General features: G+C 58.6%; 47 protein-coding genes and 11 pseudogenes (1 of these 58 only partly in view). 21 read left to right on the forward strand and 37 right to left on the reverse strand.

Translation table 11 applies throughout. The features are described 5' to 3' along the window. Positions 1-126 precede the first annotated feature (126 nt). The 3 genes from FVF58_RS16130 to FVF58_RS16135 all read right to left on the reverse strand — a co-directional run bounded on the left by FVF58_RS16130 (position 127) and on the right by FVF58_RS16135 (position 1305). The gene (locus tag FVF58_RS16130) at positions 127-432 is read right to left on the reverse strand and encodes a hypothetical protein (RefSeq protein WP_149670875.1); all 306 of its coding nucleotides are present in this window, start codon (positions 430-432) and stop codon (positions 127-129) included. A gap of 181 nt (positions 433-613) precedes the next feature. Beyond that, a complete protein-coding gene (locus FVF58_RS51450; protein WP_188130837.1) occupies positions 614-769 on the reverse strand; it encodes a hypothetical protein in 156 nt (51 codons plus the stop codon). A 221-nt stretch (positions 770-990) separates the two neighbouring features. Beyond that, positions 991-1305: a DUF4148 domain-containing protein gene (locus FVF58_RS16135; RefSeq protein ID WP_149670876.1), complete on the reverse strand. Its 315-nt coding sequence runs from the start codon at positions 1303-1305 to the stop codon at positions 991-993. A gap of 492 nt (positions 1306-1797) precedes the next feature. Between FVF58_RS16135 and FVF58_RS54190 the strand changes: the two genes are divergently transcribed. Further along, on the forward strand, positions 1798-1923 hold the full coding sequence (locus FVF58_RS54190; RefSeq protein WP_281291214.1) for a hypothetical protein: 126 nt from the start codon (positions 1798-1800) through the stop codon (positions 1921-1923). 401 nt (positions 1924-2324) lie between these two features. After that, positions 2325-3104, forward strand: coding sequence for an alpha/beta hydrolase family protein (locus FVF58_RS16140; RefSeq protein WP_149670877.1), 780 nt, complete (start codon positions 2325-2327; stop codon positions 3102-3104). Between the two features lie 250 nt (positions 3105-3354). On the opposite strand, the gene FVF58_RS54420 is transcribed toward FVF58_RS16140, so the two are convergent. The 3 genes and pseudogenes from FVF58_RS54420 to FVF58_RS16155 all read right to left on the reverse strand — a co-directional run. Next, the gene (locus tag FVF58_RS54420; protein ID WP_149670878.1) at positions 3355-3684 is read right to left on the reverse strand and encodes a cupin domain-containing protein; all 330 of its coding nucleotides are present in this window, start codon (positions 3682-3684) and stop codon (positions 3355-3357) included. Between the two features lie 16 nt (positions 3685-3700). Next, the gene (gene ampC, locus FVF58_RS16150; protein ID WP_149670879.1) at positions 3701-4870 is read right to left on the reverse strand and encodes a class C beta-lactamase; all 1170 of its coding nucleotides are present in this window, start codon (positions 4868-4870) and stop codon (positions 3701-3703) included. Between the two features lie 437 nt (positions 4871-5307). Beyond that, positions 5308-5433 (reverse strand): annotated as a pseudogene (locus tag FVF58_RS16155) (amino acid ABC transporter permease); the annotation flags it as partial. Between the two features lie 42 nt (positions 5434-5475). Here FVF58_RS16155 and maiA point away from each other — a divergent pair. The 3 genes and pseudogenes from maiA (at position 5476) to FVF58_RS16170 (ending at position 9044) form a co-directional block, all read left to right on the forward strand. Then, positions 5476-6097: pseudogene (gene maiA, locus FVF58_RS16160) on the forward strand (maleylacetoacetate isomerase). Between the two features lie 104 nt (positions 6098-6201). After that, a pseudogene (locus FVF58_RS16165) lies at positions 6202-6998 on the forward strand (3-hydroxybutyrate dehydrogenase). Between the two features lie 54 nt (positions 6999-7052). Further along, positions 7053-9044: an acyl CoA:acetate/3-ketoacid CoA transferase gene (locus tag FVF58_RS16170; RefSeq protein ID WP_149670880.1), complete on the forward strand. Its 1992-nt coding sequence runs from the start codon at positions 7053-7055 to the stop codon at positions 9042-9044. 210 nt (positions 9045-9254) lie between these two features. Here FVF58_RS16170 and phaP read toward each other — a convergent pair whose 3' ends face one another. Next, complete coding sequence (gene phaP / locus FVF58_RS16175) at positions 9255-9761, reverse strand: TIGR01841 family phasin (RefSeq protein ID WP_149670881.1); 507 nt, start codon at positions 9759-9761, stop codon at positions 9255-9257. Positions 9762-10041: 280 nt separating this feature from the next. On the opposite strand from phaP, the gene FVF58_RS16180 reads away from it, so the two are divergent. Together FVF58_RS16180 and FVF58_RS51455 are read left to right on the forward strand one after the other, a co-directional pair. Further along, the gene (locus FVF58_RS16180) at positions 10042-10479 is read left to right on the forward strand and encodes an esterase/lipase family protein (protein ID WP_246217079.1); all 438 of its coding nucleotides are present in this window, start codon (positions 10042-10044) and stop codon (positions 10477-10479) included. A gap of 760 nt (positions 10480-11239) precedes the next feature. Beyond that, the gene (locus FVF58_RS51455; RefSeq protein WP_188130842.1) at positions 11240-11377 is read left to right on the forward strand and encodes a hypothetical protein; all 138 of its coding nucleotides are present in this window, start codon (positions 11240-11242) and stop codon (positions 11375-11377) included. A 36-nt stretch (positions 11378-11413) separates the two neighbouring features. Here the strand turns inward: FVF58_RS51455 and FVF58_RS16185 are convergent, their stop codons facing one another. After that, the gene (locus FVF58_RS16185) at positions 11414-12736 is read right to left on the reverse strand and encodes an IS5 family transposase (protein WP_149670882.1); all 1323 of its coding nucleotides are present in this window, start codon (positions 12734-12736) and stop codon (positions 11414-11416) included. 596 nt (positions 12737-13332) lie between these two features. Here FVF58_RS16185 and hfq point away from each other — a divergent pair. Next, complete coding sequence (hfq, locus tag FVF58_RS16195) at positions 13333-13629, forward strand: RNA chaperone Hfq (RefSeq protein WP_149670883.1); 297 nt, start codon at positions 13333-13335, stop codon at positions 13627-13629. A 642-nt stretch (positions 13630-14271) separates the two neighbouring features. Here hfq and FVF58_RS16205 read toward each other — a convergent pair. Continuing rightward, a complete protein-coding gene (locus FVF58_RS16205) occupies positions 14272-14475 on the reverse strand; it encodes a cold-shock protein (RefSeq protein WP_149670884.1) in 204 nt (67 codons plus the stop codon). A 351-nt stretch (positions 14476-14826) separates the two neighbouring features. Here FVF58_RS16205 and FVF58_RS16210 point away from each other — a divergent pair, with 351 nt between their 5' ends. Next, on the forward strand, positions 14827-15108 hold the full coding sequence (locus tag FVF58_RS16210; RefSeq protein WP_149670885.1) for a hypothetical protein: 282 nt from the start codon (positions 14827-14829) through the stop codon (positions 15106-15108). Positions 15109-15360: 252 nt separating this feature from the next. Here FVF58_RS16210 and FVF58_RS16215 read toward each other — a convergent pair whose 3' ends face one another. Continuing rightward, positions 15361-15735: a cupin domain-containing protein gene (locus FVF58_RS16215; protein ID WP_149670886.1), complete on the reverse strand. Its 375-nt coding sequence runs from the start codon at positions 15733-15735 to the stop codon at positions 15361-15363. A gap of 429 nt (positions 15736-16164) precedes the next feature. Here FVF58_RS16215 and FVF58_RS52735 point away from each other — a divergent pair, with 429 nt between their 5' ends. Further along, positions 16165-16446 (forward strand): hypothetical protein, encoded by a 282-nt coding sequence (locus FVF58_RS52735; protein WP_149670887.1) that lies wholly within the window; start codon positions 16165-16167, stop codon positions 16444-16446. A gap of 370 nt (positions 16447-16816) precedes the next feature. Here the strand turns inward: FVF58_RS52735 and FVF58_RS16225 are convergent. Beyond that, positions 16817-17947: pseudogene (locus FVF58_RS16225) on the reverse strand (MFS transporter); the annotation flags it as partial. A 732-nt stretch (positions 17948-18679) separates the two neighbouring features. On the opposite strand from FVF58_RS16225, the gene FVF58_RS16230 reads away from it, so the two are divergent. The 3 genes from FVF58_RS16230 to FVF58_RS16240 all read left to right on the forward strand — a co-directional run bounded on the left by FVF58_RS16230 (position 18680) and on the right by FVF58_RS16240 (position 21097). Continuing rightward, positions 18680-19405, forward strand: coding sequence for a type IV pili methyl-accepting chemotaxis transducer N-terminal domain-containing protein (locus FVF58_RS16230; RefSeq protein WP_149670888.1), 726 nt, complete (start codon positions 18680-18682; stop codon positions 19403-19405). 333 nt (positions 19406-19738) lie between these two features. After that, positions 19739-19945, forward strand: coding sequence for a hypothetical protein (locus FVF58_RS16235; RefSeq protein ID WP_149670889.1), 207 nt, complete (start codon positions 19739-19741; stop codon positions 19943-19945). Between the two features lie 177 nt (positions 19946-20122). Further along, complete coding sequence (locus FVF58_RS16240; protein ID WP_149670890.1) at positions 20123-21097, forward strand: D-alanyl-D-alanine carboxypeptidase family protein; 975 nt, start codon at positions 20123-20125, stop codon at positions 21095-21097. 531 nt (positions 21098-21628) lie between these two features. Here the strand turns inward: FVF58_RS16240 and FVF58_RS54730 are convergent. The 5 genes and pseudogenes from FVF58_RS54730 to FVF58_RS16265 all read right to left on the reverse strand — a co-directional run. Further along, positions 21629-21787, reverse strand: a pseudogene (locus tag FVF58_RS54730) (IS6 family transposase); the annotation flags it as partial. 353 nt (positions 21788-22140) lie between these two features. Then, positions 22141-22320, reverse strand: a pseudogene (locus tag FVF58_RS16250) (transposase); the annotation flags it as partial. A 103-nt stretch (positions 22321-22423) separates the two neighbouring features. Beyond that, positions 22424-23281, reverse strand: coding sequence for a fumarylacetoacetate hydrolase family protein (locus tag FVF58_RS16255; protein ID WP_149670891.1), 858 nt, complete (start codon positions 23279-23281; stop codon positions 22424-22426). Positions 23282-23478: 197 nt separating this feature from the next. After that, the gene (locus tag FVF58_RS16260; RefSeq protein WP_149670892.1) at positions 23479-26412 is read right to left on the reverse strand and encodes an FAD-binding and (Fe-S)-binding domain-containing protein; all 2934 of its coding nucleotides are present in this window, start codon (positions 26410-26412) and stop codon (positions 23479-23481) included. A 252-nt stretch (positions 26413-26664) separates the two neighbouring features. Next, positions 26665-27543, reverse strand: coding sequence for a bile acid:sodium symporter family protein (locus FVF58_RS16265; protein ID WP_149670893.1), 879 nt, complete (start codon positions 27541-27543; stop codon positions 26665-26667). A 263-nt stretch (positions 27544-27806) separates the two neighbouring features. Here FVF58_RS16265 and FVF58_RS16270 point away from each other — a divergent pair. Next, positions 27807-28360, forward strand: a pseudogene (locus tag FVF58_RS16270) (transposase); the annotation flags it as partial. Between the two features lie 156 nt (positions 28361-28516). On the opposite strand, the pseudogene FVF58_RS54735 reads toward FVF58_RS16270, so the two are convergent. Continuing rightward, positions 28517-28759 (reverse strand): annotated as a pseudogene (locus tag FVF58_RS54735) (helix-turn-helix domain-containing protein); the annotation flags it as partial. Positions 28760-28847: 88 nt separating this feature from the next. Between FVF58_RS54735 and FVF58_RS16280 the strand changes: the two are divergent. Then, positions 28848-29879: an NAD(P)H-quinone oxidoreductase gene (locus tag FVF58_RS16280; protein ID WP_246217084.1), complete on the forward strand. Its 1032-nt coding sequence runs from the start codon at positions 28848-28850 to the stop codon at positions 29877-29879. Between the two features lie 303 nt (positions 29880-30182). Next, positions 30183-30893, forward strand: coding sequence for a Crp/Fnr family transcriptional regulator (locus FVF58_RS16285; RefSeq protein ID WP_149670894.1), 711 nt, complete (start codon positions 30183-30185; stop codon positions 30891-30893). Positions 30894-31331: 438 nt separating this feature from the next. On the opposite strand, the pseudogene FVF58_RS16290 reads toward FVF58_RS16285, so the two are convergent. Beyond that, a pseudogene (locus FVF58_RS16290) lies at positions 31332-31520 on the reverse strand (IS6 family transposase); the annotation flags it as partial. Between the two features lie 72 nt (positions 31521-31592). Here FVF58_RS16290 and FVF58_RS16295 point away from each other — a divergent pair. Further along, positions 31593-31790: a hypothetical protein gene (locus FVF58_RS16295; RefSeq protein WP_149670895.1), complete on the forward strand. Its 198-nt coding sequence runs from the start codon at positions 31593-31595 to the stop codon at positions 31788-31790. A gap of 135 nt (positions 31791-31925) precedes the next feature. Continuing rightward, the gene (locus FVF58_RS16300) at positions 31926-33371 is read left to right on the forward strand and encodes a DEAD/DEAH box helicase (RefSeq protein ID WP_149670896.1); all 1446 of its coding nucleotides are present in this window, start codon (positions 31926-31928) and stop codon (positions 33369-33371) included. A gap of 174 nt (positions 33372-33545) precedes the next feature. Here the strand turns inward: FVF58_RS16300 and FVF58_RS16305 are convergent, their stop codons facing one another. Further along, on the reverse strand, positions 33546-34721 hold the full coding sequence (locus FVF58_RS16305) for a porin (RefSeq protein ID WP_149670897.1): 1176 nt from the start codon (positions 34719-34721) through the stop codon (positions 33546-33548). Positions 34722-35198: 477 nt separating this feature from the next. Here FVF58_RS16305 and FVF58_RS16310 point away from each other — a divergent pair. Together FVF58_RS16310 and FVF58_RS16320 are read left to right on the forward strand one after the other, a co-directional pair. Next, positions 35199-35453: pseudogene (locus tag FVF58_RS16310) on the forward strand (CDF family Co(II)/Ni(II) efflux transporter DmeF); the annotation flags it as partial. 669 nt (positions 35454-36122) lie between these two features. Further along, complete coding sequence (locus FVF58_RS16320) at positions 36123-36824, forward strand: TetR/AcrR family transcriptional regulator (RefSeq protein WP_149670899.1); 702 nt, start codon at positions 36123-36125, stop codon at positions 36822-36824. A gap of 310 nt (positions 36825-37134) precedes the next feature. On the opposite strand, the gene FVF58_RS16325 is transcribed toward FVF58_RS16320, so the two are convergent. The 4 genes and pseudogenes from FVF58_RS16325 to FVF58_RS16345 all read right to left on the reverse strand — a co-directional run. Further along, positions 37135-37605, reverse strand: coding sequence for a PRC-barrel domain-containing protein (locus FVF58_RS16325; protein WP_149670900.1), 471 nt, complete (start codon positions 37603-37605; stop codon positions 37135-37137). A 433-nt stretch (positions 37606-38038) separates the two neighbouring features. Next, a complete protein-coding gene (locus FVF58_RS16335) occupies positions 38039-39187 on the reverse strand; it encodes a branched-chain amino acid ABC transporter substrate-binding protein (RefSeq protein WP_149670901.1) in 1149 nt (382 codons plus the stop codon). 21 nt (positions 39188-39208) lie between these two features. Next, the gene (locus tag FVF58_RS16340) at positions 39209-39628 is read right to left on the reverse strand and encodes a cupin domain-containing protein (RefSeq protein ID WP_149670902.1); all 420 of its coding nucleotides are present in this window, start codon (positions 39626-39628) and stop codon (positions 39209-39211) included. A 104-nt stretch (positions 39629-39732) separates the two neighbouring features. After that, positions 39733-39879, reverse strand: a pseudogene (locus tag FVF58_RS16345) (AraC family transcriptional regulator); the annotation flags it as partial. 1743 nt (positions 39880-41622) lie between these two features. Here FVF58_RS16345 and FVF58_RS16360 point away from each other — a divergent pair. Beyond that, a complete protein-coding gene (locus tag FVF58_RS16360; RefSeq protein WP_149670904.1) occupies positions 41623-41958 on the forward strand; it encodes a hypothetical protein in 336 nt (111 codons plus the stop codon). A 105-nt stretch (positions 41959-42063) separates the two neighbouring features. On the opposite strand, the gene FVF58_RS16365 is transcribed toward FVF58_RS16360, so the two are convergent. From FVF58_RS16365 to FVF58_RS16430, 14 genes are all read right to left on the reverse strand, one after another. After that, entirely contained in the window at positions 42064-43293 is a 1230-nt protein-coding gene (locus FVF58_RS16365; protein WP_149670905.1) for a M24 family metallopeptidase, read from the reverse strand. A 153-nt stretch (positions 43294-43446) separates the two neighbouring features. Then, the gene (locus FVF58_RS16370; protein WP_149670906.1) at positions 43447-44577 is read right to left on the reverse strand and encodes an FAD-binding oxidoreductase; all 1131 of its coding nucleotides are present in this window, start codon (positions 44575-44577) and stop codon (positions 43447-43449) included. A 14-nt stretch (positions 44578-44591) separates the two neighbouring features. Continuing rightward, positions 44592-45848: an aromatic ring-hydroxylating oxygenase subunit alpha gene (locus FVF58_RS16375; protein WP_149670907.1), complete on the reverse strand. Its 1257-nt coding sequence runs from the start codon at positions 45846-45848 to the stop codon at positions 44592-44594. 171 nt (positions 45849-46019) lie between these two features. Beyond that, the gene (locus FVF58_RS16380; protein WP_149670908.1) at positions 46020-46949 is read right to left on the reverse strand and encodes a LysR substrate-binding domain-containing protein; all 930 of its coding nucleotides are present in this window, start codon (positions 46947-46949) and stop codon (positions 46020-46022) included. 13 nt (positions 46950-46962) lie between these two features. After that, complete coding sequence (locus FVF58_RS16385; RefSeq protein ID WP_246217080.1) at positions 46963-47244, reverse strand: cupin domain-containing protein; 282 nt, start codon at positions 47242-47244, stop codon at positions 46963-46965. Positions 47245-47355: 111 nt separating this feature from the next. Continuing rightward, positions 47356-48387, reverse strand: a complete 1032-nt coding sequence (locus FVF58_RS16390) for a GlxA family transcriptional regulator (protein ID WP_149670909.1) — start codon at positions 48385-48387, stop codon at positions 47356-47358. Positions 48388-48478: 91 nt separating this feature from the next. Continuing rightward, complete coding sequence (locus tag FVF58_RS16395) at positions 48479-49480, reverse strand: LysR substrate-binding domain-containing protein (RefSeq protein ID WP_149670910.1); 1002 nt, start codon at positions 49478-49480, stop codon at positions 48479-48481. Between the two features lie 265 nt (positions 49481-49745). Further along, complete coding sequence (locus FVF58_RS16400; RefSeq protein ID WP_149670911.1) at positions 49746-50516, reverse strand: pyrroline-5-carboxylate reductase; 771 nt, start codon at positions 50514-50516, stop codon at positions 49746-49748. A 112-nt stretch (positions 50517-50628) separates the two neighbouring features. Then, positions 50629-52122 (reverse strand): aldehyde dehydrogenase, encoded by a 1494-nt coding sequence (locus tag FVF58_RS16405; RefSeq protein ID WP_149670912.1) that lies wholly within the window; start codon positions 52120-52122, stop codon positions 50629-50631. Between the two features lie 17 nt (positions 52123-52139). Then, positions 52140-53471 carry an NAD(P)/FAD-dependent oxidoreductase gene (locus tag FVF58_RS16410; protein ID WP_149670913.1) on the reverse strand — a complete coding sequence of 444 codons (1332 nt, stop codon included), beginning with the start codon at positions 53469-53471 and terminating at the stop codon, positions 52140-52142. 5 nt (positions 53472-53476) lie between these two features. Continuing rightward, entirely contained in the window at positions 53477-54364 is an 888-nt protein-coding gene (locus FVF58_RS16415; RefSeq protein WP_149670914.1) for a dihydrodipicolinate synthase family protein, read from the reverse strand. 187 nt (positions 54365-54551) lie between these two features. Next, positions 54552-55847 carry a serine hydroxymethyltransferase gene (gene glyA, locus FVF58_RS16420; RefSeq protein ID WP_149670915.1) on the reverse strand — a complete coding sequence of 432 codons (1296 nt, stop codon included), beginning with the start codon at positions 55845-55847 and terminating at the stop codon, positions 54552-54554. 160 nt (positions 55848-56007) lie between these two features. After that, positions 56008-56889, reverse strand: coding sequence for a glycine betaine ABC transporter substrate-binding protein (locus FVF58_RS16425; RefSeq protein WP_149670916.1), 882 nt, complete (start codon positions 56887-56889; stop codon positions 56008-56010). A 195-nt stretch (positions 56890-57084) separates the two neighbouring features. Next, positions 57085-57671 carry the 3' portion of an ABC transporter permease gene (locus FVF58_RS16430; RefSeq protein ID WP_149670917.1) on the reverse strand. It continues 295 nt past the right edge of the window, so the window shows 587 of its 882 coding nt (coding positions 296-882); its start codon lies off the right edge, out of view; the stop codon is at positions 57085-57087.

Consider the following 57671-nt stretch of genomic DNA (forward strand, 5'->3'; position numbering starts at 1 on the left):
CCCAATGCGGAGGCTGACCGGTGTCCGCAGAGAATTTGCTGATCTTGGGAGCCGCGAGTTTGATCAGTCGATCATGAAATCGCTTTTGCGCGGGCAAATGATCATGCTGGCCACTCGCGGAGAGGTCTACGAGCCGGCTTCGAGCCACTCGAACAGTGCGACTCTGAGGGTGCCCCGCTTTGCCAGATAGTAGGCTATCGCCGCTCCCAGCCAGCCAGAGCGAATGACAACCACATCCGCGGATTCGATCATCGCCACGTCTCCTGCCACTCGAACTGACAGGCGATGGGCGCTTGATCCATGATATACCCGGAACAGAGAGGGATGATGAGATGTCATCCGGCGGAGCACACCAGATGACCGTTCAACACTTTGAAGCTGTCGTGGAGTTCGCGCCGGAACGAACAGCGAGAACGGGTCGGCAAACGTCATGACGCTTCCCTCCTAAACGGTCATCCGCCTCGGAGCGTATTCGCAGACTTGTTACGGGCCGGCAACGGTGGCGCGAACAATGCTCGAGTTGGCGTGGAGGCCTGGCTGAAGGATCGGTTTGTCCACCGCGCCTCGGCCGACGAAGCCCACCTCGTCCTCGAACTCGACGCGGCGCGGAGTTTCAGTCGCCGCGCTCCGCCCTCATGCGGCTCGTCCAGAATGTTGTGGGCAACGCGCTCGCCCACGGCGCGCCGCCGATCGGCGCTGGGGCATGGGCCTGTCGATCGTCCGGCGCCTCACGCGTCTGTGCAATGCGGAACTCGAGATCGGCGATCATCGCTATCGTGGCCCTCTGGGTGCGGGTGATCCTGCCGATCGACGCGGCGCAGCAAGCGTGAGCGCGGAGCCCGTCACCCTTGCGAGGCGTGACGCCCCGCACGTTAGTTGCTTGGTTGTTGGTTAGACCGGGCGCTCGATACCAGGCAACCCCAGCGCGGTGCGGTACGCCGACACTGCGCACAGGCACCTCGCTGCGGCGAGCGATACCGAGTTCGACCACTATTGACTTGCACCCTGTCCAATACCCGCCTTTTTTTGCGCGTTCTGCAAATCCTGCGGATAATTCTGATCATTGGCGCGGCCGGGCTGATAGCCCGCATCTTCAAGCTTCTTCAATTCGGCGTTCTTTTTCGCCCGCGCTTCCTTTCTGGCCTGCTTGCGCTCCGCCTTGGTTGGCTTCGCAGACGACGCGCCCTCCAACGCTGCGGCATTTCCTACTCCCGAAGCGTCGTTCTGCGCGAGGGTTGGCGTAACTGCGCCGATCCCAAGCGAGGCAGAGGCGAGAAGGACCATCATATGTCTGGCGATAGGCATTTTTCCTCCTGTTCTCCGTTAGTTGATGCAGTGAAGCGGCCCTGAAAAGTGGCTCAAAGCCGAATAGAAAGTATAGGACATTGAATATCGCGCAAGGCCGGGACGCCGTCGTACACCTAAATGAACTGCGCGTTCGTCACTCACGACTGGCGAGGATGCAGACATAAATCACACCAGAGAGGTAGAGAGGGTGCCCGGGACCGCGACCCGCCCGCGATGACAGCTTTACAGATTGTGAGAAGGGTTTTTAGCCAGACCGCAACACGGTGGAGTACTGAAGGGCCGTCACGCCCGAAGCGGCCTTCGATGGAAAACGGCAGCATACCAGGACGATGGCTTCGTAACGGCAAAGCTCGATGGCGTTCGCCGCCCAAATGAAGCCTACGAGCGGCCTGAGACGGCGCTCCGCGCATCGTACGTCCGATCAGCCTTCGAGACTGTGCGGTTTTCTGGGAAATGTGGGAGGAAGGAAGCGCTGGAGACACCAGAGCAATGAACCTGCTCAAGCCAAGCCTCAAGATCGGGAATCGCGGGCTTCGAATGTTTGTTCTCCGTGGTTGCTTCGGAGCCCAAAAGATAAGGCTCGTCGAGGTGGCAATCGCCTTGGCCGATCGCTGAGGGTTTCGGCCCCTCGTTGACCGACGACGATTATGCAGAACTGTGGGTGATGTGCGCTACAGCAACCCGACCATTCTACGAGGCATCCGAATCCAGTTTGGTGCTGCAGCGATCCTTCATTCGACTGGCGCGATACCTCGCGCTGAGAGGGTTGAATGCGCACACCCGATGTTTCGACTACTTCCTGCACGGGGCGTACAACGTGCCCATTGGCTATGGGAAGAATGGCGGCGGATGGGGCGAGCACGTTGTACCATTGGCATATATCCGGAGGCATTGCATCGAATTCACGTCGCCAAACTAGCGCCTGTTCACGCTAATAACAGGCTTGCGCTGGCCGCCAGAAAGAATTGTAGAGTTAGGGGAACAGGCCCTAAGCATTCCACCCGTGGAGGTCCGCAATGTCTACCGAACGATTCACGTTTCCAGGATCGGATGGACAACAGCTTTCCGGCCGGCTTGAGCTGCCTGACGCGGAGCCTCGCGCGTTCGCCCTGTTCGCGCATTGCTTCACCTGCGGGAAGGACGTCTTCGCGGCGAGCCGGATCGCCCAGGCGCTGACCGAGCACGGGATCGCCGTGCTGCGGTTCGATTTCACGGGGCTGGGCGCGAGCGAAGGCGAATTCGCGAACACCAACTTTTCCTCGAACTGCCGCGACCTGATCGCTGCGGCCGATCATCTGCGCGCGACGCACCGCGCGCCCGCGCTGCTGATCGGCCACAGCCTGGGCGGTGCCGCCGTGCTGGCCGCGGTGTCGGACATCGCGGGCGCCGAGGCCGTCGTCACGATCGGGGCGCCGAGCGATCCCGAGCACGTGACGGGGCTCTTCAAGGACTACCTGCCGCAAATCGAGGCCGAGGGCGAGGCGCAAGTCCAGTTGTCGGGACGGCCGTTCCGGATCAAGCGTCAGTTCCTCGAGGACGTCGCCGAGCAACGGCTGACGGAGAAGATCGCCGGCATGAATCTCCCCCTGCTGGTGATGCATGCGCCCGACGACTCGACGGTCGGCATCGTCAACGCGAACCACATCTTCCGGGCCGCACGGCATCCCAAGAGCTTCATCTCGCTGGCCGGGGCGGACCACCTTCTGTCGCGCAAGCCCGACGCCATCTACGCAGCGAACGTGATTGCGGTGTGGGGCGAGCGCTACCTCGACGCGACCGGCGCCGAGGGGGCTTAGCGCAGTTATTCGCGTGAGGCCGTCCCAGGGCCAGTCATTGGCGTGAACAGGCTCTAGCGTACTACTTGCATAGGGCGAAGCCCGCGTGCGTGTGGCCGTCTCGAATGGCCGCCTCGAAGTTGTCGACGACAGTCGTTTTTGGCCGATCACCGGTCGGCCAGAGGAGTGGCACGAGCGGCTGTTTGAACTGGCGGGATTCAACCGGTGGATGCAATAGTTTGCTGGAATCGTTCGGCGGGCGTCTCGTAGTTCAGTGTCTAGTGGCGACGTGGGCGACGCCGGCCGGCATCCGGTAGCTCTCGCCTGCACGAACGACTTGTGTGGGCTGACCATCGACCCGCACCGTTACCTCGCCCTCAAGCACATAGGCGACCTCAGGCCCAGTCGCCTCATGTCGAGGCTTTGACGCGTTCGGAGGAAATTCGGCAATGCCCATGCCCATCTCGCGATCTGTTCCTGCGATTGGGACCCGTTGTAAAACGACAGTGTCCTTGGCCGCTGGGGCTTTATCAGCCGCTTCGACTGGCTGAACGCTCATTAGCGCCAGCACGATAAGAGGAAGGTACCGAAAGCATTTCATCGGAAAATCGCCGTGCTCATTGTTCGTCGTTGGCCAGTGACGTGAGAACCCGGTATGCAGCCGTTACTCGTTCGCCGATAGGGAAGTTCTTGTTGGCGAGGATGACGATCCCCAGTCGCTTCTGCGGAATGAATGCGACATAAGCGCCGAAGCCATTAGTCGAGCCGGTTTTGTTGATCCAGACATCCTTGTGTGGATCCAGCGGCGGCTCGATTTCAGCGACTGCCGTTGCGTTGAGGATCATCGCCGACGAGTTGCCGTCCAGAATCGCTTTCAATGTGACGGGATACGGATATTGTTCCCATATCAGGTCCTGGGTCATCGGCCCTGCCTTGAAGTAGCCGGTGTGGGTGTCGGCGATCGCGCGCTGAAGCTTTTCGTCCACACGGATCAGATTCATGTTGGCTTCGACGAAACGGATCATGTCGGCGGCGCTCGTCTTAACGCCATAGGCTTCAGAGGACAACACCCCTGGCGCCATCCTGATCGGCGCGCCGTCTTTTGTGTAGCCTTGTGCGTAGTCAGGCAGCTTCGCAGCCGGCACATTGATGTAAGTGCTCTTCATGCCGAGTGCGGGAAACAGTTGATGTTCCATCAGCCCGTCAAAATCCCGACCCATGCTCTTCGCCGTGATCAGGCCGAGCGTTCCGATGCCGATATTGGAGTAAGTCCGATAGGTCCCCGGCGCATAAGTCGGCTGCCACTCCTTAAAATATTGCATCAGCTGATCGTCGTTGCTGATATTGTCGGGCACCTGCAATGGGAGGACGCCGGGAGTATGCGTGGCTAGGTTGAGGAGACTTACGTTGCCGAACGGACTCTTCTGCAGAGAGGGGAGAAACTTGCTCGTCGGATCCGACAGAGCCAGATAGCCGCTGACCTGTGCATACGACGCCAGCGTCGCCGTCAAGGTCTTGCTGACGGAACCGAGTTCGAACAAGGTATCGCGTGTGACGGGCTTTCCTGTTTCCGTCGACGCCAGGCCATAGTTGAATACGTAGTGCTTGTCCCCGTCGATGATGCCGACCGCCATGCCGCGAATGCCGTTATCCGCGATAACCGGCTCTATGGCGCGGTTCACTGCACTCCTGATTCTATCTTGCTGATTGTCCGCCGCGTGGCTGACGGGTGCAATCGTGCATGCAAAGGTTGCCATCGCCATAAGGCTTACGGCTCTTACATTCATTGCCTGATTCTTCAGTTTTCCATCATTGATCGTTGATTTTGCGTGTTCGCCGCAGGGCGACCGAACCGCGCTATTTCGGCACTGCGTATCTACACGGTGCCTGCGCTCGCTTCAGATATCGGATCCCTGCCGGTCGCAGATCAGCCACAAGGCCGATAAAACGGGACGCAGCATAAAAAATTTCTGTGGGCAAACTGGAGTTCGTAGGTTCGATACGTCCGGACAGGCGCTGAGGACGGAGTATGCACCCTGTCCGCCCCATCGACCATCGAGGATATCTTGTCTGAGACAAAGGAAAATCTTTTGCATGCAGTGCATGGTTTAACTTCACTCAACGTGCCACCGGCGGACTGCCTGCTGATTTCCACCGAACCCTACCTGCGGTTTTCGTCTGAACGCGATCACCCCGAGGCAGCGTAGTACATCTATTCCAACCTCACCCTTGCCGACAACGACACGGTAATCGTCACCCACAGGCCCGAGAACAAGCAGCCCAGATAGGTGGCCGGCTCGCCGGTGGAGACCGGACTCAGCAGAATGCCCCAGTTCCAGTGATAAGGCATGACCAAGACTCCAGCAAAAAGAAACGGAAGAGACACTAAAGTCTGCTAGCTAAAGATGTCTTTGAATTCTTTCTTCGAATCAAAGGCTTGCCGTTTAAGTATGAGGCCGTTCATCTTCTTAGAGACGGCGGCCAGCAGCTCTCGCCAGAATATCGCCGAGTGAACCCAGACGGGATAGTCCCAGCGCTTGAGGACGGACCGAATGTTCTCACTCAGTCTCTGGCGATAGTTGAATATCTCGACGAGTTGCATCCCGAGCCCCGTCTCCTGCCAAAGAATCCTGCGGACCGTGCATACGTACGCTCCGTCGCATTGCAGGTCGCATGCGAGATACACCCGGTCAACAACCTGCGCGTGCTTCAGTATGAAGAATCACCTGGGCGTGACGGATGAACAATAATCCGAGTGGTACAAACACTGGATTGACCTTGGCTTCGGCTCATTGGAAGTTCGGCTGAAAAACGAAAGGCGCGTCGGAGACTTCGCGTTCGGCGATGCACCAACGGTTGCTGACATATGTCTGGTGCCGCAAGTCTGGAACGCTCGACGATTTGACATACCGCTGGACAGCTATCCGACAATTAATCGCATTGCCAACAACGCGATGGGGTTCGAAGCGTTCAAACAGGCCGAACCCGCAAACCAACCAAACGCAGCAGGTTGAAGCGACGGTTCATTCCATTAACGACTTTGACGAGGCGACTGCGTCGCCGGATAGTCCATGCGCCGCTTCCCTGCGGTGGCTGCACTTGCATAGATGGACATGAGATGACGAAGCTCTTTGCGGATTTATCGGGCAAGGTTGCCCTTGTGACGGGTGCAGCAAGCGGATTGGGAAAAGAAATCGCACTCGCAATGGCGCGTTCGGGTGCGACGGTTGGCGTCGCTGACCTAAACCTTGAAGGCGCCAATTCGGCTACCCAGCAGATTCGGGAGCATGGTGGCCGGGCGCTCGGAGTGCTCATGGATGTCACCTCCGAAGGCGCTGTCAATGCCGGGGTCGACGATGTCGTGAAAGAATTTGGCTCTCTGGACATTCTTGTATCGAATGCCGGAATTCAGATAGTCAGTTCCATAGTGGATTTCGCATATGCAGATTGGCGAAAGATGCAGGCAATTCACGTAGATGGCGCTTTCCTGACAACCAAGGCCGCTCTGCGGCACATGTACAAGGAGAACCGGGGGGAGTGGTCATTTATATGGGCTCCGTGCATTCGCACCTTGCATCGCCGCTGAAGTCAGCATACGTTAGTGCGAAACACGCGCTACTCGGCCTATCGCGGACGTTGGCCAAGGAAGGTGCCGCACACAACGTCCGGTCGCACGTAATCTGCCCCGGATTCGTTCGGACACCCCTGGTTGACAAACAAATTCCAGAGCAGGCAAAGGAGCTCGGATTGAGCGAAGATGAAGTCATCCGGAACGTGATGTTGGGCGGTACGGTCGACGGCATATTTACGACAGTCGAAGACATCGCGGAGATGACTCTTTACCTGGCTGCGTTTCCAACTGCCGCGCTGACGGGGCAATCTTTCGTCGTTAGTCACGGATGGTTCATGCAATAGGCCTTGAAACATTTAGCGCCGGAGCCACGACTCCATGGTGCGTTTGGAGACATCATGACCGCAGGCTTTCAACATCCCTTCCCCGCGTCGGCAAGTAGTGTCGCGCGAGGCAAAATCGTTAGCGCGCAACAAGCCGTCAGGCTGATTCGCCCGGGCAACACCGTGGCAACTGGTGGCTTTGTGGGCATCGGGTTTGCGGAGGAAGTCGCCATCGCGCTGGAGCAGCTGTTCCTTGACTCCAGCGGGAGCGAAAGCGACGCGCCTCGAGACTTGACGCTGGTCTATGCGGGCGGTCAAGGCGACGGAGCCCGTAAAGGCCTGAACCACCTTGCCCACGAAGGTCTCGTTCGGCGGGTTATCGGTGGCCATTGGGGACTTGTTCCTGGTCTTCAACGCCTGGCTGTTGAGGGCCTCATCGAAGCCTATAACCTGCCGCAGGGAGTTATCTCCCAACTGTTTCGGGATATCGCTGCTCATCGACCAGGTCACTTGTCCACAGTCGGACTCGGTACCTTCGTCGACCCGCGCAACGGTGGCGGCAAGCTCAACGCCCGGACAACGGAGGACCTGGTCAGCCTGATATCAGTTAACGGTGCTGACTGTCTTCTGTACAAGACTTTTCCGGTCGACGTCGCCATCGTGCGCGGTACTACCGCCGATGCGAACGGGAACGTGACGATGGAGAAGGAGGCGCTCACCCTCGAGTCACTTGCAATCGCAATGGCCGCACGCAACTCTGGTGGCATCGTGATAGTTCAGGTCGAGCGCATCGCCGAAACCGGAACGTTGAATCCTAGACAGGTCAAGATTCCGGGGATTCTGGTCGATTGCGTCGTGGTCGCAAAACAGCAAAACCACTGGCAAACCTTCGCAGAGCCGTACAGTCCGGGCTTTGCGAGCGAACTTCGCATAGCGACAAGTTCGATTCCGGCCATGGCACTGACCGAGCGAAAAATCATCGCACGGCGCGCCTCGTTCGAGTTGATGGCCAATAGCGTGGTGAATCTCGGGATTGGGATGCCTGAGGGTATCGCGAGCGTCGCCAACGAGGAAAAGGTGTGTGACCTGTTCACGATGACAACGGAGCCGGGAGTCATTGGAGGCATCCCCGCCGGGGGCCTGAATTTCGGTGCGGCGACTAATACCGATGCCATCATCGACCAGCCCTACCAGTTCGACTTCTATGACGGTGGCGGCCTAGACATTGCATTTCTCGGGCTCGCGCAAGTGGACCGGGAAGGCAATCTCAACGTCAGCAAGTTTGGTCCCAAGCTCGCCGGCGCGGGAGGCTTCATCAACATCTCACAGGCAGCGAAGAGGGTCGTCTTTGTCGGCACGTTCAACGCGGGAAAGCTCGACGTGGATATCAAGGACGGGCGCCTGCAGATTCGCCAGGATGGCACTTGTCAAAAGTTCGTCGACGCAGTGGAACATCGAACCTTCGGCGGTCGTTACGCCATCGAACGTCAACAGCCCGTGCTGTACATCACGGAGCGATGCGTCTTTACCCTGACGAGAGACGGGCTCGAACTAGTCGAGATTGCACCCGGGGTCGACCTCCAGAGAGACATCGTTTCCCAGATGGGGTTCGCACCCGTCATGAAATCGCCGCCGCGTCTCATGGACGCCCGCATTTTCGAAAGCAAGCCGATGGGCCTGCGAAGCGTGCTTTTGCGATTGAGGCTTCGTGACCGGTTCAGCTACGACGCGGACAAAAATATCCTTTTCATCAACTTCGAAGGACACAAGGTTGCGACTGAAGTGGATGTGGATGCTATCCGCACCGAGGTTGAGTTAGTGCTCTCCGGTCTCAAGGAAAAGCCTCACGCTATCGTGAACTACGACAACTTTTCGATAGCCCCGGAGGTCATCGACGCCTATTCGGATATGGTGACCCGGCTGGTCTCGCGCTTTTACTCGGATGTGACCCGATACACCACGAGCAGTTTTCTTCGAATGAAATTAGGTGATGCGCTGCACAGGCGCAACGTCGCGACCTATATCTACGAAACCCCCGAAGAGGTAACCGCGTACGAGTCGCGTTAGCAGCCGGCCCCTTCTCCGTTTGCCTTGACTATCAGGCTTTTGCGCCAGGACGTTTTCGTACACGCAGGCAGCTATTTCCCCACGTTCCGTTTGGTTTGTCCCGGTCTTCCAACCGGGACTCGCCCCCTGCTACTCGACCTGGAGCTTGCATCGTCGTGCTCGTCGCGAGCTTTCTCACCACACTGTTAGGTCTCCAGGCGCGAGCAAGTACTACGCTTCGATGACAGCAGTTTCAACTGTCTTTTTAGTCGCCTTCGTGGCAGTCTCATACGCAGCGCTAGCTGACTGGCCCGCTGCACCAAGACTCGACTTCCAGATGGCCAGAATCGCGTCGCCGCCCGGCAGCGTATGTTTCGCCATGTTGTCGAACCACGCCTTCGCGTCGAATGAAGGCTGTTTGAACACGGCTTTGGCCGCCGCCTCGAACTCAGCTTGGCTGCTCGACACGATTTCTTTCACATGCGTCCAATAGGCCTGGGTCTTTTGAACACCGGCGCGCAGCTGGTTTTCCTGAACTGCAAAAGCTGCTTGCGGCGCATTGCTAATGAGGGATTTGGCAACGAGTTCCTGCGCCTCTGCAAGCGTCGTCTTGACCGTCTGCGCATTGAGCTCAACAAGCTTTTCGAACCCCTGAAAAGCCTTGTTCGCAAGACCGAAAGTTGTGTCGAGGCTTGCCTTGGCTGCAGTAATCGTTTGTTCCGGGATGAAGCTGTTCATGTTCGACTCCCAAAAAAAGTAGGGCCGGTTGTCGCCCGATTGACATGCTGCATCGCAGCAATATGGGTTCCATCATAGCCGCAAACTCGTTGATGTCAAATTATTATTTTGCGCACCCACCACACTTTATCGCGCCTCCATTCCTTGTGCAGTATGAATCTTTGCCCTTTCATTGCAATAGAAAGACGCATTGTTTCTGGCGCTTTCTATTTTTGCTGCGCCGCAACAGTGTGGGTGCATACTTGAGGCACCGCAACATACATGTGCCTTTGGAGATGCAATGAAAAGCCTTGAACTCACGCCGCCGTCGGCAACACTTCTCGTTCTTGAACCACTTCGCGCGGCAGCCGACTACGTCGCCGGTATGGCCCCGCTGGCTGTCCCGCTGCCGCGCGGGGACGGTCATCCAGTCCTCGTATTTCCCGGCCTAGGTGTCAGCGGGGCCGCGACGTCGGACCTGCGCAATCGCCTGCAGCAACTGGGCTTCGAAGTCCACGATTGGGAACAGGGTGTCAATTTTGGACCGGGTGCCGACCGTGACCCGATGCTCGAACGTCTGGGTGACCATCTGCGGCAGATACATGCGTTGCATCGGCGTTCGGTTTCTCTGCTCGGCTGGAGCTTTGGCGGCGTCTACGCCCGTCAGTTGGCCGCGAAATCACGCTGGCGACACCTGTTGCCGACAACTCGGACGCCACTCACGCCGGATGGCTGCTGAACATGTTGAGCAGCGGGGTAACTCCAATAAGCCATACTTCGACGCGACGCTCCGAAACCGTTGCCTCTGTCCCATGCGCTTCGGTCTATTCGAAAACGGACGGAATTGTTGCGTGGGAAGGATGCGTCTCGATTGATTCACGGAATCACCGCAACATCGAGGTCGCGGACGTAAGCCATCTAGGCATGGTTCATCATCCGGAAGTGTTGCGCGTGGTGGCGGACCTCCTCACCCAGCATCGGGGCCGTCCTGGGCAGGCGATAATGCGGGCCGCAGGTCGAAAGTGTCTTCGGGCGCGACATCACCTTAGAACATCGTGAGTACTGCCGGTGAAATGCCCGCGCCTCAAAATCTTCTCCACACTGCGCCGCCCGCCAACGGACGCTCAGCAGTTCAACTGCTGTCACCGTCTGGAGGCTGACAAATACGGATGCCGGACCGTCAGCCATGAATGCCGCTTTCAGGGCGACGAATTCTGCCCAGTAGGGCCAGCGTCGCGATCAGCGCCGTTCCCGATTTACCCGGGCGCAGCATCGCAGGCGCTTCGAATCGATACGCGCATCGATGCAGGACAGTCACGCATCGCGGTCCTCCTTGAACGACTTCGGAACTGCTGACTCTAAAGAGGAGAGGCCGTTCGGCCTCACGTATGAGCCTCTGCGTATTGAACTCCATAGAAAGCGGACTCAGCGCTATTTGTCCATACCTCGTTGCGCCGTCGCTAGTCGTTCGAACCGGACTCGAGGCGAGGAGAATTCAAATGAACAGGTTCGTCCGTTTTCTGGTCACTGCCGCGCTTGGTGCGGGGGCGGCCAGCTTCGCGCAGGCGGGTGGTGTGTCTGTAGGCGTCGGCATCGGTGTACCGGGCCCCGTGTATGTCGGCCCGCCGGTTATCTAGTCGGCCCTGAACAATTCGTTTCTCGTTGCACCGGCGTCACGCCGTCACGTCGGCAGCAATGCAGCAGTTGAGCAAAGCAGCGAGAACGAAGACGCAAAAAAGCCGCAGCTTCCTCAGGATCATCCGGAGGTTGTGGCCAGCGCCGCACAGTACAGCATGCATTGCATCGCCGAGCGCGCCTTTGAGCCAATTGCGATCAAGTTTTCCGTCCGTCTTCATGTGTCCGATAGCGGGCTCGATTGCACTTCGCCGCTTGATCATCGCGTGTAGTCCGCGTGTGATGCCCCGCCGCAAGCCGGGGTGGTAGATCCTCACGCCGTCGATAGCGACACCCTTGTATCCACGATCGACGATGGCGACTTCCGGCGTGGCGTCGCACAGGATTGCCGCCTGTTCCAGCGCTTCAGCCAGCGTATGACCGTCGTACGGATTGCCCGGCATCGAGCGCATGCCAACTACCAGTCCTTCCTTGTGTGTCGTCGTGATCGACACTTTCACCCCGAATTCGTACGGTTTTCGGGCCTTGCCCTTGGCCAGGCACTCGACTTCCGGCGCGTGTAGTGCGTAGAGCTTGTTCCTGTCTTTCGGTTTCTGCGCGAGGATGCGCTTTGTTCGGCCTATCAGCTCCTGCAACGCAGTGCGGGCATGATCGGCTACCGAGTCGAGTTGCCGCTCGACGTCACGCATCACCCGTCCAACGCGTGAGCGTAGTGTGCGCAACGCTTTCCTCATGCGCTTGTACTGCTTCGCGTGAGCGTAGCGGCCAATCTGCAGCCCCAGGCGTGGCGCCTCGCGGTTGTAGTTCTGCCGCAGCTTCAGGCCGTGCCGTGCAGCAGCCTTTACCAGATGTTCGCGACACCGCTCAAGCAGGCGGGAATCAGTCGGATGCGTGATCGCCTTCTCCATGACAGTCGTATCAACAATCACACGCTTCACGCTCGCGGCCTTGATCACGCCGGCGCGTTTAGCTGCATCGATCGTCTCGGCCAGCAACTCTTCAATGCCGGCTTCACCCAGCCGCTTGCGCCAGCGTGTCAGGCTCGATGGGTCGATAGGCGGTTCGGTCTGCAGGTACGTTTCGCCCGTAAATACCTGCCAGTAGGGGTTCTCCACCCATTGCCAGACGACCTCTTCGTCGGACAGGTCAAAAGCGTGTTGCAGGTAGAGCAACCCCGCAATCAGGCGCAGTGACGTCGCAGGTCGACCCTTGCTTGAGACGAAGCTGCCGCTCATCGATGCGCCCAATCGTTCCCAGTTGATCAGCTCGGCCAAGCCGACCAATGGGTGCTTCAGGTTGATCTGTTCGCGCAGCGGTTGCCGGAAGAAATCTCCCTCCGTCACAGGCGTCTTCGGACCCATCTGCACCTCGTCGAAAAATGCAGGATTCTCACCTTAATGTGCCAGGTTCCTGCAATTTCCACAACCGAATTTCAGACTCAAAGCCTCACCCCGCAAGGCTTTGAAGATTGTTCAGGTCCGACTATCTATGCGCCACCGCCCGTCATCTACGGGCCGCCGGTGATATATGGACCGCGCCCCTGGCCCGGATACTATGGCTACCCCTACTGGTACGGCGGATATCGAGGTTATTACGGCCGCGGTTACTACGGCCCTCGTTACTATGGACGTGGTTACTACGGCCGTGGGTACTACGGCCGCGGTTACTACGGCCCTAGTTACTACGGCCGCGGGTACTATGGACGTGGCTACTATGGGCATCGCGGGTGGCGCCATTAGAGCGCACGCGTGACTGTTTCCGTGAACACTATCTGGCGCCCGGGCTGACGGGGCTTCACCTGCTCAGTTATGCTCACAGTAGTTCGACGCGTACCACGACCAACACCCGGGCAGAATAGCGGAAGCGCGCCTCGACACCATCGAGTCGCAGTAACACACGTCTCCTGGGCCGGCTGTCGGCTTCAGCTATCGCCGGCACAATCGAAGGACCTATCCCATTGACCTCAGAACATGACCGCACGCCCAGCGTACAAGACGACTTTCTGCAGACGCTCGTAAGGGACAAGACCACCGTAAATGTGTTCCTCGTGAACGGCATCAGACTGAGTGGTCAACTGGCCGCCTTTGACCAGTTTGCCGTTCTGCTGGAGTCTGGTCCAGCCGCCGTGCAACTCGTATTCAAACATGCCATTTCGACCGTGATGCCGGCCAATGGCACGGGCCCGGCACGCGACCCGACCGGGGCGCCGGTGAGTGGCGACAAGCCGAATCACTCGCGAGCTCGCGTCCGATGAGTACCACCATGACATGCTGCGGCCTACGCTTCACCTACGCATAGCCACGCGACGTCTACGTCGTGAAGGTCAGAAAGGCGCTCACAATCCGTACTCTTCGGAACGGTAACTCCGGCGCGCCAAAGGGTCACGTCGCGTCCGGTACACCGACCGACCTGGCCACCCGACCGGAAGTAACCTTTGCGCGCTTGATGGTCATGTCCAGCCGTGCCGCGAAGGCCCGCCTGGAGCCGTTGTGTTTGAGTGTGCCTTGCAGATGTACATCAAGATTCAGACGACGACTCATGGCGCGGAATGCTCCGTGTCGCCACGAAGGCCGCATCAGAGGTGACCAAGGCAGCTGACCAGGCAGTCGAGAATGCGACAAAGTCGAAGGCGGTGAAGAAACGTTGAACCCGCCGTGGTCGCGCCGCGCGGCGAGCTGACCGCTTGGCCACACCGCGCTATGGCTGCTGTCGGACAAGCCCTCTTCTCGTGTGCGCTGGTCGTTCATTCCGACGCACGTGATGTCCACCCACGTTTGTTATCCGGCTCACGTCCGAAACCAGCACACCCGGGAAGACCGTGTCACGGCGCGTTGTTGAAAAGGACTGGTCCGCTTCGGCGGACCGGTCCCTACGCGACAGCGAGTTCGGTGAGGTGTCAGATTGGCTGTATGTTCGCCGCCTGCTTGCCCTTCGGACCTTGCTTGACTTCGAAGCTCACCTTTTGCCCGTCCTTGAGAGACTTGAAGCCCTCCGCCTTCACCTCCGAAAAATGAGCAAACAGGTCTTCGCCACCCTCATCCGGCGTGATGAAACCAAAACCCTTTGCGTCGTTAAACCACTTCACGGTACCCGTTGCCATTTTCCTGACCCTATTCAAAGACCGATGTGTTGTAAAACGCGACGGTGGACCGCCGCACACGCACACGTTTTTAACAGAGGAGAATGCTCTGAACAATTGGCGTTTCCGACAGGTGGGTCGCGGACATACCAACAGCTTGTGCGCTCGCTAACAGTGCTGTTGGCTGCAATGAAGCAGAATGTCATTCCAGGAGTCGGCCGGCGCTGGTCGCGTCAGCACTTACAAGAAGTTACGCGGGAAACCGCATGTTTTCCCTTATCGTCGCTTGGATTGGCCACAATTCCTTTTTCAAACCAGCGCTCGCACGATGGGTTTGGACTCCATAACACAACTTGCAGGGATGACACGGTCATGGAAGCAAAAGACTATGACGGCAGCTCTTCGACGCATCGTGCTCATAGGCACCCCGTGACGCTGAGCGCGCAGGAGCTCGCGACGCTCTTGCGCCTGCGCAATGCGTCGGCCGAGACGAACGCAGTAACGCCGGACGTCATCGCCCTGCAAGCAGCGGGGCTAGTCCATTTCATCGCGTCAGAAGACGGCGACGCCACGCTTGCGCTGACCGTAGACGGGAAGGTGCTGTTGCGGTTGCTTGGCGCCGAGCCAGCTGACCGCCCCCCTTATCCAAACTAATGGGGCGAGTTGTCCCAGTGCCCTGCGCGGTTCGGCCCTCGGCTGGACAACATCAACTGTCAGGCGAGAAGCAAGACGCGCTTGCATAACGGTTAGAATAACTTATCGACCTCGTACCAGAAGCGGTTCTCGCCCGCTTCAGAGCAGCTCGACCATGGGATACAGCGCATCCATGGCTCGGACTTACATCTTTTCGAGCATGACTTAACCTCGACGGCATGGGCTTGCGCCCCGGCCAACGAAACCACGACGTCAAACTTGAACCACGGCGAGAAGCGCCGGCACGTCGCCGATGACACGACTCTGGTGTCCCTTGCCCGTCGTATCCTCAAGCAGTATCGCGCCTCCTGCCGCGACGCGACGTCGCTCACCGTCACTGGCCTCGAACTCAATCTCCCCACTGAGAAAAAATACCCACAGGCACGTGGGCGAAGGGTGAAGGTCTCCGACCCATCCGCTGGGCACGTGCACAAATCCGTAGCGGGTCGCTGCCGCGAAATCCGACACGTCAAAGGATTCAGCGGGGGGCGCGAAGTTGCGGGTAACCAGTTCGATGTTTACCGACGCAAAATGACTTTCGCCAACCGAGTCTGAAAACAGATGTGAAAACGACAGTGCAAACGCCACGGGGTTTCTCCTTCCGCGGCCTCTGTTCCAGTCGGCGTACAACGTGCACCGTCAGAGGGTCTCAGAGGTCTGTGTTATTCGGCGCCGCGCGAGACGTCGGCCGCACAACGACTCCCGTTGAGTGTCCCGCCCGCCGACCCGGGCGTCAAGGCACGGTGACGTGCAGCGAGGGCAACGCGCCAGCACGGCGAACCGGGTCGCAGAGGTGTGTCCGCTTCGCCGGGACTATTTCTGTCCTGGCCCGAGGTAAGGCGCACGTGGCTCCGTCGGCCCCAGCTCAACGCGAAATTTTCGGTTTCAGAACTCACAAACCCGTGGTCAACATCTCGGCCATCGGCGACGTTAAGGATGCAAGAGGCGGGAACCGTCCGCCTCCCGTCGCGACCCGCGCTCCTTCGCTGGTCGGCTTTGTACCTGCTGGAGCGGAACATGAAAAGCGTGAACGGGCAGTCCCTGCGTTGCCAGGTCGAGAAATGGCTCGCACCGGCTCCGGCGGCATCGGTTCATGTGACCAGATTCAGTCGCGCCCGGTTGGGCGGGCGACGATGTGTGTACGTTGAGACGTCGTCATCACGCGGAGTGCGCGCGTTGTTCTTCTTCAGGCACGATGACGGCAGCTGGTATGTGTTTCCGCCTGCTGCCGACAGGCCGAGGGTGACTGCCGGCAGCATTGCTCGTGAGGGCTCGGCGCCGACGTCCATACCCCTGTAGCGCCGGGGACCATTGCGCGATGCGCTCGCTCCTAGCCCCGGGGGACGTCGCTCGGTGAGCCATGAGATTATTGTCGCCGGGTTGATTTCATCACTTCCCGCGTACGGCGCCGAATTGCCGGGAGGACAACACGTCGTCCCTATTACCACAGACAGGACTCACGTCAACGGCATGCCGGGCAACACCGAGGAACCCCATGTCGACAGATAAGACGAGTCCGATGAAGCCCGTGCGTTGGAGCGCATCGTAAGTGCCGCTCGCGACGTACAAGCCGCATCGAGCGCCCTTGAACGACACTTCGAGTCAGCTGGCGACTGGCGCGAATCGCTAAACCGAAAACCGCCCTCGTGTGACTTTCTCGCCGAAAAGATTATGTCGGAACTGCAGTGCTTGTCACACAGTGCGGCTCGCCGCTGAAGCGCACCGCCAGCGCACACAGAGCGGACAGCGTGACGAGCACGCCGAGCGTCGCGAGGGTCTGCTGGATACTACCGACTCCCTTCATCAGAAAGCCCGCAGCCACCGCGCCGACATTGCCGCCCGCGCCGATGATGCCGGCCACGCCACCCAACGCCTTACGGTCGATGAACGGCACCAGCGCGTAGGTCGCGCCGCAAGCCATGTGCGTGAACAGGCCAAAACCAGCATGGCGACCAGGGCCAGGGCGATGCTGTTCGCGTGCGCAAAGCACACGAGGCCGAGGCCTTCGCCGACCATCGGCGCGCAGAGCAGGGTCGCACGGACGTCGAGGCCGCGATGCGCAGCCGCCTTGTCGGACAGCCAGCCACCCAACGCGCGGGCGAACAGCGCGAGCAGCCCGAAGCTGCCAGCGGCGAGGCCCGCCGCCTTCAGCGACAGGCGGAAATGGTCGACGTAATAGATCGCGGCGATGTTGTGAATGAATACCTCGACGCCGAAGCACGCCGCGTAGGTGATGAACAGCATCCACACACGGTAGTTCGCGCAGGCCGCGCGAAAGCTCGCCCAGCCGCCCTTCTTGCCGCCGTCGATGGCAATGCCGCGCGCGCAGTGCCGCGAAGTGGCCTTGCGGGCAGTCCTGCGTGAAGCGCCAGTAGAACGCGCCCATGACCGGCATTGCCAGCGCCGGAACAAGCAGCGCGAGGCGCCACGCCGACGATTCGCCGACGCCGAGCATGATGGTCGCCGCTAGCAGCAGCGGCACGAGCGCCCGCGCGGCGCCGGCCCCGGTGTTGCCCCAGCCTGCCGTCGCCGCGTTGGCGGTGCCGACCACATTCGGCGCGAACATCATCGAGGTGTGGTACTGGCTGATGACGAAGCAGGCGCCCACCGCCCCGATGAGCAGACGGCACAGCAGGAAGCTCTCATAGCCGGTGGACAGCGCGGCGCCGAGCACGGGAAACGCACCCATGAACAACAGACCCGAATAGACCTTGCGCAGCCCATAGCGGTCGCACATCGGACCGATCACGAGGCGCACCAGGATCGTCACGGCGACCGCGGCGATCCCGGGCACAGCGATGCCGCGTGACGCGTCGAGTCGGCGCCACAAGGTGTTGGACTGTGGCGATGCACGGCGTTGGTGCAGTGCAGCGCTGTTTTCGTGCGATAAGACGAGGCGGTGCGCGCGGTCGACCTCCATGGTGCCGGATCGGGTTCCGTCCATGGCTTCGCAGGACCATAGAATCCGCCAAGGCCAAAGCTATTGGATTCCTTTCATGTCCACGCCGATCGTGACCATGCCGTCAGCCGAAGGCTTCGACGCGTTGCCGCATTTCCAGGTGGACTCGCTACCGGCTGTCCACCGGCCTTTGGTAATCATATAGACGACTCGTTCGGCAGCCGTCGCTAGTAGGGGATCCGGTCAGCGTCATCGCCCTTCATCAAAATCGACGTTTGAGCAACACGTCGTCGAATTGTCCAGCTCCACCGTCAGGGCCATAGCCCGGGTAGCACGCGGCAAAACCGGTCAAGGAGATTTCCTGCGGTCAACGTCTCACTGATTGATGGCATGACTATTGCTGTGAGTCGGGGCGAGGTCAACGGTGGCCTCAGCGCATCAAATGTTCACCAGGCCGCTCGTCTTGAGCGACCCGCAGGGACAAAGGCGTCCCGAGTGCCAGCTGCGCGACCGAGCAATCGGGGGCGCGGTTGCCCTCGGGACGCTTTTTTTGCGTATAACGCGTCGCCGCGAGTCCCGCTTGGGTCCACGCTGTGCGATTGGATCAACGGTCTCGGGAGAGTCGCCTTCACGATGAAACAGCAGACAACCCTAAGTCTCGATGCCGTCTCCGGACAGGTCATTGGAGAGCTCATCAATCTGGCGGGCCGGCAGCGGATGCTCTCGCAACGCATCGTGCTGCACGTACTGCTCGCGTCGCATGGCGATTGCTCTGCGCTTGCCGCCGTTCGCGACTGCCTTGCTACGTTTACTCAAGCGCATGCCGATCTGGTGAGCGGCAACGAGCGCTTGCCGGGCGTGTTTTCACAAGCACTGCGTGAACTCTATTTCGGCAATCGCAAGGCCGACGAGCGGATTCAGCAATTTATCGCCCACGTGAACCGAGCGGTCGCGGGCGTCGAGTCGGGACGTGCGGAAGACCGGGGCCTCGTGGACGCCCTCGTCACCCAGGCGACGCCGCTGCTCGACCTTCTGCAGGACATCACGCTCGCGTATCAACACGAGATGCGCGGCATCGAAGCGGCCGCGCTCAAGCGGCAGGCCGACATCGCCGAGCGGCTCGGCAGCATTTCGATGCAGGCCAATATCGTTGCGCTCAACGCGCGCATCTCGGCCGCGCGAGCGGGTCAATTCGGACGCGAATTCGCGGTGATCACGACCGTGCTCGCAGACATCATCAAAGAGATGGACGGGCTGATTCAAAGCGTCGTCGATACCCGCGGCGCTGGCGATATGCCGCCGCGGCGCGGCGTCCCAATTCGGGATTGGCATACCCGTGCGGACCGCCCAGTTCAATAGGATGTTGTCACGTCAAGGTGTCCGCGCCGTAGTAGTGCGATGGACGGAGCTTTTCTTAAAAGCCGGACGGATTGATGAGATGGTCACTCCGCCCCACAAGGGGATTACGCTCGCGGAGTATTTCCTTACGCGGAGAAGCCATCATGCAAGAAGTTACCCTTTCGCCTGACGCGGGCGAACAGTCAGGTAGAACACCCCGAGGATGTCTGGACGCGAGCGTTGTGCGATGCGTGCTGATGCCCTGGCTGCGGAAGAAGCAGTCGCTGCCCGGTCCAATCGTTGCGCAGGCCGAAGCCTGGGCGGCCGGTTGCCAGGACACCGTACCGAGACCTGATGCCCACGGAAGCCGCATCACCGTTCGTTCGCCTCTCGCGTGACGTCATCTTCAGTCGCGCAGCGCTGTGCCGTCACGTCGAGGAAGAGCCTTTTTCCCTCTCGGGCAGCACCGTGCGTAGTGCACCACGCCCTGCCCGCAAGATGGCTCAGGAAAACGCAATGCGGCTCGACGCCGCTCCCGCCGAACAGCCGTCCCTCTTCTAAGCGCCGCGGCGTGCCCGGTGCGAAGCACGTGCCCGACGCCGAAAAAATTCTGTCCACCCGCACACACGCATTTCTGCTTCGAGCGACTACAGTTAAGTAGTAGGGAGACTGTTGTGCCCGTGGAGCCAGTCCGCCTCACGGTTGCGGGCGGCATGCAGTACGAAGGTGTGAAAGAAAATGAAGTTGTTCATCTGCGCACTGCTGTTTGCCGCCGCGTCTCTCTGCGCGCGTGCTGACACTCCATTGCTCCATTCTCCCAGCGTGCTCGTGTACGACGTCGCGCGCGGCGAAGTCCTGCTCGAAAAGAACGCTGACGACGTTCGACCCATCGCGTCGCTGACGAAACTGTTGACGGCGATGGTCGTCATTGACCACGCACAGGCGATGGCGGACACCCTGACAATTGGCGACGCCGACATCGACCGGCTCAAGCACTCGGGTTCCCGCCTCCCTGTCGGCGCGTCGCTCGACCGCGAGGAGATGCTGCGCCTCGCGCTCATGTCATCCGAAAACCGTGCAGCGTCCGCCCTGTCACGCTCCTTCCCGGGCGGCCAGTCCGCGTTCATCCAGCAGATGAATCTGAAAGCGCACGCGCTGCACATGACCGACACGCATTTCGACGATCCGACGGGCCTCTCGCCGGACAATGTCTCGACGGCGCGCGATATCGCCAAGATGGCGAACGCGGCTTCGCACTATCCGATGATCAGCTCGTTCACCACGCTGACCGCGTACGAACAGGCAATCGGCAGCCGCACCAGGTTCTATCACAATACCGATCCGGTCGTCCGCTGGGCGGACTGGGACGTTCAGCTCGCAAAAACCGGTTACACGCGGGAGGCCGGACGCTGCATCGTAGTCGACGTCGCCATGCCGGGTGGCCCGCTGATCATTGCGCTGTTGGGCGCAAAGTCGTCCGGCGCCCGTGCCGCCGATCTGGCGGCGATCCGCAACTGGCTGAACGGCGATCAGCCGCCCGTCGCCGTGCCTCGCCTGTATTACGTCTCTGCACGTTCACATCATCATCCAACCATCGCCAGTCAGGCGCAGCGCGTGAAGGTGCGATTCTCATCCTCCTCGCGAACCGTGTCGGCTGTCCCGCCACGTCACCACGCGTCGCATCGGATCCGTGCCAGTCGAGCCGGAGCGTAGGGGTGCCCGAACTGTCGCGACTCAAATACGCCGCAAGGCAACTCGTCGTGGCGGCCTTCACCGACTCACTCAGTAACCTCGCGGAGTCGCTGAAGCTGTACCGCCCCAGAACCGTGCGGGCCGGATAACCGCTGCCCCGCACGCGATCTGATTTTCGCCGCCCGGCGTCCGCGCGGCCTGTGGCACGAAGAACAGCCCTACACCGTTCCACGCCGCGTATTTTTTCCCTTTGCAGCGTCAACCCATGTCGTCAAGGTTGCGCTATAGGCGGCAGCGCTGAATTTTTCGTGGACCGTCGAGAGCGTACAAAACTTGGGGAGGTCGATTTCGTCAGGGCTCCATGACTCACGGCACGTTGCACGGTCTGTGCTGTCCGTTTGCCAGAGCACGCCTGCTGACGCTGGCCTGATGCATTTTCCGCAACCCGAGTCGGCAATCTTGAGCGCCGAGATGCGACGCGGCGAGAATTCCCCGTTCAAAACCGCTACCCTGACCGTTCGGCCACCACGCAGCATCACGGACACTTTGCCGAAGTGCCCAGGTAGAACCTGGCTTGCCACGCGCGGCTCTGGCGCGACGCGCAAACTGCGTACCGAACTGGTCGCACCATTGACGCACCGTCTCGTCGCTCACCGTCACGCCATGTTCGAGCAGCAACTCCTCGATGTCGCGCAGGCTCAGATTGAAGCGGCACAGGTTTCGGAGCTTTATTACTCATCGGCATGAAATCTGTACGCAATAGAGCTTAAACGTCGGTCATTTCGCTTAACGACGCAGACCGACCTGCCCCGGCTGACCATTTCGTCCGAAGGCGCAGTATCGACAGGCTGCAAAGCAATCTGTCGCCGCTACCGAAGCGAATAAACGAGCGACGGGGAGGACCGATTGCTTGTCAGTGCGGAGTACGTGGCGCCACGGGACGATCGACCTGAGAAAGCAGTCAGTGGCTTGGCACCGACCTCAGCGGCCAGTATGGGGCGACGTATGCGTTTTGTGAAATAGTGCTTGCACGAGACGATCGCCCACTCTCGGTGTGGGGCAGACTTCGCACCGGCTCCGGCCAGCTTGCCTTCCCGGTCGGCCTTCACCCAGTTGTACAGCGTCTGCTCAACCACTCCCAGTGTCGCCGCCACCGCTGCCATACTTTGTCCGGCCTTGACCAGCCACACCGCTTCCAGCTTGAACTCGAGCGTGTACTGCGCTCGCTTTGCCTTGCTTGTCATCGTTCTTCTCCTTGCTTGAGCTTACCTGCTCAGCAAGGGATTCGTTTTTCGGCGGCAAGCTCACCCCAACTTTTGCACGCCCTCTATTGCGACAAAAACCCAACTATTCATCCGCGATGGGGTTAGTCAAACGACCGAGTCCATCCGCGGTCACAATACAAGTGTCACCCGGCTTCATCCATAGCGGCGGCGTATGTGCTACCCCGACGCCAGCTGGAGTACCTGAAACGATCAGGTCACCGGGGGATAGCGTCATCACTTCACTGATAGTTTCAATGAGTGTCGCGACATCAAAGATCATTTCGTCTGTGCTACTTTCCTGGACGATCTCTCCATTCAGAAGTGTCTGTAATTGCAATCCCTTTGCGCCCGCGGGCAACTCATCCGCCGTGACGATGTAAGGGCCGAACGAGCCCGTGCCGTCGAAGTTCTTGCCAATGGTCCATTGAGGCGTACGCGTTTGATAGTCGCGCAGGGATGCGTCATTGAACAACGAGTATCCGAAGACGTGATCTAACGCCGAGACCTTCGGAATTGCCCGTCCACCTTTTCCGATGACGATTACTATCTCGCCTTCATAGTCGAGGTTCCTGGAGACCCTGGGCCGTAAGATAGGTTGTCGGTGTCCGATGAGGCTTGAGGCGAAGCGCGAGAAAATGGTCGGGTAATCAGATTGTACGGACCCCGTCTCGTTCGTATGATCGCGATAGTTCAGCCCGATGCAGACGATTTTCGAAGGTGAGATAAGTGGGGGTAGATGGTCAACGTCTTCGAAGGCGACAGGTTCTCCCTGTAAAAGACACTCGCAAAGCGAAGCGACCGCCTCGTCGCCGGCAAGTAGGGCGTCGCTTAGGTCACCAAATTCAGGAATATCGGTGAGAAAGCGGCCGAAGAATTCCTCTCCTTCCGCTGCCGCAGCCAGCCCCACGTGACCGTTTCTGATAAAGCGTAGGTATTTCATTGTCCAGGTTCCGAGTTGAATCGAGATTGCGCGGAGTTAGCTCTAAACGCTACGAGGTACAGTCTCGCGAAGCGATGCCAAGGGTTGGTCCCAGTCTCGAGGGTTGTGCACGCCTCGAATCAGCACTCGACTTTCGTTTGACAGCATGCAGCGTTTTCGCGTATCGCTATTACATATCGAGGTATGGGAAATCCGGGTTATCTAGTGCATTGTTCGAGGCTGAAGACAAAAGACTCGTAAGGTCGTCCCGTAACGTGCCTCAAACCCATTTCGCATGTGCGATTTGCCGACACATAAGCGTCAGCGGTCGTCGCATTCACATATGCTTGTTCTTCCCGTGTGGCAGAGACGACCAACTCCGGATGTAGCAGCCCCCGGTCGCCAGCGGTGCCGCAACAGGTGGCGCCAATCGGAATGACGACCTCTTCTGCGATGTGTTGTGCTACCTGCTTGAGTTGCCCGGACAGCTTAAGATGCATCATCGCGCAGGTAGGATGCACGACAAGACGATTAATTGGCGTGCGCACCTGCAGCTCCGGAAGGAGGCTTGCACACCAGGTTACTGAGTCGACGATTTTGAGGCGCGAGTACCTTTCGCTAAGCTCAGGTTGGAGATGCTCAGACAGGTCGTTCGCGAGACCGTGCGTACAAGACGCTGCGTCGATCACAACAGGCAAACGTCCTTCATCGGTCCACCGCAACAGCGCACCCGCAATCGAAGTTGCCATAAAACGATACGCGTCAGCGTATCCCTTTGAACTGAACGGCGTCGCGCAGCAGAATCCCTTTACGTCTGGCGGAATCCACAACTTCTTCCCTCCTCGATCTGAGACACGGACGAGCGCCTCCTGAATCGATATTGCGTCGCCAGGGGAGTCTGGATCACGCCCGAATATTCGATTGACGCAAGCAGTGAAATAGACGGCGTCGGCGCCTTCGCGGAACGTCTCCGGCATACGGGTCGCTGCCGGCTTGGGCATCGGTCCCGGGACGGTCGGTAAAATGTCGCTGCTAACAAATTTGCGCGCCGTGTCTGTCAACGCTTTCACCGACGCCCAACCTAAGGTATTGCCGAGATACTTTGCCCCACCCAGCGCTACGCTACTAACCCGCTCGACGGTGGCCCAATTCTTGGCGACAGACAGGGCAATGCTCTCCGAGGTTTCGGTTTGCGCGCGCCGCCGAAACTCGCGCATCAGTTCTCCAGTATTGATTTCAATGGGACACGGCAGCGAACAGGTTCCATCACCGGCACACGTCTGTATGGCATCGTATTGATATTGCTCCTGGAGCCGTCTCAGGACTGGGGAATTCTCCGGCTGGCGTGCCATCTCACGACGCACGACGATACGCTGTCGCGGCGTCATGGAGACATTTCGACTCGGACATACAGGCTCGCAAAAACCGCACTCGATGCACTGACTGGCGTCGGAAACCTCATCTATCGGGGGCTGGGTTTTGAGATTTTTCAGATGAATTTCCTTGTCCCTGGTAAGCATCACGTTCGGTGCAAGAACGCCACGCGGGTCGGCGAGTTGCTTGACTCGCCACATGACGCTCGTCGCCCGCTCGCCCCATTCGTGCTCGATAAATGGCGCCATATTCAATCCGGTTCCATGCTCTGCTTTAAGGGACCCGTTGTATTTGTCTACCACGAGGACGACGAGCTCCTCCATGAACCTCGAATATCTCGCCTTGTCGCTGTCCTGATCCAGCCGGACGACAAGAGAGAAATGCAGATTCCCGTGCGCCGCATGCCCTGCGACGCCTGGCATAAACCCGTGTTTTCGCAGAAGATCCTGCAGGTCATGCACCGCATCTGCCAGAAGCGCTGGGGGAAAACAAACGTCCTCGGTGATAAGCAACGAGCCCTGCATTCGCAATTTTCCAATCAAACCCAACAGACCTTCCCGCACGTGCCACGCCAGTTCGATGGCCTCGGCACGACTCGTAAAGGTCAAATCTCCCAGCAGGGTTACCCGGTCTGTCAGGTGCATGACGCGAGCCTGCTTTTCAGTTAGGCTCTGCTCGTCGCTGGCGCCTAACTCCACCAGCAATGCCGCCGCCTCTATGTCAAGAGTCTTCCAGTATTCAGGCGTCCCGGGAAATGCCGCGGCCGCGGCCCGCAGGGCCGGTGCGATCATCAATTCGACGGCGTCGGCACCGAGCGCAACCAGACCTGGCACAAGCGCGATCGCATCGTTAATTGAGGGAACGGCAATCCATGCGACGCTCGTGACCGCCGGAAGCGCAACGGTATCGAATGTTGCGTCCGAGATGAATCCAAGGGTCCCTTCGGAGCCCACCATAAGACGACGGAATATCTCCAGGGGAGTGTGACCGTCGAGGAAAGCGTCAAGCCGGTAGCCGTGGGTGTTTCGGATGGAGTATTTGCGACGGATTTTCTCGACCAGTTCGTCATCCGCGAGAATCTCCGCGCGCAGCGTCATCAACCCTTGCGCGAGCTCAGGTTCGTTGGTCTGAAAATATCGTTCAGCGTCCGGGTCTGATGTATCTATTTTGGTCCCGGATGGAAGCACGAACGTAAGCGCATTGACGGTACGGTATGCATTCTGAGACAAAGTGCATCGCATGCCTCCAGAATTGTTTGCAATTACGCCACCGAGCGTGCACGCTCCTGAGCTCGCTGGATCTGGCCCAATCTTGCGGCCGTGAGGCGCCAAATGAGCATTTGCCTGGGAAAGAATGGTTCCGGCGCCGGCCTTCAGGCTGACGCCGCCCGCTCCAATGTGCTTGATACCGCTGAAGTACTTGCGCACGTCGATGAGGAGGCCATCTGACTGTGCTTGTCCGTTCAGACTTGTCCCCGCAGAGCGAAACGTGGCGTGCCGACCTGACTGAGCACAGAAGCGAAGGATTTTTGCCACGTCGTCTGAATCGTGGGGGACGACCACTACTTGCGGAATCAAGCGATATGGGCTCGCGTCCGACGCATAGCGGACGAGGTCAACCAGTCGATGCAATACGCGTTCTGGCCCGAGCAGTTGCTCCAGAGCCTGCCTCAACGCCGGGGGCGTTCCGTCACAGAGTTCCTCAGGTACCGCGTCTGGCAATGCGTGGCCCTGCGGTCGCCCCACTTTTGCCGGATCCACAGAAAGAAGTTTTTGCATTCTCGAACTTGGTAAGGATGGAAATGGAATCAACAAGATATGTTGGGTAGACGCGGTGAAGGCTCTGTGAAATTGACGGGCGTAGACTACCTGTTTGGCTTAAGAGTAGTTATCCTTATCAGATAACTTTCTCGATTGCAGCAGAGACAGTCCAATCATGCCATGTGGCGAACCGTCAAAGTCCCGGATTTCGCTGCCGCCATTTCTTTCTCTACTCGTGCCGTTTTCGTTGAGTGGCTTCGTGTTGGACTTTTATTTTGACATCGCGAGTGCAGCGACCGGACGGCGCCGTACCCACCAACCGAAGGCCGCTGCCGTGAAGAACATCAGCAGTCCGTAGATGGCAGGTGCAATGGACATGGCGTCGTTCCTCAACACGACTAGGGCAAGGTAGATAGCCAAAGTGCTGTTGTGCAGACCGATCTCGAAGGCGATGGCGCGGTTCTGCCCTTCGGTCAGGCGGGTGAGTTTGCCGGCGAAATAGCCCACCAGCATGCTGGCGACATTGAAGACCAGTGTGGCCGTGCCGACAACCTGGAAGTTGCTAGAAAGCACCGCCCATTCGCGGATGACGACCACGACGATCAGCAGCGTTAGAATCAGCGAGGACGCGATTTTCACCGGCTTGTCCATCTTGATCGAAAAGCGCGGAAACCTGGAGTGGATGAACATCCCGATGGCGACCGGCGTGAGGACCATCACGATCACTTCCAGCGTCTTTTGAAACTGCAGGGGGATATACGCCTGGCTGCCCATGAAGCTGCTCAGCGCGAAGTTGACGATGAAGGGAATGCTGACAATGGACAGCACACTGTTGATCGCGGTCAGCGAGATGTTCAGCGCCACGTCGCCCTTGAACAGATGCGAATATAGGTTCGCGGTGATGCCGCCGGGGGATGCGGCCAGCAGCATCATGCCCACCGCCAATTCAGCGGACAAGCCGAGCGACTTGCAGAGGAAATAGCAGAGGGCAGGCAGCAGCAGCGTCTGGCAGAGCAGCCCGATTAGAATCGCCTTGGGTTGCACCAGGATGCGCTTGAAATCCTCCATTCGAAGGTGCAGGCCAAGGCCCAGCATGATGATGGCCAAGGCCAAGGGAAGGCCGATGGTGGTTAGCGCGCTTGCTTGCATGTCTCTTCTTCCTTGAACCGCGAAGGCACGTTTGGGTGGGGGGGTGAATGCGACAACCGTGGACAGCCAGGCAAGAAGCTTCTGAGTACGGCGCGCGGTATCTAATCATAGAAATCGGAGCGCGATCATGACTGTCCGATGTTTACGATCCAGGGGTATGCCCTAACAGGCTGTTGAATTTGGGTCCCGTGCTAACGGGGCTTGAGGGACAGGCGTTATGGATATTGTGTTCATGATCTTTGGCAGCGGATGCGATGCGCTGAATGGATGAAATGCAGGAACCCATGTTCACGACGGTCAAGCTGGAGGATTTCGCCCCGGCGGATCACCCGTTGCGGCCGATGCGGCTGCTAGTGAACGAAGCATTGAAACGGCTCAACGGGCTGTTCAGCGTGATCTATGCGGACACCGGCCGGACATCGATTGCGCCCGAGAAGCTGCTGCGTGTGCTGCTGTTGCAGGTGTTCTACTCGGTGCGCAGCGAGCGCATGCTGATGGAGCAAATGCGTTACAACGTGCTGTTCCGATGGTTCGTCGGGCTGGCGATCGAGGACGCCGTGTTGGACCACCCGGTGTTCTCGAAGAACCGCGACCGACTGCTGGAGCATGAAGCCGTGGAAGCGTTCTTCACTGAAGTCATGAGCCTGGCGGACAAGCGGGGCCGGCTGTCGAGACACCATCTCTCGGTGGACGGCACGCCGATTCAGGCATGGGCCAGCCACAAGAGCTTCCATGCGAAGCACGGCTCGCAGCAACGATACGCGTGAGTCGAGTACGAATCCGGATGGATGGTTTCGCCGAGCGCGCCAGCGCCTTGTAACTGCTCGAGTGCGTGCCAGGTGGCCATGCGAAGACGGTCCGTGACACGCACTTCTCCAGCGAGGCGTTGGTCCACGCCTTGTGCCTGCCGCACGAGATCGACCGCCAATTTCTCCATTTTTTCGGCCGTACGCAGCGCGACCTCGCCCACCGAAGTCGGCACATACCCGCCAGATTTGCGCAGGAAGAGCGTCGAGCCGAGCGCACGTTCGAGCGTCGCGAGGCGCCTGCCTACCGTCGCCTGATCGACACCATCAATCCGCGCGGCGCCGCGCAGGCTTCGCTCCCCGGAAAATGGCGAGAAAGATACCGGGGGGGCATCCCAGTTCAAGGCAGCCTCCAGCAGTGATGCAAATTTGCATCGGTGGTCATGCATATTGCTGCGTGAATCCATCATGCCCCAAACATATACTCACCTCATCGTCGCAGTACGCAGAAGCGCACCAGCCCAACGATTACTACCAAACTCTGTTGAGAGATTCCCTATGTCCGACGCTCTTTGCCATACGCCCACCGAAATGACGGCAATCGAAATCATCCAGCCAGGCGGCCCTGAAGTGCTGGTTCCGACGAAGCGCCCTGTACCGCGCCCGGAAGCTGACGAGGTGTTGATCCGCGTTCATGCAGCAGGCGTGAATGGCCCCGACGTGTACCAGCGCAAGGGGCTGTACAACCCGCCGCCGGGTGCATCGGACATTCCAGGGCTCGAAGTTGCCGGTGAGGTCGTTGAAGTAGGCTCCGCTGTGCGTCGCTTCAAGCGTGGCGATCTGGTCTGCGCACTGGTGACGGGCGGTGGTTATGCGGAGTACGCACTTGCCAATCACAATGTCACGATGAAGCTGCCGCCCGGTCTCGATGTGTCCGAGGCGGCGGCGATGCCAGAAACGTTCATGACCGTGTGGCTTAATCTCATCCAGCGCGGCAAACTGCAGGCCGGCGAATCTGTGCTCATTCACGGCGGCGCCTCGGGTATCGGCACGACCGCAACAATGATTGCGAAAGCGATGGGCGCGTCGAAGATCATGACCACTGTCGGCTCCGAAGCGCAGCGCGAGGCAAGCCTGCGGCTGGGCGCGGACCACGCGATCAACTACCTCGAAGAGGATTTCGTGACGAAGGTTGACGAATTCACGGGCGGTAAAGGCGTGGACGTGATTCTCGACATCATTGCGGGCGATTACGTGGCGCGAAACTACAAGGCTGCGGCAATGAATGGCCGCATCCTGCAAGTGAGCGTGCTTAAAGGGCCAGCAAAGGATCTCGACCTGTTCCCGTTGATGGCCAAACGCCTCACCCACGTCGGCTCAACGCTGCGCTCGCGTACACATGAAGAAAAGGCCGAAATCATTGCTGAGCTTGAACAGCAAGTGTGGCCGCACATCGAAGCGGGACGGGTCAAGCCGCACGTGTATCGAACCTTTGCGCTGGAAGACGCGCGTGGGGCTCATGAGTTGATCGACTCGGGTGTTCACATCGGAAAAGTCGTGCTGACTACCGCCGCGCATCGCGCGGCGTGATACGGCGCAACGCCGCCTGAATCAGCAAATCTATCGTTAGCTGGCTCGCGTCTAAGCGAGCCAGCTTCTTCGACTCACTGTTGGGCTGGACGAGTCGACGCGCGGGTAGTCGAGGAAGAGCTCAAACGGTAGGTGTCAGCCCCACAGATCGTATTGATCTGCCCGAGGCACGGATCCGCTGGAATCGCGAAGATGCCCTTTTTACCGGTGTCACTGGCACCTTCTGAGTGGAAGGGCTGACCGTGTGCCCCTTGCATCCGACTCCCTCAACGTGACAAAGCACTCTCGAGGCGTGGTAGCACCATGAATCAACCGCGAACCTTTGCTGAAAACCCATGGTTCCAAAGCCTGCCCCCGGCCGAAGTCGACGCATTGCTGAGCGCCGCTACGCCGAGGCAGCTGACCCAAGGTGAATTTCTCTACCGCCAAGGCGACATAATCGGGGCCTCCCAGGCGGCGTTCTTCGGCGTCGCATGCGGACTACTCAAGTTGTGCATCCTGCATCCCGATGGCAACGAGGCGATCCTGACGATCACCGAGCCCGGCAATTGGGTCGGCGAGGTCGCGCTGCTCGATCGCATGCGCCGGGCGCACACGGCCATCGCGCCAGTGGATACGGAACTCTTGACCGTAACTGCCGGCAAGTTCAATGAATTGATGCAGCGCGCGCCTTTCGCCCATGCCATCGCGAAGCTGGTGGCGGGTCGTTTGCGGATGACCTACGGCTTGATGAGCGACTCAGCCTTGCAAAGCAAACAGGAGCGCGTCGCGCGCCGCCTGCTCTTGCTGGCGCGGGGCGACATGACAGAAAGCGCCGACGAGCGATGCATCATCACCACTTCGCAAGACACGCTTGCCATGATGCTGAACATCAGCCGGCCAACGCTCAACAAGGAGTTGCAGGCGTTGGTGAAGCTCGGTGCCATCGCGTTGCGGTACGGACACATCGAGATACGGGACATGCCGCTGCTTCAGCAAAAAGGACAGGGTACCGCGGGCCAGAAAAAGCGGTGACGTCCGGCACGCCCCCATTTTGCGTGTGCTCCAGTGCGTGGCGGTCCGCTTACAGCTTACAGCACCGTGATCTCGTCACTGAGAAGTACAACGCAGATGATGATTGGCTCATTGAGAACAAGAGCTTTTCCATAGATCAGGCCCAAGCAATCGCTCGCGCCATGTGCGATTTGATAGATGAGAAGACGACGAACGTCTCTACGGCAATGAGGGACTCGCGATCTGGACCCGAAAGCTGGCCACCGACATTCGAAGACGGTGGCCACGAAACGCCCGGGCGTCTAACTCCTCCATTGCCGCCCAACTTCCCGATTGCAATGTTCGCGATAAGAATCTGGACATTACAGATATGAAGTCGCAGCTCGATCGGCAGAAGCCTAATGGTTGTGTCGCGATAACACAAATCAAGCGATAGAATTCACGAATGAGTAGGAATGCTTACATGATCAGCGAATAGAATTGCTCCGCTGCGGTGTTTGTGCCGTCGTCGTTCTGCATCAGCTCTTTGCGGATCATGTGCGCGATTTCGATGCCGGACAGGATGATGCGTGCGCAGCGGAAATCCTTGAACCCCATCATCGATCTGATGATGCGTTTGATGGCGCAGTGGTCCTGCTCGGGCAGATGAAGAGTGACGGGGGTCGGCATAGTTCAGTCGCCTAGCAGTTGTGCGATCTTGCGAAATAAGCATTCCTATTCGTGCCGTCTCGACTTTTCCTGATTTTCTTTACCGCGACAGATGCGATCCTGGATGGCCTGGCAGGACTCTGGCCTTATTTCTGGCAGCTGGTGGCGATGCAGGTGCGCGCGTGGCTGGTTGCGCGGCCACCGGCGCGTTTGCTGTTGATACAAGTGGGGTTGTCGCTGGCGGCAGTGCTGCTCATCGGTGTCTCGTAGTACAGCTTGCCGGCGCGGCACCCGGCACCGCTACGTTTTTCAGTGGCGATCAACGTCGATCTTTTTGACCATTGATCTGCGCGGCGCAATCAGGCGGTAACCGCTAGAATTGCGGCTTTAGCCCGGAATACGCCAATGTCTTTTGCCTCGCTTGGCCTGATCGATCCCTTGCTGCGTAATGTGCAGGACCTCAACTACCAGACACCTACGCCGGTGCAGACCAAGGCGATTCCTGCTGTGCTCAGTGGCAAGGACGTCATGGCTGCGGCACAAACCGGCACTGGCAAAACGGCGGGTTTTGCGCTGCCGCTGTTGCAACGGCTGGTGCAACACGGCCCGGCGGTGTTCAGCAACCGCGCGCGTGTTCTGGTGCTGGTGCCCACGCGTGAACTGGCCGAACAAGTCCTGCAAAGCTTTATCGATTACGGCAAAGGCCTCGACTTACGATTTCTGGCCGCCTACGGCGGTGTGAGTATCAACCCGCAGATGATGAAGTTGCGCAAGGGCGTGGATGTGCTCGTTGCCACGCCGGGCCGTTTGCTAGATCTCAATCGCCAGAACGCAGTGCAGTTTGATCAAGTACAAACGCTGGTGCTGGATGAGGCCGACCGCATGCTGGATCTGGGCTTTGCGCGCGAACTCAACGCCGTCTTTGCTGCCTTGCCCGCTCAGCGCCAGACCCTGCTGTTCTCTGCCACGTTTACCGATGATATCCACGCCATGGCGGCGGGCATTCTGCGCGGCCCGGTCAATATCAGCGTCAGCCCGCCCAATGCCACGGCCAGCAAGATCAAGCAGTGGGTGGTGCCGGTGGATAAAAAGAACAAGCCTGACCTCTTCATGCACCTTGTGGCTGAGAACAACTGGGAGCACGCGCTGGTGTTCGTCAAAACCCGCAATGGCGTGGATTACCTGGCGGCCATGCTGGATGAAGCGGGCTATGCGGTCGACACCATCCACGGCGACAAACCGCAACCCGCGCGCCTGCGTGCGCTGGAGCGCTTCAAGACGGGCGAAGTACATATGCTGGTAGCCACCGATGTGGCAGCGCGCGGGCTTGATATCGACGACCTGCCGCTGGTGATCAACGTTGATCTGCCGATCGTGGCGCAAGACTATGTGCACCGTATTGGCCGTACCGGCCGCGCGGGCGCCAGCGGCGTGGCGGTGTCCCTTGTGTGTGCCGATGAAGCGCCGCAACTGGCCGCGATTGAAGCGCTGATCCGGCAAACGCTGCCCCGTGAAGAAGAGCCGGGTTTTGAAGCCGAACACCGCGTGCCGCAAACTAGCGCGACGGGCCAGATCATCAAGAAACCCAAAAAGCCTAAGAAGCCGAAAGTGCCGCAAGCTGCGCCGGGCGCCATGCAGGTGCTCAGCAAAAAACCGCACCCGCAAAGTGGCGAAAACAAACGCAAGCCTGCGGCGCAGCGCGCTGTGGCCGCGGGGAAAGGCACAAGCTTGTCGAGCGGTAACCCATTCAGCGTGCAAAAGCCACGCAGCAAACCCGCCAGCAAGCCAGCTGCGGGTTCACTTAAGCCGGCTGGCAAACCCACTGGTGGCCGCGGCAAACGCCAACCCTGATCCGTGGGGATGAGTAACGGCTTTGATAATCATATAGCCGACCTCCCTCCGTTCGAATCGAACGGCCGGCCGTACAGTCAGGGTGCGAACACCGACGTGACGCACAGGAGGCCGGCTATATGATTATCAAAGCCTCCGACGCGGGGTCCGCGTCGGGAGGGTATGAACGCGTCTTTAGAACATCGTGCGAAGTCCGATTGCCACGCCTACCTGATTGGTCCGGCCAATGGTGTTGGTCGGAACGCCCTCGCCGTTGACCCCGCCCGGATAGTCGGCGGAGAAGGCGCCTGTGCCGCGCGCGAAGTCCGTGATCCCGTAGACTTCCGTGCGCTTCGTGAACGAGTATTCGGCGAGAACAGTAGCCGATTGGTTCACCCCCCTGCCGAGCGTGCCGTCGAGCAGTTCAGCATTGCGCGTCTGCCCGTAGTAGTAGGCGAACGTGAACAGCAGCGCAGGCATGGCGTGCCAATTCGCACCGACGTAATAGGTGTCGTCGATACGGTTGGGGCTGCCACCCTTCAGTGTCGGCGCGCCAGATTGCTGCATGTAGCTGTCAGTCAAACCAGTCTGGTCCTGCCCCCGCAGCCAGCCGGCCAGGAGGCGGATGTCGTGGGTGACCTGAAACGCGCCGCTGATGTGCAGGAAGTTGGTCTTGGCGCCATTGATTGAGCTGCCGACACTGGTGCCGACCGAAGAGCCAGTCGCAGATGTGGGAACGGAGACCTGCTGGAAGCCTGCGTTGAGCATGGCAGGGCCGTACGTGTACGTCAGTTCCACGGCATAGGTGGCGCCGAGACCGACCGCGCCCGGCTGATTGCCAAAGCCGTAAAGGGCATTGACATCCAAACCATCGAAGCTGCCCTTGTACTTGACCGAGTTGTTGACTTCGAGGTAAGGGCCGATGCCGTTATACATCCAGCTGTTTTGCCAATAGTTGCCAACGGTCAGCGGGTCGAAGATATCGCCCAAGGTGTCGTAGGCCGGCGCATATTGTCTGCCAAAGGTCAGCGAGCCCCACGTTTTGTTCGAAAGACCCACGAAAGCTTGCCGACTGAACAGTACGCCAGGCTCGTGTAGTTGCCCATTGAAGGCTTCGAAGCCGTTTTCGAGGCGGAAGATTGCGGACCAGCCGTCCCCCAGATCCTCACTGCCCCTCAACCCCCAGCGGCTGTGGGTTTCCGGGCCGGACGTCATAGCGACCTGGTCGTTGCCGCCCGGGCCAGCATTCGTCTGATACCGGATGGCTTCATCGACGATGCCGTACAGTGTGACCGAGCTTTGTGCGAATGCCGACGACGCCGCGGCAGCGAAAAGCACGCCAGTGGCGCTGGAAATAAGTATTTTTTTCATTAGCAATCCACAGTAATTGGTAAGCTGACTGGGAAAGTTTTTCCACGCTCGAACATTAAGACCGTGAAGGGAGCGTAGCGTGTCATTTCATTGAGGCACAGATATTAGTTACGGAGTGTTGTTTATTTGCAGTGTCGGGACAGGTGTGCGCAAATCGTCTGATAATTTTATGTGCAGGATAACGACTTATCAGTTGGGTCTTGATGCGCTGCGCTGCCTTGAGCACGAGGCATTGCCGATTCAGGGCGGCCAGGGAATGGAGAAGGATTGCTTATTATTGCTGCGGCAACAGAGCTTTAATATAAAAAATGAATTAAGCGGAACAATACTTTCGACGACGCGAAGTCCACTGCACACCGCTCACCGTTCCAGAAAAGCAGGGAAAAGCAGAAAATAGCGGGTTTGACTGAGGCAAGCGACAGGCGTACGCATGCAAAGGGACATCGCATGAATCTCCCGTATTTATTCTCAAAGAACACGGGCGCAATCCTGCTCGATATGAATCCCGACCGGCGCATGGCCGAGAACGTGCGGAACGCTATCGAGGACCGTGGCGACAAGGTCGTCGACCTGCACGTATGGCGGGTGGGTCCGGGTCACATGAGCGCCGTGGTGTCGGTGGCAACAGGTGAACCCCAGCGAGACTCGCGCTTCTATCACGCGGTGCTTGAGCACTTCAAGGGGCTGTCGCATGTCACCGTTGAAGTGCAGCCTTCACACGCGGCGGCCTGACACATGGCAGTCAAGTCGCCGTGCATCGATGTGTGTGCCTTCGATGGAACGGTGATTTCGCCGAGCAGTGGGCGCTCAACGACATGCCTCATATCCGGGCGGCCATGCTCGAGCTGCTCCCGGCGACCTCGACCTGGCCGTCACCCAGGCTATGGGCGGCCTACAAGAACGCGATCCGCGCGCCTCGCGGTTCATGGCTGCGCCGGCTGATAGGCCGCTAGCGAAACAGCTGCTTCGCAACGCATTCGGTCCACACCGCTAGCGCGCCATTGCTCCATGGCTGAGTCAGCGTGCGTCTCGCGGAATGGTTAACGGCTTCGCGAATGCGCACGGCAGTGGAGCGCAGCGTGACAGGACGACCGATGGCTCAACCTGCGTAGGCAGGCCTGCTGCCAGGTCACCAAGCGCGGCGAAGAAGTCAGCCGCTGGAAGCGAAGCAATCTCATGCAACCGGCCCAGCACGACCGAGTCATCAAACTCTACCGCAAGCTCCTTCCGCAGCATCTCGAACACCGTGAAGACCACGTCTGCATGGCTACGTAATTCCGTTTGTCCATTGGTGCTCTCTCCGCGAAAGCGACATTTTACCGTCCGTGGAAATCGACGACGGGAGACGCGCATAATGGCGGCGTCACCGAAGCTTTCCACTCAAAGATGGAGCCGCCGACAATGAACGAACCCAAATTGAAAAGAGACCCCGAGGGCACCCGCCGGCGCATTCTGGACGCCGCGACACAACAGTTCACAACGCAGGGGCTCGCCGGGGCGCGCGTCGACGCGATTGCGACCGCCGCGGGCACGAACGAGCGAATGCTCTATTACTATTTCCAAAGCAAGGAAGGGCTGTACGTCGCCGTCCTCGAGGCCATGTACGTGGAGTTCGCAAATCATGAAGTGAGCTTGGACCTTTCGGGGCTGCAACCTGCAGACGCCATTCGTGCGCTCGCGCTCTCCATATGGGATTACCTGAGGGCAAATCCACGCTGGCTGAGCCTCATCAACAACGAAAATCTGCATGAAGGGCAATATCTCGCACGTTCGCCAAAACTGCGAGAAGCCATTTCCCCGGTGATTAGCCTGTTGAGCGCGACCTTGGCGCGTGGCGCAGCTGCCGGAGAATTCCGGGCCGATGTGGACGCGCTGGATTTCTACGTGACCCTGGTCGCAATGGGCTATTACGTGGTTTCCAACCGGTTCACCCTGAAAGCGTTCGTCGGGCGGGACTACTCGGCGCCGTCTGCCATCGAGGCAGTGTCGGCGATGCAGGTCGAGATGCTGCTTTCGTTTTTGAGGCCAGCATCGGCAGCCACATCACTCTATCCTGCGAGCGCTGGCGCTGCTGCACGGGAAGACGGGGCGAGAATGAACTGACGGATATCCGGCTTCCCGATACAGACTTCGCCAAGGTGGTCGCGACTCGCCGCGACCCGCGTGCAGTCGCGGCGATGTCGGAACGAGGGATGGGGTAAAGCCAGAACAAGAAGGCGGTCCGGAGGAAGTAGACCGCCCGTCAACATATTCCGGTGACGGGGAGATTGCCGTCACCGGCTGTATCGTTGCCGTGCCGTTCGAGCTTTCGCCGCCGTCGGCGTTCACGTCTTTCCGCTCGGGCCATTGCTTGACCGGAAGCGTCGGACCGGGTCGTGCAGAGACTGACAGCAGTCCATAGAGCCGCCGGGCTTCAGTTCTGGATGTCGGTCTCGCGTCCTTCGCTGATGTCCCGGGTCGCGGTCCAGTAGGGTTCGCGGTTGTAATAGTGATGGACCGTGGCGCCCCATTTTTCGTCCGCCATTGAAGGCCAGTGGTCCTTGTCGAACCCCGGCTCATCCTTGAGCCGCTGGGCCGGGATGTCCACGACGAAACACCGGTCAATTGCATCCAGTGTCAGTGCACTCCACGGGATGGCGTGCAGCGTATCCCCGATGCCGAGGAATCCCCCGGTGGAGAGGACCGCATAGGCAATCCGTCCGCTTCGCACGTCCAGCATGATGTCGGCTATCTTGCCCACGTGTTCGCCGTCGGATGACACGACCCTGTCGCCATTGAGCGTGGTCGCCGCCATCACCGCCGGTCCGGGCCCCGCGCCAGCGGTGCTGCCAACGATTTTCGCGCCGGTGCCGGCCGGGTGCAGTTGCGGGTTGGGTACAGTCATCATGTGGCTCCTGAGGTTGAAACAGATAGTCGCGCAACCCCCGTGCCTGATACCTTACAAAACTTTCTTCCATGATAACTGCAAGTGGACGGCGCGAAATACGCGCATGGTGCGAAAACAGAACAGCAGTTGGTTGCAGTGGAATGGACAGAGGTTCTGCACGTGCTGGACCTCGTCACTTCGCAATATCTACGGTCAGGCCGTCTCGTTCTGGTCGAAGTGCCAGTCTTAAAACGGCGGGCGAGGCTGTGCGGCCGTCAACGGGCGGACCATAAAGAAAAGCGTCTCCAAAGGATTGCGCGGCCAAATGAAGCCTTCGCAGTGAAGACGTCTGAGGAGTATAAATTGCCGGAACCCATTCAAGTCCACGGCCGTGGCTGAATATTTCCGCCAACTGCATGACGAGCGGCTTCAACAATCTCCGCTCAGCCGGTCACTCAGCGCTAATGGTCGTCACAGGCATCCACTTGGCGCCTTTAACCTGATAGAGCGTTGAGGTCGGGTGTTTCAAGTCCCCGTACGAATCGAACGCAATCTTCCCCGTGATTCCGTCGTACTGGGTCGTCCGTAGCGCAGGCATGAACACCTCAGGTTTTGCCGAGTTCGCCTGTTTCATCGCGTTGATGGCCACCCAGGCACAGTCGTACGCGAATGGCGCATAAGTCAAAGTGTCTGCGCCGAATCTCTTCCTGAATTTTGCCGCGAACGCCTTTCCCTGAGGAAGCGACTCGACAGGCCGTCCATACTCCCACGCCATCGCGCCTTCAGCAGCACTGCCCGCAACGCTGATGAAGATGCTGTCGGCGATACCGCCGCTTCCTACGAACTGTGTCCGCATGCCGAGTTGTTTCATGCGTTTAGTCAACAGTGCAGCCTGGTTATCAAGGCCGGCAAAGTACAGGAGGTCGGCATTCGCCGCCTTGATATTCGTGAGTTGCGCGTTGAACTCCACGGCCTTGTCGTTCGTGTATTCCGAGGCGACAATGTGACCACCGGCCGCGACTACGGCCTTCTTGAATTCGTCTACAGTACCCTGGCCAAATGCCGTGCGGTCATCCATCACGGCAATGCGCTGTGCCTTGGGGACCGTTACCGCATACTTTCCTGCATTCCCGGAGTTCTGTGCGTCGGTGACGATAATCCGAAACACGTTCTTAAGGCCTTGCCGGGTTATAGCCGGGTTCGTGGCCGCCGGGTCAATCAACGGGATGCCAGCCTTTGCAAATATCGGTGACGCGGGTAACGCTACGCCGGAGTTGTAGTAGCCCACCACGGCCACCACCCCGTCGTCGACCAGTTTCTGGGCCACCTGCACACCAATGCGCGGGTCACCCTGGTCATCGACGGAGTCCAACTCGAAGCGCACCTCCTGTCCGCCCAGTTTAGGGTGCCGCGCGTTAGCTTCTTCGACGGCCAGGCGAACGCCATTCTCAATGTCCTTCCCGTTGGCAGCTCCGGCTCCCGTCAACGGGGCTGACACGCCAATCTTCACGACCTGCTGTGCAATGGACGGGTTACACGCAAGCGACATCGCGACGGCAGTCAGCCCGGCGGTAAAAAAATTTCGTGAGGCGTTGCGCATTGGTTTACTCCCGGTGATGACTCAGGCGTGCGTGCCTTGTGGTTGAGAAACGATGGTCGACCCGGTATGAGCAACGACCAGTACCGTACAGCCCTCTTTCGAGGAGGTGCTATGTCGCGAGCCCGCTGGGTAGCACACCGTATGTCCCGGAAGGAAATCAGTACCGTCGTCGTCTGTGAACACACCATCGAGAATCAGAATCAGCTCGGTCGAGTCGTGCAGGTGCTCGAACGAGCGCGCCCCTGGTTGCAGGCGCATCCAATAGCTGCTCCAGGCTTCATTCTCATCATCGGCAACTGGAATCCAGAAAAACCCAGGAAGCACTGCATCCCCAATCTTCATAGGTCGCCAGTCGCGCTCATCAATCGAATACCACCGGCGGCCGTCCTTGACCTTCAATCCAAAGAGAACCATTTCATCGCGCATTTGCGTGGTAGCCATTTTCTCTCTGTTCCGGTATCTGAATGAAAGAAGAAACCTTTCTTGTCATGCCTCGGCCACTTGCTGCTTTCGCCGTCGACGCCTATGTGTCAATTGCGTGCCCGTTAGGTTGCGGCCAATGCTGGCGATTGGCTCTGCGGTCGCGCCACGCGATAAGCCTTCGACGATTCGCCAAATTCTTTCCTGAACTCACGATCAAGATGAGAAGCGTCCGAGAAGCCACAGCACAAGACAATATCGGCGATGGTTTGGGGTCATTCTGTCATCCCAACTCAAGTTCAAGAAATTGAAGCCGGCGACCTACTAGCCTTAACACGGACCCTGCATTTGTAGGTCTCGTTTGTTCTGGCCGGACACCCTGAGCTAGCTTCATCACTGAGGTTGGGTGCAGGAGTCGGAGGCGAACGCTGCGAGGCAGTTAGGTCGCACAAGTCACCATTCCTCGCACGATATGCAGAATATTCGCGCGCCGGTTCGCGCGGTGCTCGTCGGTGCTTAATGCATGGATTGCAGAGTAGCAAGCCAAATTGCCCCATCCAGCTACATTTTCTGCGCACTTTCCCATACCTTTGGTAATGCAAGGCACTTGCCCATGTTCGCGGAAAAGAGGCTTAGAAAATGAGATGCTCGCGATATCAGTGTTGACGGGGGTTTGCGGTGGATGGCAACCGACAGAAGTGGCTATTTGGGACCTTCGGTTTTCCGCAACTGGGGCTGCCTTATAGGGAATGTCCCAGGTTTGCCGCCCTCCCACATCATCTTTCGTATCGCATTGACCGCGCCGGTCGTCTCATCTGCAATGCCGGCGCAAGTAGTCTGACCGCGGCAACCAGGTTGGTCGGAGTCACTGCGCCACAAGGGTCTATCGGCATCAACTGCATATCGCTGTGCCGCCGTATCCCGTGAATATTCATGCAGACCCGGCCCGCCTCACACAGGTTGTTCGAATTTGCTGTGGTCTTTTGGCCTGACATGGTCAGTTCAGACGGCACTAATGCCGCAAAACATCCGCGAGGTCATCGAGCGACAGTGGCTTGACGAGATGGCAGTCAAATACCCGTTCGTCACACTGGCGCCTATGCGGCGACATCGGTATCGCCCGTCAACGCCACAAGCTTCGTCTGGGAGCATTGCGCCCTCAGACGGAGCAACTGTGCGAGTTCGAGGCCATCCATGCCGGACATGGTGATATCAATCAGGGCAACGCTTCCGACCGAGCGCATAGACTCACGCCCGGGCCAGGCCCAGCGGACGCAACCCTATCTCGTTAGCTTCCCAACATTGGACAGGTCCGGTCGCGGCGAAGCGTCGAAGCTGTAGGTCGACCGGCCATTGCCCTTTGACACCCCTTGACCCTCTCAACCCTGTCCGGGTAGCAGGGCAACCTAGTCGCGCAGGTAGCGCAATTTCCTATCATGGATGTGACGACGCTCGGAGCGGGTATCTAATCGCGCATCGTTGCGCCGCATCGTTCTAGCCGCGGTGCTGATGGCCAGTGCTGTTGACTGACGGGGAACTGGCCGGCTACAACGTGCATGTGGAGTCAAAATATGTAGAGTTAACACTGGTTTTAGCGGTCGCGTGTTTACCGCAGAATGCTCCTTCGACATGAAATCCCAATACATGGGCTATCGCGCTGGCAACCGACCGCAGCGAAGTCGTGCCGTTGCAGTGACGCGCCACAAACAGTTCGGCGCGGACGAAGAAACATGATGGAGCTAACGCAATGACGGCGGCCGTGTCGACGTTACATCGAGGTTGCCGACTTATCGCAAGGGCATGCCCCGCACACAGTGGTTTGCATGCCGCAGACCTTGTTATCGAGAAGCCCGGCCGTGCGCCGGAGACGTTCGCTGCTCTGGACTACTTCTTTGACGACGAGCAGGCGTTGAGGTATGCGACCCGTTGGGGACGCATCTGGGTCGACCTGAATGCCTGAGGTCTGCGTCACGCATCAGCGCCGTGATACGGAGGGGCAAACAACGGAGAATCGAATGCGCGATGTGCCACAAATCGAACCGTCGTCCTACATCCATACCGAACAAAGGCTCAGGTTTCTCGCGCGCGATGCCCGGAATCCCTGCGCCGCCATCATCTACTGGTTAGGAGCGACCGAGCCGTCGCGCGAGTCCAGCTTTTTCGATGCCATGCAAAAATTCGGCGCGCTGATGCAACTCGTTCTGCCTGACGAGCGTCCAGGCGTCTTCGTAAAACGCGATGCCGTTCAGAGTGTTACGGATTTTGGAACCGTGAAGCGACTTGTTTTCAGGGACGGCTCCGCTCTGGATGTTCGATATGCCGGCCCGTGTAGCGACCTGTGCGACGAGTGAACCGCGCAACCATGTCTGCAGTTTGTCCCGGGACGGTCCGTCGCAGTCACGCGCTGGCGCCGGCCTGCGTAGCCCGAACGGATTGCAGCTTTCCTGGCGGCGACCTCACAGCCAGTCAGTTTCAAAGCAGCATGATGTGAGTGGCACACAACCGCTCTCTATGAGCACCACCTGCTGCTCAAGCTTCACCCCTTGTTTACCTCCTTCTGCACCGATATAGCTCTCGACGCAAAGCGTCGTGCCGACCTCAAACTGACCGTCATAGCCACCGCTGTCCCAATCAACCTGATGTGCGATGTTCGGATACTCGTCAACCATGCCGATGCCATGTGCGACGCAGCTGTACCTGTTTTTCAGATATATCTCGGGTATCTTCCAGGCCCTTTCCGAAAACTCGCGGAATGTCATACCCGGACGCAAGAGGTCCATGTTGAAGTGGACTTGCGAATAGGCTGCTTCATAGAGCTTTCGCTGCTCGTCGGAAGGTCGTGCATGGCCTACAGTCCACGTCCGGGAGATATCCGAGCAGTAGCCATTCGGCCCGACCATGTCCGTGTCGAAGGCCAACAACTCCCCGTTCTGAAGCACACGCGACGAACACTCGTGCATCCACGGGTTCGTTCTGTCACCGGAGGCAAGAAGGCGTGTTTCAATCCATTCGCCCCCGTGCTTGATGTTTTCATAATGGAGATTTGCCCACAGGTCCCGCTCTGTTATACCCGGTCGCAATTCGCGGCGCATGCGCTCTATTCCCTTCTCGCATGCACGCAGCGATTCGTTCATCAACATTAGCTCGCCGGCCGACTTGACGGTGCGAGCCATCTCCATCATTGCCTGTCCATCAAGGAGCGTCAGGCCGTTCTTTACTAAGTAGGCTGCGCCGGCGGGGTCCAGGCGGTCGACCGCGAGGCGGGACTCTCCTGGTACGCGCCTTTGCATGACGTCAACGATTTCTGCGCCCCAAAGGTCAGCTCGTCGTTCGGCCTGAGTGCCTGCGCTGAAGAATGTCCAACTGACAGCGCTGCGTAACTCAAGGTCCAAGTCCAGCCCGTCCCAGACGTGCTCGCAGCTATGAAACTCCCAGCCAATCACTCGTCCGTCGACGAACACCATGACGTACCGAGACGGATTACGACCCGTCCAGATTTGCATGTTGGAAGTATCGGTGGCATATCGGATGTTGACCGGGTCATACAACAGAATCGCGGGACAATCATTGTTCCGCAACTGCTCTATCACTCGTCGCAGTCTGTACGCCCTGACATTCTGAAGCGTATCCATCGAACGCTCCGAAATACCAACGCTACTCACGTCAATCATCTCGCTGACAGACATGCTATCCCTCCCAGGGGCCGTAGCGCTTCGGTGTTGGCAGAATTGAGAATCGGCATCGGTTTTGCGCGTGACGCTGGTACAAAGGTTTTCTTCGCGGTGAGGAGTGGCCGCGCATATCTGCAAGCACGGCCCACGCTCATTGACTTATGAGCGTTACAACTCGAGCACCAGGTCGGAAGTTGGCCGACTGCAGCACAGGAGACGGAAGCCCTTCTGAACTTCACGTTCACGAATGCCGCCGTTGTGTTTCATGTCAACCGAACCTTGAAGGACCATCGTCTTGCAGGTGCCGCACATACCCTGGCTGCATGACGATGGGATTGCGACACCATTCTTTCTGGCCGCGACCAGCACGGTCTCTGACGCGTTTATCGTGAAGGTCTTTGAGGAACGAGAAAGTTTCACGGTAAAAGTCTCCTGCGCCACTTCGCTCTTAGCCTCGGCGGGTTCTGGAGCAACACCGGCAGAGATGTCGAAACTTTCCTGGTGATATCGAGCCGGGTCGTGACCGCCTTCACGCAGCATTTCTCTGACTGCGCTCATGTAGGGGGCGGGGCCGCAGGTGAACACCTCACGTTCTGCATAATCCGGAAGCCATCTAGAGAGCAACTCGAGGCTCAGACGCCCGGTGGCGCCCGCCCAATCTTGCTCTTGGCCAACACCTTCGCAGACGAAAAAAAGGTGCAGACGCGGCGACAGCTTCGCGAGCCGTTGCAATTCCTCACGGAAGACGATGTCGGCGGGCGTCCTTGCACTGTGCACAAACGCTACATCTCGGTCGAGCCCCAGGTCGATGCCCGCTCGTGTCATCGACATCAAGGGCGTGACGCCGGAGCCGGCCGACAGGTACAGCGACTTCGCCGCTGGCGCGGCCGTCGGCGTGAAAGTCCCCGATGGGCCATACGCTGCAAGCTGGCTTCCCGGCTGCATGTTTTCATGCAGCCAGTTCGACATCGTCCCGCCGGGAACACGTTTGACGGTGATGGAGAGTAGATAGGGCCGCGTCGGAGCGGAGGATATCGTGTAGCAGCGTTCGACCGATTGCCCTTGCACATTCGCCGATACGGTCATGAACTGGCCAGGCTCGAAACGCACAGGCAATCCTTCGCTCGTGCGAAACTCAAAGCTTTTGACGTCGTGCGTTTCGTCGACAACACGACAACACGTCAGCGTTTGCCGTACGCCACTCGGCCAGAGCCTGCCACCACTCTCCCACGTGTCGGAGTTAGACAGCCTGTCGGTGGTCTCGGGTACAGGCTCAAAAATTCTTTCAACAGAGTTCATGACTGTAGTTCCGCTTAGATGCCGTGCGCGCTCAATCGCGCTGCGTACCAGCGGGAGAACTGGTCAACGTAAGTTTCCGTGAACGGCGAGAACATACCCGGTGAGTACGCGGGGTCCTGCGTGCCTTCGTGCGTGATTTCGACAAGGTGCTTGTCCTGGTTGTTTGTGGCAACCCACACCTCGGTCAAATCGGAAATATTGTAGTCAACGCCTTCAACTGCATCGGCATGAACAAGCCACTTCGACCGCACCAGCGTCTTGTCGGAGGCGAGAGGAATAATGTAGCTAATCACCGCATGGTCGCTCATGACGTGTGTCCATGAGTTGTGCGTCCACAGGTGCGTATCGCCCAGGTCGCGCCGCTGAAGATTTCCGAATAGCCTGGTGCTGGCGACCTTGGTACTGATGGTCTGCGATTCACCGTTACCGGCGATAACGAGCTGCTGCGTTCTGAACTGGGTGACAGCATCTTCGTCCAGCCACTCAACATTGGCGCTGGCAAATCCGTCTTGCTCCCAGCTTGCCTGACATGCTGCGTTGCGCACCTTGTACTCTTCCAGCGCGCGAAGCGATTCTTCGCTGAGATTCTCAGGACAGAAGCCGAAGTCTTCCGGCAGGAACGATGCCGTCAGTTCCGGATGCGTGGCCTGGCAGTGGTAGCACTCGCGATTATTTTCCATCACCAGCTTCCAGTTGCCGTTTTCGATGATTTCCTGCTCGAAGGCAATCTTGGTGTTCTTCAGGTCGTACGGAGCAAAACGCTGAGCCATCGTTTCTTCCAGCTTTCCGATGTCCTCCGGCGGGTTCTCACCGAGGCATACGAAAATGTGCGTTCCGACAATCCTCGTATGCACTGGAATCAGGCTACGGCAGGTCGGGTCGAAGTCCTTCCCCATGTGGGTAGCGTGGCGCAGGCTTCCGTCGAGGTCGTACGTCCACTGGTGATAAGGACATACCAGCATGCCGACCGTCGACTTCCCAGCCTCTTTCAGACGTGCGCCACGATGACGACAGACGTTCCGGTAGGTCCGAATATTCCCGTCGTCGTCGCGCACGATGATGATTGAAGCCTTGCCGATATCAACGGTCGAAACATCGCCGGGTTCTGGGACATCGGCCGTGACCCCGACGAGAATCCAGTGCTTGTGAAAAAAGACATCGACATCAGTTTCGAAAACGTCCTGGCGGCCAAAGAGCTCGCCGGGCATGCCATGACCGGGCTGGCGGCTTCGGACTAGCTCACCATGGGTCTTGAATTGCACTTCAGACATCGTCTTCTCCAATGTTCAGGTATGTCGGGACTTCGACTGTTCCCGCTATGACTTGAGTATTGGATTGACGAAAAAGAGCGTCAATACGCTTTATTTTCTGGCTGGCATTACTTTAAATTATGCGTGAGCAGGACCGGCTCCCGGCGGCCCTCGGCAGGCTTCGCGGGTGCTTCAACTCTCGATAGAATCCTGCCGAAGCCAGTCGATAAGACCGTCAATCTCAGGGGTAATCGTGCGCCCGTGCGGCACCACGACGTAATACGAATCGCTCACCTTTAACGAGGCGACCGGCAGTCTGACGAGTTCGCCAGTCTCGATGAGGTCATGGACCAATCTTCCCCAACCAAGCGCGATGCCCTGGCCGTAGCGTGCGGCCTCGATTGCATCCGTATACAGACTGCAGCGCAGGGCAAAGTTCAATCGCACCGGCCTGAGGTCCAAAGCGTGAAACCACTCTTCCCATCCCATCCAGCCTTCCGAGGTGGAATCCGACTCGATGAGCGCGGCGTTAGCGATATCCTGCAGCGATTCTGACGTGCCTCGCAATTCCACCCACTTCGGCGAGCAGACAGGAAAGACCTCCTCGTCAAAAAGCAGGGTTGCAGTGCCATCTCCCCATCGTCCGTTTCCGAATCGCACGGCGACATCAATCTCCTTGGGGCGGAGGTCTGCGGTGAACATCTGCGTGGTGAGGCGAAGCTGAAGATTCGGTTGAGTATCCTTGAGGGATGCCAGCCGGGGCAGGAGGCGAAAATGTGAAAATGCAGACGTTGCCGCAAGCACCAGTTCCTGCTGGACGGGGCCGCTGGCTAACCGGTCAAACACGCCGGCAATTTTCTGCATCGACTCAGCCACGACAAGATACAGAGCCTCACCTTCCTCAGTGAGTTCGATTGAACGATGCAGGCGGTTGAAAAGCCGGGTCCCGAGCGTTTCCTCAAGAAGTTTGACCTGCCGGCTAACCGCGGCCTGGGTCACCCCTAACTCGTCGGCTGCCAGAGTGAAGCTCCCGTGCCGGGCGACCGCCTCGAACTCGACGAGCGCTGTCACCGAAGGGATAAGCCGCCGGTATCCCTTAGTTCGTGTAGTTGGCGGCTTCATTTCGCTCCTCCAGTCAAAACAGGTCAGCGGCGAACACGCCGTCGAGAACAAGAATGAGCTCGGTCGAGTCGTGCTGGTGCTCGAACGAACGCGCGCCTGATTGCAGACGCATCCAGTAGCTGCGCCATGCCCCATTCTCATCCTCGGCCACTGGAATCCAGAAGAATCCGGGAAGCACCGTTTCCCCAATTTTCATCGGCCGCCAGTCGCGGTCATCAATTGAATACCAACGACGACCGTCCTTAACCTTCAATCCAAAGAGAACCGTTTCATCGCACATACGCCCGGTCACCATTTTTGGTCATTTCCACTGTCTGAACAGAAAAAGTAAGCTCTGTTTGTCAATCGGCGGCTCGCTGCTTTCGCCGTCGCAGCACTTGACGCCAACTTGCGAACTGCATGCTCGCTACGTATCGGCCAACGCGTGTTGGCTCTGCGGTCGCGCCACGCGATAAGCGTTCGGCGATTCGCCAAACTCCTTTCTGAACTCACGACCAAGATGCGAAGAGTCCGAGAATCCGCAGGACGAAGCAATATCAGCGACCGAGCGGTCGGAGCTCGTTAGCAGCCAGGACGCCGTCCGAATTCGAATCTGTCGTCCGTATGCATGGGGAGATTTGCCGGTCTCGGCAGTAAAAAGGCGCTCAAGCTGCCGGACCGACATCTCGAGACGTTTAGCCAGCTCCGTCAGGTTAAGTGGCTGCCCAATGTGCTGCTCCATCAACAGGATGGCTCGCCTTACCTTGGGATGTGTCGCGGGTTCAAGTCCCGGAGGGTGCGGCTGCGGAGCATTTCCTTTTTGTGCGTCATCGACAAGCATGATGCGCAGCGCCTTCTGGACGACTGTCGCCTCGAAATGTCGCAGTAAGATAGCTGCGGCGACATCGATTGAAGCGCGCCCGCCTGAACACGTAATGCGGCGTCGGTCGATAACGAATAGCCGGTCCGCAACGAGATTGCGTTCGTCGACACCCGGGAAGCGTTCGACGAAGTCCCAGTAGTGGAACCAGCTCACGCACATGCGATATCCGTCCATCACTCCGGCTCGCATCAAGGCAAATGCGCCCGTGCAAATCCCGACCAACGTGGCAGACGTTTCCGCGGCATCATGAATGAACTGCAGCGTGGCTTTGCTTGCGGACGGTCCCGAGTGCAGCAAGCCCCCGACGACCACCACGTAATCGAAAGACCGGGCTTCGTCAAAGGTTGTCCATGGCGTGACCTGGATTCCACAGCTCGCCCTGACAGGAACGAGAGATTCTCCGACGATGGTCCACGAACAGCGAACAGGTCTGCTCATGTCACCTTCGTCGCTTGCCAAACGGAGAAGGTCGACGAAACCGGAAAACGCCGTCAATGTGAAATTGGGCAATAGCACGATTCCAAAGCGAAGCTGCCGCGACGTTCCGGCGTTGGAATGGATAGGGTCGGGAAACATGGAACCGCCTGCGTTAACGCTTTACGATTCGACCAGAACTGTCGTCGTTCGACGGACCTGCTCGCGCTTTCAACACTGACGTCAGCGGAAGTTACCTGATGGTTTCCGTTTCGACGCCTTTCCATCCGCGCATCATCGCGCCGACTTCCTCGCCAAGCCATTCACGGAACCGTGGATACTCGGGTCGAAGCCTCGCGTTCTTGTGCGTTATCAGATAGTGATAACGGTCGTGGAATTCGAGCGCATCCTGCACTGGTCGAACCAGGCGGCCCTGTTCGACCTGGCGATGGACAAGATGATGCCAGCCGAGCAGAGTGCCCTCACCGGCTTCGGCTTGCGACACGAGGAGTCGATAGTCGTTACTCTCCAGGTGGTCGTTCTCGAACAGTCTGTCCGAGCCATCACTGTGCTGAAACCAGTTTCGCCACACGGACCAGTCAACATGCTCGCAAACCTGGGCGCGCCCCAGCAGAGAGAGATTTAGCGTGGCATGCGATAGCAGGTCCAGCGGCTTCAATGCCCTGCCATGGAAATGACGCTCGTAAAACGATTGACTGCAGACGGGATAGACAACGTCGTGGAAGAGCGGCTCAATTTCGTACTCCGTCTCGCGCGGCGGATTCTTGCTGATGATGACGTCAGGTTCCATGAGCTCATCGAGCTCCATGAAATGTTCCGTCACCATCACGTGCAATCGTATATCGGGAAAGCGTTTGCGGAACGAGGGCAACCTGAAGGACAGCCATAGCGCCGAGAACGTATGCGAGACGCAAATTGTCAGCGCATGTTTGTCCGTGCGACGCACCGCCTGGGCCGCTTCAGCTATGTTCATGATTGACAGATAGGAAGCGTTGTACAGAATACGCCCGGCATCGGTCAGCGCGATGTGTCTCCCCGTCCGTTCAAACAGGGCGACCTCCAGCGAGTCTTCAAGCTCCTTGATTTGTCGGCTGATTGCCGCCTGGGTGACACACAGCACCTCGGCTGCCTGTGTGAAACTTTCGTATCGGGCAGCCGTGACGAAGCATTTCAGCGCCCGTAACGACGGCATCTGGGCGAGAAGTCGGTCGGCAACCAACTGTTTCTTTTGCATGGCTTTCACCTGTGAAGCGGAGCGCCCGGGTGGCCTGAAGACAACCCCGTCAACGTTACGCACTGCTCCGTGACAATGCGACAACCGCGCGCCCAAGCGGACGTGCTCCTGCGCAAAAATAGTTTGCGAGTCTTCGGGGTAACTAGCAAGGGCAGGCAACCCGAGCCCACGGCTAATTCCGATTCGCCCCATATCCGAGATAAACGGGGTCCGACCGGCATCCGCCCCCTAAACATCACTCTTCGCTTGTATTCGTGAGTGCCCACTATGCGCGCGCCTTGATTCGCCTCATTACCTCATCAAGTGCCTGGTTGTAGTGCGCGTATGTCCCTCGGCGCGAAAGTTCAGTGTGCACCTGCTCGTTGAGGCCACCCGGCGTCATGCAATGCTTGACCATCGCTGAAAATGGCTCTTTCGTCTGCGCGGTGTCATGGGCAAGACCGATACAGTACCCGGACAGAAAGGCTCGCGCCGCAGGATAGTTAAGACCATGCTGCACGAGCCAGGACGCCTGGCTTTCGAGAACGGCGTAGAAACTCGCCATCGTCGCCGTCACAGCAGACAGCGCGTCAAACTTGCGTTCGTCGTCCACCTCCACAGCTTCCCCTAGCGCCGAAAAGATGGCTTTCGCGACCTCATCGGCGGGACAGATTGCAGTGCTTCCCTTGCCCTCAGCGACCGCTGGTAGCGGAACTGCGCGCGCGACCCTGTCCGCCGGCAGGACGAGCCGACTCAGTTCATCAAGCGAGACACCTGCGATGAAGCTAATGATGTGGTGACGAGAATCAAACTCGAGTTCGCCCAAGACGTCGGCGGCAATTTGCGGGACGACCGCAAGGCACACGACATCCGAGGTCTCCAATACTTCCTGGTTACTTCCACAGACGCGGACCCGTTCATCAAGCATGGCAAGTTCGGCGGCTGTATTCGCATTACGGGGCGATAGCGATATCCGTTCGAATGAAACGCCAAACCTGAGCATGCCCGTCACGACCGCGTGCGTGATAGTCCCTGTTCCGATGAATCCAAGTCGCATGAAGCCTCACGTGAGTTTGAAGTGCAGCTGCGTCGAACAGAGCCACACCCGAACGATCAACAATCCAGGTTGCCAGGTCGGGCTGCCGATTGCGTCCAATAGCCGAGCTGGCCTAGTCGAGCTTGAGCCAGGTGGTCTTCAGTTCACAATATTGGTCATGCGCATAGACAGATTTGTCACGACCACCAAAGCCAGATTGCTTGAAACCGCCGAACGGCGTCGACAGGTCTCCCTCGCCGAAGCAGTTCACCGTTACGGTACCCGCCCGGATTCGCGCAGCAATCTTGTGAGCGTGATTGACATTGTCTGTCCAAAGCGATGCCGCCAGACCGTAGCACGTGTCGTTGGCAATCCGGACCGCCTCATCGATATCGGCGTACTCGATAAAGCAGACGACAGGGCCGAAGATTTCTTCGCGAGCAATGCTCATCTCCGGGGTGACGTTATCGAAGATGGTCGGCTCGACAAACCACCCGCCCGTCTCAGTGCGTGTGGCCTTGCCGCCGCACACCAGGCGCGCCCCCTCGGCCTTAGCTTTCTCGATGTGGGCGAGCACCTTTTCGTAATGCTTGTCTTCTATCAAGGAACCCAGTTTGACGTCAGGGTCAAGTGGGTCTCCAGTTTTCCATCCTTCGAGAACTGCCTGGACCTTTTCGAGCAACTGGGCTTTCGAACTCGAGGGAACCAGTACACGGGAGCCAGCGCTGCAGTTCTCGCCCATGTTCCAGAATGCGGCAGCGACGGCCTGCTCCGCGACAGCGTCGAGATTCGCGACGTCGGGCAGGACAACCTGGGGGTTCTTGCCGCCACATTCCAGCACGACGCGCTTCAGGTTCGTGTCCGCCGAGTAGTGCAGGAATCGCTTTCCGGTTTCCGTCGAGCCCGTGAAAGCAATCAGGTCGACGTCGGCATGGCGGCCCAAGGCCTGACCCGCGCTTTCCCCAAAGCCAGTCACGACGCCGAAGACACCCTCGGGCACGCCGGCTTCCTTTGCCAGGTCGGCTATGCGCAACGTAGAGAGCGATGTCTGCTCGGCAGGTTTCACAATGACGCTGTTGCCAACAGAAAGCGCCGGGCCGATTTTCCAGGCAAGCATGAGTGCAGGGAAATTCCACGGCAGGACTGCGCCCACGACGCCAATGGGTTCACGGGTAATCATGCTCACGACGCTCGCGCCCGACGGCGACAGGGCGTCGTATCGCTTGTCGGTGACTTCCGCGTGCCAGCGGATGCAGGCCGCTGACTCAGGGATGTCCAGTGCCATGCACTCGCTGATTGGCTTGCCCGCCTCGAGCGCTTCGAGGAGAGCGAGTTCCTCGGCGTTTTCCTCAATCAGTTGCGCCAGCCGCAAAAGCACCGCTTTACGCTGCGCCGGTGCGGCCTTCGACCACACACCGGATTCGAAGGCATTTCTGGCTGCCGCGACCGCCCGGTCGACGTCTTTCGAATCGCACTTTGCGACATCGGCAAGTACCTTTCCGGTCGAAGGATTAAGGGTCGCGAAGGTCTCGTTAGAAGCAGCCGGACATCGTTGCCCGGCGATAAACGCCCTTCCATCGAGCAACAAGGCTTCTGCTTTCTGCTTCCATTCCTGATAGGTCGTCATGTCCTGTCTTCCCAAATTTAAAGCTCGGCTCCCGCCGAAAATTCCTTCATCCAGATAGCCGCGGATACTGCGACATCGGTAATCGGACGGACTGGCAGCGCGCGCGGATGCGGCTGATTCAAAAGCTGACGAATGAGCTCATTGTTGTGACCGAGCGCATACTCGGCGATGAGCTTGCCTGACGCCGACCCTCTGCTCAGACCGAGACCATTGCACCCGACGGCTTCAAGGACGCCATCATCTCTACGCCCAAACAACGCTCCGTTGTTAGCAGACAGACACAACGGGCCGCCCCACGTGTATTCGAGTTCGACGTCTTTCAGCATTGGAAAGCGTCGGTCGAACGACCGCTGATGCAGACTTTTTGCCTTGGCGAGGTCGGCCTGCGACACCTCGAGATTGGGCCGAAATGCGAAGTGATTGCGAACGCAGATGCGGTCCGTAATCAGGCGGCGAACGGTCGTGCCCATCGGGTCGGCCGGAATCAAGGCCCACGACCGCGTGCCGCCGAGCCGTCCAACTTCTTCCTGATTCATCACGCGGGTCATGGATGCAAACGTGTACACGGGCAGCAAGCCATTCGGATGTCCTCCGAATGTCGCCGCGTAGGCGTTCGTACACAGAATCACTCCCTTCGCCACAATCTTGCCGCTGGCAAAGGTCAGAACCTTCGCTTGCCCCTGGTCCTCTATTCTCCTTACCGCGCTAAGCTCGAAAACGTTCACATTCTTCGGCAAGGTCGCCGCAAGACCGCGCATCAGTGCTGCTGGCTGGACCGTGCTGCATCCAGGCGTAAAGAGCGCGTCTTGGTAAAAGTTCGTGCCTGTGACTTTCGCGATTGCTGCCCCGTCCAGCCACTCGAATGTTTCATCGATACGCGCGAGACCTTCTGCGAAGCGGGCGAGCGCGTTGTGCCCCTTCTTGTTCACCGAAGCGTGAAACTTGCCGTCGTCCCGCCAGTCGCAGTCAATGTTGTACTGCTTCACCATTGAGCGCACGTAGTCGATGCCGTGCCGTTGAAACCGGACGTCTGCCTTATCCGCTTCCACGCTTCGCGAGTAGCTTTCGCTGCTTATGTCGTGTGGCAAATCGACGAAGAATCCAGAATTTCGTCCGGCTGTGGTGCGCCCGATACGGTCTGCCTCGACCAGTGCTATCGAGGCATCAGGTGCAAGCTCGGCTAGACGCCGGGCAGCACAAAGCCCTGTAATACCGCCCCCGACAACGACCCAGTCGTATCGACTTTCAGAAGACACCGTATCGGCCGACGAGAGAGGTGGCAGAGTTTCCCACCACCCGTTCACACCGTCCGGAGCGGGAAACCGCACGAATTCCAGGTTCGAGGTCATGCAAGTTACTGCGCGCTGCGCAACATGGGTTGGACGAGCTTGGCAAACGTGCTGCGCTCTTCTTCAGTGAGCGTGCCGAGCGGCGCGCGGGCAACACCGACAGGCGTGCCGGCGAGCTCACAGCCGTATCGAACGTATTGAATGAATTTCCCGCCGCGTTCCAGCAGTTCGAGCACAGGCAGCAGTTGCGCCATAAGCTTGCGGCCCGCGTTGAAGTCACCCCGCTTGACGCACGCGTCAAAGAGCGCCGTGTGTGCTTCCGGCAAGAAGTTGGAAGCGGCCCCGACCCAGCTCTTTGCACCCCAGACGAAGAATTCGAGCGCCTGGTCGTCCATCCCGCAACTCAGTAACAGCTTGTCGCGGAAATGCGTGGCAAGGTGATGCAGACGCGAAATGTCGCCGGTGCTTTCCTTCATCGCGATGAAGTTCGGCCGTTCGAGCAGTTTTTCGAGAACGTCATCGCTGATTTCCGTCCCCGTGCGTGCCGGGAAGTTGTAGAGCATGATGGGCATGTCGAGACTGTCGTCCACCTTCTGCAGATGGTTCAGCAGCTCTTCCTGCGTCGGTTGCACGTAGTACGGAGTGGCAACCAGCAAGGCGTGCAACCCAGCGCGTTTCGCCTCCTGCCCGAGGCGAATGACTTCCTTGGTCGTCGTGGCATTGATACCGGCAGTCAAATAGGTCTTGCCGCCCGCCGCTTCAGCTACGGTGTTAAACGTCTGAACCCGTTCGTCGAAACTCAACGCATAGTATTCGCCCGTGGTTCCACCGACCCCAAGACCCGAAACACGACCTGCGAGATTTGCGGCATGCTTGCCGAGCAAATCGTGGTCAATTTCACCGTCCGCCTTGAACGGGGTAACCAGAGGCGTATGTACTCCATCGAAGCTCATTTGCAGTTCTCTCTTTAATAAGTGGGCCAGGTCCCATGTCGCTCCTCCGCTGTAAAGTCTTGACAGCGGAGGAGCGGCAAGAATGGCGTTTAAGCGTCACACTTCTCCGTGCGGCCGCGAACAACGTGTCGCTCCTGGTCGATTCGGCTACCAGCCCGAACACCCGACCCGCAGCTGTACGCGCGGATTAAACGAGTGCCTCCGCGTGCGAGTAAATGGGAAACTGACTGCACAGGTCCCTCACGCGGCTATGGACTGCGCGCTCAAGCTGCTCATCGCCGTTGGGCTCGCGTTCGAGCGCCGACAAAACCTCCAGAATCATTTGCCCCACCTGCTCGAACTGGGCGACACCGAATCCGCGCGTTGTTCCAGCAGGAGTTCCAAGTCTGATTCCGGATGTAACCGTCGGGTTTTCCGTATCGAACGGGATACCGTTCTTGTTGCAGGTGATGCCTGCACGCTCGAGCGCTTTTTCAGCCTGCGTACCGGTTAGCCGCTTTGAGCGCAAATCGACCAGCAGCAGGTGGTTATCGGTCCCGCCCGTCACGAGGGTCAGGCCACCCGACCTCAGGACGTTGCCGAGTGCCTGGGCGTTACGTAGAACCCGGTCGATGTACGCCGTGAACTCCGGACGAAGCGCTTCGCCAAACGCAACTGCTTTGCCCGCGATGACGTGCATGAGCGGACCGCCCTGTAGCCCTGGGAATACGGCGGAGTTTATTTTCTTGGCGATATCGCCTTTGTTGGTGAGGATGAACCCGCCTCGCGGTCCGCGAAGCGTCTTGTGGGTGGTGGACGTCACCACATCGGCGAATGGAACGGGGTTCTCATGTTTGCCCGCTGCGACAATTCCCGCGATGTGTGCCATGTCGACCATTAACAAAGCACCAACGCTGTCTGCAATGTCGCGGAACGCTGCAAAATCCAAAGCACGTGGATAGGCAGAATAGCCCGCGATGATGAGCTTGGGACGATGTTCCTCGGCAAGCCGGCGGACCTGCTCATAGTCAATGCGGTAGGTGTCGGGGCTCACACCGTATTGCACCGCGTTGAACCACTTACCGGAAAGCGCAGGACGTGCGCCATGCGTCAAGTGGCCCCCAGCATCAAGAGACATGCCCATCACCGTCTCGCCAGGCTTCACTAGCGCGAGCATCACTGCGCCGTTCGCCTGTGCTCCCGAATGAGGCTGCACGTTGGCGTATTCGGCTTCGAACAGGGCTTTGACGCGGTCAATGGCGAGCGCCTCGACCCTGTCCACATGCTCACAACCGCCGTAGTACCGCTTCGAAGGGTATCCCTCGGCGTATTTGTTGGTCAGCACGGTACCTTGCGCTTCCATCACCGCCGCCGAGACGATGTTTTCGGAAGCAATCAGTTCAATCTGCGATTGCTGACGGCGCAACTCCAGCGCAATCTCTGATGCGATGACGGGGTCACGGCTCTGGAGCGTTTCAGCAAAAAAGCGCGAGTTCTCGTTCACGTGGTTACTCCGGAAATGGTCGTGTGAAGCATGTCTTGCAAGACTGCAAAATCTGTTGATGTGATGCAGGTATACCGATTTCCCTGCCGGTAACGAGCGATGCACGGCCCTGCGTGAACAAAAACGCATCCCGCAAGTTCACAAGGAGCCCATCGTCAACTTACTGCTGCAACCAGGCCTTCAGCTTTTCCGGATGAGCGTCGACGAATTTCCTGGCTGCCGTCGCGTAATCGTTCGTGCTGTTGCCCTCGAACTCAATGGCCTCGACGTCAGCGAGAGTCAGCTTGAAATGCTTGAAGAACACGTCCGCCCGCGGGAATTTGTTTGCAAACTGCTTCGACGCGAATGCATGAACCTGCTCTTCACCACCCAACGTGCCCTTGGGGTCCTTGAGGTAGCGCATCTGCCATTTCTGGAAGAGCCAGTGCGGACTCCAGACCGTCGCAACAACCCATTGCTTTGACTGGTAAGCTCGCTGGACTCCGGCGAGCATGCCTGCTTCGCTTGATGATTGCAGGTTGTATCCGTTCAGGTCGTATGCCTTGATGGTCTTTTCGGATGCCTGCATCAGACCGCCGCCGGGCTCGATGCCCTGAATGGTGCCGTTCAGCTTGCTCTTGACGTCTGGCTTTTCCAGGTCGGAAATCGACGAGAGCTGGGAATCGGGAATGTACGCCGGCACCGCCCAACCGTTCTTACCGCCCGTATAGATGACGCCGACATCATCCATGTCGTTCTTGTACTTTGCGTAGTACATTGCGTGGGTAACCGGGAGCCAGCCACCCACCATGATGTCGAGGTCACCACGGGCCACACCCTGGTACTGGATGCCAATATCGGCCTGAACAAACTGAACCGGCTGCTTGAGGTTAGTCTCAAGCACGTATTTGGCCACATTCGCTACGGCCAGGACGTCTGCCCAGTTTGTTACGGCCATCTTGATAGGTTCGGCTGCGACAGCGGGCCCAGCGCCGATACCCATGGCAATGATCGTCGCCACTGCCATTTTCGCCAAAAGCGATTTGAACAGATTGAATTTCATCTAGCACTCCTACGTGATTGTAAGATTTCTTGAAAACTTGACGGACGCTGCAATAGCGCGTCTGTTCTTCCGAACTCCATACTGCCTCTAGCGATAGCACCAGGTCCGTACTACGTCCATTGAGCGGTATCGCTAGCCAAACTTTCCCGGGGCGGACGCCTTTCCACGCGACCATCCTCCGTGCGTCATTGCCGCTCAGGTCCGCGCCGCAGTGCTGGCACTAGTCTTTGCCGCTCGTGCGCCGGGCTTGGCCTTCCTGGCCCTCACACCAAAACTCTCCGTTAGGCGATCAAGTACGATGGCAAGCAGCACAACGCCCAGGCCGCCCTCGAAGCCAATTCCGATATCTAGTCGCTGAATGCCACTCAGAACATATTCTCCCAACCCACCGGCACCTATCATCGATGCAACGACAACCATCGAGAGCGCCATCATGATGGTCTGATTTACGCCTGCCATGATTGACGGCAGGGCGTTCGGCAGCTGAATTTTCCAGAGAAGCTGCGAATCTGTGCTGCCGAACGAGCGGCCTGCTTCCAGTAACTCTTCGCGCACCTGGCGAATGCCCAAAGTGGTCAGGCGTACGACTGGCGGCATCGAGAACACGATGGTCGCAATGACTGCTGGCACTCGGCCCAATCCGAACAGGATGACGGCCGGAATCAGATAGACGAAGGCCGGCATTGTCTGCATGAAATCGAGCAGCGAGCGCAGAACCATCTCCACACGTTTGTTTCGCGCCCCCCAGATTCCCAGCGGCACGCCAATGACCAGGCTGAAGA

The sequence above is a fragment of the Paraburkholderia panacisoli genome, from assembly GCF_008369935.1.
In the GTDB taxonomy this organism is placed as follows: Bacteria; Pseudomonadota; Gammaproteobacteria; order Burkholderiales; family Burkholderiaceae; genus Paraburkholderia; species Paraburkholderia panacisoli.

Bases quoted from the DNA above. Each gene is read 5' to 3' on its own strand.
- FVF58_RS16130 (WP_149670875.1), bottom strand. From the start codon at position 432: ATGACGTTTGCCGACCCGTTCTCGCTGTTCGTTCCGGCGCGAACTCCA.
- FVF58_RS51450 (WP_188130837.1), bottom strand. From the start codon at position 769: ATGATCGCCGATCTCGAGTTCCGCATTGCACAGACGCGTGAGGCGCCG.
- FVF58_RS16135 (WP_149670876.1), bottom strand. From the start codon at position 1,305: ATGCCTATCGCCAGACATATGATGGTCCTTCTCGCCTCTGCCTCGCTT.
- FVF58_RS54190 (WP_281291214.1), top strand. From the start codon at position 1,798: ATGAACCTGCTCAAGCCAAGCCTCAAGATCGGGAATCGCGGGCTTCGA.
- FVF58_RS16140 (WP_149670877.1), top strand. From the start codon at position 2,325: ATGTCTACCGAACGATTCACGTTTCCAGGATCGGATGGACAACAGCTT.
- FVF58_RS54420 (WP_149670878.1), bottom strand. From the start codon at position 3,684: ATGAAATGCTTTCGGTACCTTCCTCTTATCGTGCTGGCGCTAATGAGC.
- ampC (WP_149670879.1), bottom strand. From the start codon at position 4,870: ATGAATGTAAGAGCCGTAAGCCTTATGGCGATGGCAACCTTTGCATGC.
- FVF58_RS16170 (WP_149670880.1), top strand. From the start codon at position 7,053: ATGACCGCAGGCTTTCAACATCCCTTCCCCGCGTCGGCAAGTAGTGTC.
- phaP (WP_149670881.1), bottom strand. From the start codon at position 9,761: ATGAACAGCTTCATCCCGGAACAAACGATTACTGCAGCCAAGGCAAGC.
- FVF58_RS16180 (WP_246217079.1), top strand. From the start codon at position 10,042: ATGAAAAGCCTTGAACTCACGCCGCCGTCGGCAACACTTCTCGTTCTT.
- FVF58_RS51455 (WP_188130842.1), top strand. From the start codon at position 11,240: ATGAACAGGTTCGTCCGTTTTCTGGTCACTGCCGCGCTTGGTGCGGGG.
- FVF58_RS16185 (WP_149670882.1), bottom strand. From the start codon at position 12,736: ATGGGTCCGAAGACGCCTGTGACGGAGGGAGATTTCTTCCGGCAACCG.
- FVF58_RS16205 (WP_149670884.1), bottom strand. From the start codon at position 14,475: ATGGCAACGGGTACCGTGAAGTGGTTTAACGACGCAAAGGGTTTTGGT.
- FVF58_RS16210 (WP_149670885.1), top strand. From the start codon at position 14,827: ATGGAAGCAAAAGACTATGACGGCAGCTCTTCGACGCATCGTGCTCAT.
- FVF58_RS52735 (WP_149670887.1), top strand. From the start codon at position 16,165: ATGAAAAGCGTGAACGGGCAGTCCCTGCGTTGCCAGGTCGAGAAATGG.
- FVF58_RS16230 (WP_149670888.1), top strand. From the start codon at position 18,680: ATGAAACAGCAGACAACCCTAAGTCTCGATGCCGTCTCCGGACAGGTC.
- FVF58_RS16235 (WP_149670889.1), top strand. From the start codon at position 19,739: ATGCCCACGGAAGCCGCATCACCGTTCGTTCGCCTCTCGCGTGACGTC.
- FVF58_RS16240 (WP_149670890.1), top strand. From the start codon at position 20,123: ATGAAGTTGTTCATCTGCGCACTGCTGTTTGCCGCCGCGTCTCTCTGC.
- FVF58_RS16255 (WP_149670891.1), bottom strand. From the start codon at position 23,281: ATGAAATACCTACGCTTTATCAGAAACGGTCACGTGGGGCTGGCTGCG.
- FVF58_RS16260 (WP_149670892.1), bottom strand. From the start codon at position 26,412: ATGCAAAAACTTCTTTCTGTGGATCCGGCAAAAGTGGGGCGACCGCAG.
- FVF58_RS16265 (WP_149670893.1), bottom strand. From the start codon at position 27,543: ATGCAAGCAAGCGCGCTAACCACCATCGGCCTTCCCTTGGCCTTGGCC.
- FVF58_RS16280 (WP_246217084.1), top strand. From the start codon at position 28,848: ATGTCCGACGCTCTTTGCCATACGCCCACCGAAATGACGGCAATCGAA.
- FVF58_RS16285 (WP_149670894.1), top strand. From the start codon at position 30,183: ATGAATCAACCGCGAACCTTTGCTGAAAACCCATGGTTCCAAAGCCTG.
- FVF58_RS16300 (WP_149670896.1), top strand. From the start codon at position 31,926: ATGTCTTTTGCCTCGCTTGGCCTGATCGATCCCTTGCTGCGTAATGTG.
- FVF58_RS16305 (WP_149670897.1), bottom strand. From the start codon at position 34,721: ATGAAAAAAATACTTATTTCCAGCGCCACTGGCGTGCTTTTCGCTGCC.
- FVF58_RS16320 (WP_149670899.1), top strand. From the start codon at position 36,123: ATGAACGAACCCAAATTGAAAAGAGACCCCGAGGGCACCCGCCGGCGC.
- FVF58_RS16325 (WP_149670900.1), bottom strand. From the start codon at position 37,605: ATGACTGTACCCAACCCGCAACTGCACCCGGCCGGCACCGGCGCGAAA.
- FVF58_RS16335 (WP_149670901.1), bottom strand. From the start codon at position 39,187: ATGCGCAACGCCTCACGAAATTTTTTTACCGCCGGGCTGACTGCCGTC.
- FVF58_RS16340 (WP_149670902.1), bottom strand. From the start codon at position 39,628: ATGGCTACCACGCAAATGCGCGATGAAATGGTTCTCTTTGGATTGAAG.
- FVF58_RS16360 (WP_149670904.1), top strand. From the start codon at position 41,623: ATGCGCGATGTGCCACAAATCGAACCGTCGTCCTACATCCATACCGAA.
- FVF58_RS16365 (WP_149670905.1), bottom strand. From the start codon at position 43,293: ATGTCTGTCAGCGAGATGATTGACGTGAGTAGCGTTGGTATTTCGGAG.
- FVF58_RS16370 (WP_149670906.1), bottom strand. From the start codon at position 44,577: ATGAACTCTGTTGAAAGAATTTTTGAGCCTGTACCCGAGACCACCGAC.
- FVF58_RS16375 (WP_149670907.1), bottom strand. From the start codon at position 45,848: ATGTCTGAAGTGCAATTCAAGACCCATGGTGAGCTAGTCCGAAGCCGC.
- FVF58_RS16380 (WP_149670908.1), bottom strand. From the start codon at position 46,949: ATGAAGCCGCCAACTACACGAACTAAGGGATACCGGCGGCTTATCCCT.
- FVF58_RS16385 (WP_246217080.1), bottom strand. From the start codon at position 47,244: ATGGTGACCGGGCGTATGTGCGATGAAACGGTTCTCTTTGGATTGAAG.
- FVF58_RS16390 (WP_149670909.1), bottom strand. From the start codon at position 48,387: ATGTTTCCCGACCCTATCCATTCCAACGCCGGAACGTCGCGGCAGCTT.
- FVF58_RS16395 (WP_149670910.1), bottom strand. From the start codon at position 49,480: ATGCAAAAGAAACAGTTGGTTGCCGACCGACTTCTCGCCCAGATGCCG.
- FVF58_RS16400 (WP_149670911.1), bottom strand. From the start codon at position 50,516: ATGCGACTTGGATTCATCGGAACAGGGACTATCACGCACGCGGTCGTG.
- FVF58_RS16405 (WP_149670912.1), bottom strand. From the start codon at position 52,122: ATGACGACCTATCAGGAATGGAAGCAGAAAGCAGAAGCCTTGTTGCTC.
- FVF58_RS16410 (WP_149670913.1), bottom strand. From the start codon at position 53,471: ATGACCTCGAACCTGGAATTCGTGCGGTTTCCCGCTCCGGACGGTGTG.
- FVF58_RS16415 (WP_149670914.1), bottom strand. From the start codon at position 54,364: ATGAGCTTCGATGGAGTACATACGCCTCTGGTTACCCCGTTCAAGGCG.
- FVF58_RS16425 (WP_149670916.1), bottom strand. From the start codon at position 56,889: ATGAAATTCAATCTGTTCAAATCGCTTTTGGCGAAAATGGCAGTGGCG.